Source organism: Halomonas salipaludis (assembly GCF_002286975.1).
GTDB classification, from domain to species: Bacteria; Pseudomonadota; Gammaproteobacteria; order Pseudomonadales; family Halomonadaceae; genus Franzmannia; species Franzmannia salipaludis.
Genome location: NZ_NSKB01000006.1, coordinates 283709 through 338217, shown reverse-complemented (window position 1 = coordinate 338217; position 54509 = coordinate 283709). Strand labels below are relative to the sequence as shown.

Sequence of the window (54509 nt, the reverse complement as noted above, 5' to 3'; positions counted from 1 at the left end):
AGCTGGCAACGCTCAGTGAAGACCCGGACGCCCTCACCGCCGGCTGGCTCGAGGTCATCGACCTGCAGCGCCAGAGCGGTGGCGACATCACCCGCTTTCTCGACCGCCTCGGCGCATGGCGCGAGCGCAATCCCAACCACCCCGCCGCGCGGCGGCCACCCAGCGAACTGACAGAACTGCGCGAGCTGCGCGATCAGGACGTGCGCCGCATCGCCGTACTACTGCCCGAGTCTGGCCCGCTGGCCGATGTCGCCGAGCAGATTCGCCGCGGCTTGCAGGCCCGCCACATGGAAGCCGGCAACAACGGCGAGTCGACGCCGCAAATGACCTTCATCGACGCCAGCAGCGGCGATCTCCAGGCGCTCTACGCCGAGGCCAACATGGTCGGCGCTCAGGTGGTGATCGGCCCCCTCGACAAGGACCAGGTCACCGAGCTCGAGAACCGCGACAGCGTGCCGCTGCCGACCCTGGCGTTGAACTACGGCCATGGTCAGCGCAATAACGCCGAAGGCCTCTTCCAGTACGGCCTGTCGGCGGAAGACGAGGCGCGCCAGGCGGCACGCCGCGCCTACCTCGACGGCCACCGCCGCAGCGCCGTACTGATTCCTGACAACGACTGGGGTGAGCGCGTCGGCAACGCCTTCCGCCACGAGTGGGAGCGCCAGGGCGGCAGCGTTACCTCGGCGGTACGCTATGAACCCGGCGGCTCGGTGGCAGGCGCCGTGCGCCCGCTGCTCAGTGTCAGCGGCGAGCGCGCTCAGTTGGGTAACGTCGACATGCTGTTCCTGCTCGCACTGCCCAGCTACGCCCGCCAGGTACCGCCGATGCTCGACTACTACTACGCCAGCAACCTGCCCATCTATGCCACCTCGCACCTCTACGAGGGTCGTCCGCAGCCGCGCATCGACCATGATCTGGACGACGTGCAGTTTCCCGACATTCCCTGGCTGATTCCCAACGCCGCGGTGGGCGGCGAGAACGCCGTGCCCTTCTTCGGCAGCTACATGACGCTGCGCGAGGATAACGATCCGGCGCTGTTCAAACTCAACGCCATGGGCGTCGACGCCTACGAACTGGCGCGCCGCCTGCCTCAGCTGCAGGCCATTTCCGGCAGCGAGGTACAGGGTGCCACCGGCATACTGCGCGCCGAGAGCGACGGCCGCATCTACCGCGAGCTGCCCTGGGCCACCTTCGCCAACGGTGTACCCCAGCTGCCACTGGACCTGATCCATCGCAACGAGCTGATGGGCAATGGTGTCCCGCAACTACGCGACCCCGATAGCGACAACGACAGCGACAACGACAGCGTCTTCGACGATGGCCGGGCCCGCTGACGCCCGCCAGCGCGGTGCGCAGATCGAGCGCAGCGTGGCCAATTGGCTGATCCAGCGCGGCCTCGTGCTGGTGGCCAGCAACCAGCACGCCAAGGGTGGCGAGCTGGATCTGGTGATGCGCGACGGGGAGATACTGGTGTTCATCGAAGTCAAGTACCGCGCCGACAGCCGCCACGGCCATCCGCTGGAGTTCGTCACCGCCACCAAGCAGCGCCGCCTGATCCGGGCGGCGCGTTTTTATCTACAGCGCAACGGGCTATCATGTGCCTGCCGCTTCGACGTGGTGGCCGTGATCGGCCATGCCCCGGACCTCGACATCCAGTGGGTGAGAGGCGCCTTCGAAGCGTTCTGACAGACAAGGACCAGGAAGCCACCATGGATTTCCAGACACGCATACTCGAGCACTTCAACGCCAGCATCGACACCAAGACCTATGCCAGTGAGGTGCTACCACCCTTCATTGAGGTGGCCAGCCAAATGATGGTGCAGTGCCTGGTCAACGAGGGCAAGATCCTGGCCTGCGGCAACGGCGGCAGCGCCGGCGACAGCCAGCACTTCTCCTCGGAACTGCTCAACCGCTTCGAGCGCGAACGCCCCAGCCTGCCTGCCCTGGCGCTGACCACCGACACCTCGACGCTGACCTCGATCGCCAACGACTACAGCTATAACGAGGTGTTCTCCAAGCAGATCCGCGCCCTCGGCCAGCCCGGCGACGTGCTGCTGGCAATCTCCACCAGCGGCAACTCGGCCAATGTCATCCAGGCCATTCAGGCCGCCCACGATCGCGACATGACGGTGGTTGCTCTCACCGGCCGCGATGGCGGCAACATGGCCTCCCTGCTTGGCCAGGATGATTGCGAGATTCGCGTGCCGGCCACCTCGACCGCACGCATCCAGGAAGTCCACCTGCTGGCCATCCACTGCCTGTGCGACCTGATCGACGAGCAGCTATTCGGTGGCAGCGAGTAATCTTGACCCCCTAACGCGAGTGATAAGCATGAGAAAAGGATTTGTGATATCCGCCCTGATGGCGCTGAGCCTGGTGCTCTCGGGCTGCGCGCAGATGTCCGCCGGCCCCGAGGACCACGGTTCCAGAACCTTCGGCAGCCAGGTCGAGGACCAGGGCATCGAGAGTCGCATCTCAGGCAACCTGTCCCGCGAGGATGCGCGCTTCAACGACGCCCGGGTCAATGTCGACAGCTACAATGGCATCGTACTGCTGACCGGCCAGGTCCCCAGCGAGGAGCTCAGGGACAAGGCCCAGCAAGTCGCCACCGGCACCCGCAACGTGCGTCGCGTCCACAACGAGCTGGCGGTGGCCGCCAACGTCCCCCTCGCCCAGCGCACCACCGACACCTGGATCACCGCCAGGGTGCGCTCGGCGCTGATCGCCGATGAGCGAATCGATGCCCGCCGGGTGCGCGCCATCACCGAGAACGCGAGCGTCTACCTGATGGGCATCGCCACCCGCGAGGAAGCAGACCGCATCGTCAATGCGGTGTCCGGCATCAGCGGCGTGCAGCGCATCGTCAAGGCATTCGAATACCTCGACTGATAACGGCCACCCCTCCATGCAAAACGGCAGCCCAGTGGGCTGCCGTTTTGCATCATGCGTCCGTGAGCGCCTCGCCGCTACTTGATCACACGCAGCGATGGACGCCCCTTGGGCGGCGCATCACCCTCTTGGCTGGCCTCAGCCTGAACGTCGGCGGACGACTCGGTGTCGCTGTCGACGCTCGACAGCGAGCGTCCCGCATCTTCCGATGCCGCCGCGTCGTCGCCGGCGACCTCGGCTTCGAAACCGGGCATTACCGGCTCATGACCGAATACCATACCCACGCCGTTTTCGCGCGCATAGAGCGCGATCAACGCCTGGCTAGGCACTACCACCTGCATCGGCTGGCCGCCAAAACGGGCGCTGAAGGTAATCGCATCGTTCTCCATCATCAGGTCGCGCACCGCGGTAGGTGCCACATTGAGAACGATCTGGCCGTTCTGCACGAACTGGCTCGGCACGGCAACGCCGGCGTGCTCGGCATCGACCACGATGTAGGGCGTCTGATCGTTGTCCAGCAGCCACTGATAGAGGGCTCTGGCCAGATAGGGTCGGCTCGACAGCATGTCCGCCTCCTGCAATGGGTGCACGCCGGTCGCGACCGGCGACATGAGTATCAGGTGCGCATCTCGCGCTCGGCCTCGGACAGCGCAGCCTTGAAGGCATCGCGCTCGAACAGCCGCTCCATGTAGCTGAGCAGCGGCTTGACCTGCTTCTCCGGAAGCTCGATGCCCAGCGCCGGCAGGCGCCACAGCAGCGGAGCCAGGCAGCAGTCGACCAACGAGAACTCTTCGCTCATGAAGAACGCCATGTCCTCGAAGATCGGCGAGATACCCACCAGGCTCTCGCGCAGCTCCTTGCGCGCCTTGTCGGCCTCCTTCTTGCTGCCGCCAATGATCTGTTCGACCAGCGGACACCACTCGCGTTCGATGCGATGCATCCACAGCCGACTCTGCGCACGCGCCACCGGATAGACCGGTAGCAGCGGCGGGTGCGGGAATCGCTCGTCGAGGTACTCCATCATCACCTTGGATTCATACAGCACCAGATCGCGATCCACCAGCGTGGGCACGCTGTTGTAAGGATTGAGATCGGCGAGCTCCTCGTGCTGACTGCCGTCGGCGACTTCCAGAATGTCCACGGCCACGCCCTTTTCGGCCAGCACGATACGCACCCGATGGCTGAGGTGGTCGTCACTACCGGAATAGAACGTCATCGACGAACGCTTGGCCACTACACCCATGTAACAATCCTCGCATCAATTCGAAGTTGCATCATAACACGCCGTGCAACCCCTCGGTGGCAGCAGCGCTCCCGCCCTCGCCGATCAGGCAGAGGCCAGACATACAGGGGGCGCATGACCCGGTCGGCCATACGCCCCCACCGCTAGCACGACTGACGATCAGTGAACGTCGCGCCAGTACTCACGCTTGAGCAGGTAGGCAATGACGCCGAAGATGAAGATGAAGATCAACACCTTGGGGCCGAGCGCCTGGGCCTGCAGCTTGGATGGCTCACCGACGTAGGCGAGGAAGTTGGTGAGGTCGTAGACCGCTTCCTCGAACTCGTCAGGCTCCATCTTGCCCGGCTGGGTGACCTGCAGCACTTCACAGGACTGATACTTGCCTGACAGCGGGTCGAGCTCGGCGCCCTCGATGGGCCGGTCGCTCTCGGCACAGACCATCTCCTGCACGCCCTGCAGCGGCTCGAGCACGTTAGGCATGGCCACCTGCTCATAGACGTTGTTGTTGACGCCGGTCGGACGGCTCGGGTCCTTGTAGAACCCGAGCAGATAGGAGTAGATCCAGTCCGGGCCGCGCAGGCGGCCGTGCAGGCTGAGCTCTGGCGCGGCGGCGCCGAACCAGGACTCACCGTCCTCCTGGCTCATGGCAATGCGCATCTGGTCGTTGAAGGCCAGCTCGGAGGAGAAGATCAGGTTCTCCTCGACCAGGTCCTGGGGCATGCCAAAGTCATTGGCGGCCCGGGCAAAGCGCTGGTACTCCAGGGCGTGGCAGCCCATGCAGTAGTTGACGTAGAGCTGCATGCCGCGCTGCAGCGACGCCTCGTCGTTGAGATCAGGCGTCATTGAATGCGGCACGTCCGGCGCCGGAGCGGCCAGCGCCGCCATGGGCACCAGCGCGAACAGCAGTGCGAACAGTTGCTTTTTCATTAGCCAGTCACCCTTTCCGGAACGGGTTTGGTGTTTTCCATCTTGGTATAGAGCGGCATCAGCAGGAAGAAGGCGAAGTAGATCAGCGTACACAGCTGCGCCACCGCCGTCCGCAGCGACGTGGCCGGCAGCGCGCCGAGCACGCCTAGGATCACGAAACTCACCGCAAACAGTGCCAACATCACCTTCGACATCCAGCCCTTGTAGCGCATCGAACGCACCGGACTACGATCCAGCCACGGCAGCACGAACAGCACCGCAATGGCTGCGCCCATGAACACCACGCCCAGGAACTGAGCCTCGAGACCGAACAGGTCGAAGGTAATCGCCCGTAGAATCGCGTAGAAGGGCGTGAAGTACCATACCGGTGCAATGTGATCCGGCGTCACCAGCGGGTTGGCCGGCTCGAAGTTGGGCCGCTCGATGAAGTAGCCACCACCTTCCGGGAAGTAGAACAGCACCACGCAGAACACGAACAGGAACACCGCGACACCAACCAGATCCTTGACGGTGTAGTAGGGATGGAACGGAATGCCGTCCAGCGGCTTGCCGGTCTCGTCCTTCTTGTCCTTGATCTCGATGCCGTCCGGGTTGTTGGAACCGACTTCATGCAGCGCGATCAGGTGCAGCACCACCAGCCCCAAGATCACGATCGGCAACGCCACCACGTGCAGGGCAAAGAAACGGTTCAGGGTAATACCCGAAATCAGGAAGTCGCCGCGGATCCACTGCGCCAAGTCGGGACCGATCACCGGAATCGCCGCAAACAGCGAGATGATCACCTGGGCACCCCAGTAGGACATTTGGCCCCACGGCAGCAGGTAGCCCATGAAGGCCTCGGCCATCAGCAGTAGGTAGATGGTCATGCCGAAGATCCACACCAGCTCGCGGGGCGCCTTGTAGGAGCCGTAGAGCAGGCCGCGGAACATGTGCAGATAGATCACCACGAAGAACGCCGAGGCGCCGGTGGTATGCATATAGCGGATCAACCAGCCATACTCCACATCGCGCATGATGTACTCGAGCGACGCGAAGGCTCCTTCGCCAGAGGGGTTGTAGCTCATGGTCAGCCATACCCCGGTGAGGATCTGGTTGATCAGTACCAGCAGCGCCAGCGAGCCGAAGAAATACCAGAAGTTGAAGTTCTTCGGCGCGTAGTATTTCGCCATGTGGTCCTGCCAGAACTGCGTGGCAGGGAAGCGGTCATCGACCCAGCGCATGATGCCGCTCTCGGCCTTGACGCGATTCGGGTTACCCATCAGGTAGTCTCCTCATCTTCGCCGACGATGATCTCGTCGCCTTCAAAGCGATAGGGCGGCACCTCGAGGTTGGTCGGGGCCGGGACATTGCGGAACACACGGCCCGCCAGGTCGAAGTAGGAGCCGTGGCAGGGGCAGAAGAAACCGCCCGGCCAGTCGTCCATGTCGACGGCGTCAGGCTCCGGGCGATACAGCGGCGAACAGCCCAGGTGGGTGCAGATACCGATCAACACGCCGATTTCCGGGCGCGACGAGCGTAGCGGGCCGGTGATATAGGCGGGCTGCTGGGGACGCTCGGAGTCGGGGTCCGAGAAGCGCCCAGGATCGCTATTCTCGGTGCGCTCGATCATCTCCTCGGTACGGCTGATGACCCATACCGGGCGCCCGCGCCACTCCACGGTAATGCGCTGACCGGGCTCCAGCAGGGATATATCGGCCCGCACCGGAGCACCCGCCGCTCTTGCCCTGGCACTGGGCTGCCAAGAAGCCACAAAGGGGACCGCAACCCCGACAGCGCCCACCGCACCCACGACGGTAGTGGCGCCCACGAGGAAACGGCGCCGCCCTCTGTTTACGCCGTTATCTGCCATTTTCTAGTTTCTCCCATCAACTTACCCGTTGCCGTATCACAGGAAGGGTATCCCGCGACCCACGGATACAAATGAAGGCTATGGTAAAAAAACGCGCGCGCAAACACAAGGCAATACGGCCCTTGACCTAAGTGGTAGACACGCAACAACTACCTGATATACATACAAAAAAACGCCCAGACCCCGGAGAGTCTGAGCGCCTTTTCGAACGTCTTGCCGCGTTTAACGCTTGGAGAACTGCGGACGACGACGTGCCTTGCGAAGGCCAACCTTCTTACGCTCAACTTCGCGAGCATCGCGAGTCACGTAACCGGCAGCACGCAGCGGCGTGCGAAGCTCTTCATTATATACCATCAGGGCACGGGTGATACCGTGACGAATGGCGCCGGCCTGAGCCGAACCGCCGCCACCTTTGACAGTAACGTAGGCGTCGAACTGGCCCAGCGTATCGGTCAGCTCGAGGGGCTGACGCACGACCATGCGACCGGTGACGCGACCGAAATAGAGGTCGAGTTCCTTGTCATTGACGGTGATCTTGCCGGTGCCCGGCTTGAGGAACACACGAGCGGTGGAAGTCTTGCGGCGCCCGGTACCGTAATACTGCTGTGTCATGGCGAAGTATCCCTTAGAGGTTCAGTTCTTGCGGCTGCTGAGCAACGTGCGGATGCTCGGCACCGGCGTAGACCTTGAGCTTGGTGTACATGGCGCGGCCCAGCGGCCCCTTCGGCAGCATGCCCTTGACGGCAGACTCGATGACGCGCTCGGGAGCGTAGCCGATCATCTTCTCGAAGTTCATGGAACGCAGGCCACCCGGGTAGCCGGTGTGACGATAATAGGTCTTGGCCTGGGCCTTGTTGCCGGTCACCTTGACCTTCTCGGCGTTGATCACGACGATGTAATCGCCGGTATCGACGTGCGGGGTATACTCCGCCTTATGCTTGCCGCGCAGGCGGCGTGCAATTTCGGTCGCCAGACGACCGAGCGTCTTGTCCGTAGCGTCGACGACAAACCAGTCGCGCTGGACGGACTGCGGCTTAGCACTGAACGTCTTCATGGATGAATCACCAAATCGATGTATTGGGTCTCGATACCGCGAACGGCACCTGACCATCCCTATTTTTCTTGGTTGCCACGCAAAAATGCGCAGCAACGGTCGAGCGAGGCGGCATTCTACACGAGCCTGACACGCCAAGGCAATCGTCGTGCCCCACCAATCATGGTTATCGCGGTTGCTACTAGCGAGGGGCGCTGACGGCAGGTCGAAGAGGAGGTCTGCCGTCGGATCAGTCCCGAGCGGTGGTGCCATCAAAAGCCATCAAGGCTTATGGGGCAGCGCCAGATACTCGTGGGACTGCATCTCCTGAAGCCGCGACAGAGTGCGCTGAAACTCGAACTCCAGCCGCCCGTTGGCATAGAGCCGCTCGGCCTCCACCTCCGCCGACATCAACAGCTTGACGCCGCGATCGTAGAACTCGTCGACCATGTTGATGAAGCGCCGCGCCTGGTCGTCGCTGGCCCCGCTCATGCGGGTGACGTTGGATACCAGCACGCTGTGAAACTCACGCGCCAGCTCGATGTAGTCGTTCTGGCTGCGTGGCCCGTCGCACAGCTCGAGGAACTCGAACCACACCACGTCGTCGTGGAGACGCCGCGCCTTGAGCACCCGATGATTGACCTCGATTGGCGCGTCCGCCTCGCCTTCGGCACCGGCGATCTCGCGGAAGCTGCGCGCCAGCTCCGACTCGGCGGCGGCATCCAGCGGCGAGTGGAATATTTCGGCGCGCTCCAGGGCGCGCAGCCGATAGTCGATGCCCGAGTCGACGTTGACCACCTCACAGTGACGCTTGACCAGCTCGATGGCAGGCAGAAAACGCGCCCGCTGCAGGCCGTCCTTGTAGAGCTCGTCGGGCACGATATTGGAGGTCGCCACCAGCACCACGCCGTGCTCGAACAGCGCCTCGAGCAGGTTGGCCAGGATCATCGCATCGGTGATGTCCTTGACGAAGAATTCGTCAAAGCAGATCACCCGCGCCTCGCCGGCAAACTTGGCGGCAATCAGCTTGAGCGGGTTCTTTTCGCCCTTGTAGTGGTCGAGCTCGTTGTGCACCCGCTGCATGAAGCGATGAAAGTGGGTACGCATCTTGTCGGGGAACGGCAGCGATTCGAAGAAGGTGTCGACCAGGTAGGTCTTGCCGCGCCCGACGCCACCCCAGAAGTACAACCCCATGATCGCCGGCGGCTCCTCGAACGGCGACGCCACCTTCTTGCTGCCGAACAGCCCCGCCATCTTCGACTTCAGCCCCTTGCCCGAGGCCACCGGCCTGGGCGCAGTGCGCGGCGTGGCCACCAGCGCCTCATAGAGACGCTGCAGATGCTCGACCGCCGCCTGCTGGGCCGCATCGTACTGAAAATCCTCGCGCTCGAGATCGGCACGATAGCGGGCCAGCGGCCCTTGGCCGGGCATCGCCGGGGTATTCGTCGCGGTGGTTGTCGCACTCATAGGAAGCTTGCGTACCTCGCACTCAGCTCGTCGAGCGATGCATTATACCCGCGAGCAACTCATTTCGCATGTGCGAAACACGCCGCACGGTGCCACTTTCCACGTCTGGCGCATTGACCTCGGTCTCGGCGTGCCCTCTATAATGGCTGCGTCGGCTTCGCTTCCCGAAGGGTAGCGCCGGCCCGGCCAGCACCGCGCGGGGCTTACCCCCGCCCACTGGCGGAAAAGACCAAAGGGGAACGACGTGTACGACAGCAATATCGACTGGATACTGGCAATCGTCAGCGCCCTGGCCGGAATCGGCATCGGCGCGCTGGGCTATCACCTGCTCAACGCCAACGTGGCACGCAACCAGAAGGTTCGCCAGCGCCTGGCCGAGGCCGAGCTAGAGCTCAGCCAGGTCAAGGATGCCCTCAACGACCACTTCGCTCGGGCCGCCGACCTGGTGACCAGCATTCAACGTCAGAGTCAGGAGCTCGAGCAGCAGCTGTCGCTGGGTGCCGATCGCCTCTGCGACGACCTGCAGATCAAGCGTCGCCTGACCCCCAACGACGACTCACTGGGCGCCGACGACGACTCGCCGTCGGTGCCACGCGACTATGCCGACGGCGACCATGGCACCCTGGCCGAGGACTTCGGCCTGCGCCGCGACGACGACGCCACCGGCACCACCCAACCGCAGCCGCCCCGCTACTGATCCGCGGCATGACGCCTGCGCCACCGGCGCAGGCGTCAGACGGGGTTGTCGATGTCCACGAAGCGATGCTCCACGCCTAGCTCTGCGGCCAGCCAGTCGCCCAGCGCCCTGACGCCATCTCGCTCGGTGGCGTGATGGCCCGCCGCCAGATAGCTGATGCCCATCTCACGGGCAATATGCGTGGTGCGCTCGGAGATCTCGCCCGAGATGAATAGCTGTGCGCCGGCGTCAGCGGCAGCCATGAGCATGTCCTGGGCACCGCCGGTGCACCAGGCAACCCGCTCCACCACACCACGATGCCCCTCGATCAGCAGCGCTTCTCGCCCCAGGCACTCACCGACGTGGGCAGCCAGCGCTCGGCTATCGAGCCCCGCCGGCGGCGCCCCCAGCCACAATAGCCCCTCGCCGATCTCCCCGTCGGCACAGCCGTTGGCGGTAAACCCCAGTCGCTCGCCGAGCAGCGCATTGTTGCCCAGAGTCGCATGGGCATCCAGCGGCAGGTGATAGGCGAGCAGATTGATGTCGTGACTGAGCAGGGTCTTGAGGCGCCGCTGCTTCATGCCGGTCACCGCCGGCGGCTCGTTCTTCCAGAAATAGCCATGGTGCACCAGCAGCAGATCGGCATCCCAGGCTAGCGCCTCGTCGAGCAGCGCCTGGCAGGCCGTGACGCCGCTCATCACCCGCTGCACCTGAGGGCGACCGGCGACCTGCAGGCCATTGACGGTATAGTCCTTGAAGCGCGCCGGCTGCAGCAGCGTATCGCACGCCGCCACCAGCGCCTGACGATCGATCATGGTCACCTCCAGACAGGCCAAAACAGGCAGTGGTACAATGACCTGCCATTGTAACGACTGTGGCCACCCCCAGCGACCGCCCCGTCGACAAGGAACCTTGCATGCGTCGTACCCTGCTGCCCTATGTGTGGCCCGTGCTCATCGGTGTACTGCTGGCCATCGTGCTGCTCAACGCCTTTCCCCAACTGCTCGGCCGCGATCAGTCGGCAGCCCCTGCCCAGCGGGTCGAACCGCCGGCCCAGACGCTACCGGCGACCCAGACAGATGGCGGTGCGCGCCCGGCACCGGAGCTGCAGACCGCCAATCCGCTGTCCCGCGAGCAGGGGCCATTCAGCTACTCGGCGGCGGTCGACCGCGCCGCCCCGGCGGTGGTCAACATCTACTCCTCACGCATGGTCGAGCGCGACGAACACCCGCTGATGTCGGACCCCTTCTTCCGCCAATTCTCCGGCGATGACGCCACCTCGCGCCAACGCATGCTCTCCAGCCTCGGCTCGGGGGTGATCGTCAGCGACGACGGCTATGTGCTCACCAACCACCATGTCATCAGCGGCGCCGACCAGATCCAGGTGGCTCTGCGCGACGGCCGCAACACCCTTGCCGAGGTCATCGGCACCGATCCGGAAAGCGACCTTGCGGTGCTGCGCATCGACCTCGACGAGCTGCCAGTGATCGCCATCACCGACTCGACCCAGGCCGCAGTGGGTGACGTGGCGCTGGCCATCGGCAACCCCTTCGGCGTCGGCCAGACGGTCACCATGGGCATCATCAGCGCCACCGGCCGCAGCCACCTGGGGCTGAATGCCTACGAGGACTTCATCCAGACCGACGCAGCAATCAACCCCGGCAACTCCGGCGGCGCGCTGATCAATCCCGAAGGCGCCCTGGTGGGCATCAATACCGCGATCTTCTCGCGCTCGGGCGGCTCCCAGGGCATCGGTTTCGCAATCCCCGCCAACCTGGCGCGCAACATCCTCGATGAGCTGGTCACCCAGGGTCGTGTGATCCGCGGCTGGCTAGGCATCGAGGCCCAGGAAATGACCCAGGAGCTGGCCGCCTCGTTCGGTCTGCAGACCCCAGGCGGCGTGGTCATCGCCGGCATCGTGCCCGACGGCCCGGCAGCCCAGGCCGGGCTACGGCCCGGCGATGTGCTGCTCGAGGTAGATGGCCGGCCGATTCTCGACGCACGTGTGGCGATGTCCGATATCGCAGCTATCGAGCCCGGCGCCGAACTGCCCATCGCCGTGATCAGAAGCGGCGAGCGCATCGACCTGGTACTCAACGTCGGCGAGCGCCCGCCGCCGGAGGGACGACGTCCGGAACGCTGAACACGCCTCACGATGCAAGACGCCCCTGCCACTGGCAGGGGCGTCTTGCGTTACGGCAAACGTCGTGTGGTGCAGAGGGTGTTTATATCAGGGCTTGATACGGTACTCCGCAGAGCGCGCATGCGCCGTCAGCGACTCGCCCCGCGCCAGCACCGAGGCGGTACGCCCCAGCGCCGAGGCGCCATCCGCCGAACAGTTGATGATCGACGAACGCTTCTGGAAGTCGTAGACCCCAAGCGGAGAGGAGAAACGCGCGGTGCCCGAGGTCGGCAGTACATGGTTGGGGCCGGCGCAGTAATCACCCAGCGCCTCGGCGGTATAGCGCCCCATGAAGATCGCCCCGGCGTGGCGTATCTCGCCGAGCCAGCTGCCAGGGTCGGCCAGCGACAATTCGAGGTGCTCCGGGGCGATGCGGTTGATCAGCGCCGCGGCCTCACCACGGTCGCGGCACACGATCAGCGCACCGCGTGCGGCGAGCGACTCGGCGATGATCGCCTGGCGCTCCATGGTCGGCAACAGCGACTCGATCGACGCCGCCACGGTATCGGCATGAGCACCGTCCCAGGTGACCAGGATCGCCTGGGCATCCTCGTCGTGCTCGGCCTGGGAGAACAGATCCATGGCCAGCCAGTCGGGATCGGTGCCGCCATCGGAGACCACCAGGATCTCAGAGGGGCCGGCGATCATATCGATGCCGACCTGGCCGAACACCGCGCGCTTGGCGGTGGCCACGTAGATATTGCCGGGCCCGACGATCTTGTCGACCCGCGGCACCGTCTCAGTGCCGTAGGCCAGCGCCGCCACCGCCTGAGCGCCCCCCAGGGTGAACACATGGTCGACACCGGCCAGGTGCGCCGCCGCCAGCACCAGTTCATTGAGCACGCCGTCCGGGGTCGGCACCACCATGACGATTTCACGCACGCCGGCGACATGCGCCGGAATCGCGTTCATCAGCACCGACGAGGGATAGGCGGCCTTGCCGCCGGGCACGTAGATACCGGCGCGGTCCAGCGCCGTGACCTGCTGACCGAGCACCGTGCCGTCGGCCTCGGTGTACTGCCAGGAGCCGGGCTTCTGATGCTCGTGATAGACACGAATACGCTCGGCGGCGGCGGCCAGCGCCTCGCGCTGTTCGGCAGGCAGGCCGTCATAGGCCTGGCGCAGGCGGGCCGGCCCCAGGGTCAGCTCGGCCATCGACCCCACCGCCAGGCGATCGAGGCGGTTGGACAGCTCGACCAGGGCGGCGTCACCGCGACGACGTACCGCGGCGATGATCTCGTCGACGCGCTGCTGGACCTCGGTGCTTGACACACCCTCCCAGGCCAGCAGCGTCTCGAGGCGGGCATCGAAGTCGGGCTCGGCAGTGGACAGGCGGTTGATGACAGGACGCACGCGGGCATTGTCGGTCATGGGGCTCTCTCCAGGTAACCTTGCTCATCCTTGAGCGGCGGGACAATAGGATGACTCGGAACTAACGGGCCGCTAGCGCGTGGTGGTCGCGGCGCTTGGCCACGGCGGCCCGCAGGCGCTCGATCAGCGGCTTGAGATGCTCGTGCTTCATGGTCATGGCGGCCTTGTTGACCACCAGCCTCGTACTGATGCTGGCGATCAACTCGCGCGGCTCCATGCCATTGGCGCGCAGGGTATTGCCGGTATCGACGATATCGACGATCTCATCGGCGAGATTCATCAGCGGCGCCAGCTCCATGGCGCCGTAGAGCTTGATCACCTCGGCCTGGATGCCCTGCTCGGCGTAGTAGCGACGCGCCACGTTGACGAACTTGGTCGCCACCCGGCGACGCGCCTGGGCCGGCTCGGCGCCCTTGACCCCGGCGGTCATCAGCTTGCAACCGGCGATCTCCAGATCGAGCGGCTCGTAGAGCCCCTCGGCACCGTGCTCGAGCAGCACGTCCTTGCCGGCCACGCCAAGGTCGGCGGCGCCGAGCTGCACGTAGGTGGGCACGTCGGTGGCGCGAATCACCACCAGCTTGACGTTGGGCAGGTTGGTATCGAACAGCAGCTTGCGGCTCTTGCCGAGATCCTCGGCAGGCTCGATCCCGGCGTCCGCCAGCAGCGGCAGGGTCTCGTCGAGAATGCGGCCCTTGGACAGGGCCACGATCAATTGCTTGGTCATCAGCTCACTCACGTCGGTCATTTAGCCGGGCACACGGCGGATCTTGGCGCCCAGCAGCTGCAGCTTCTCTTCGATGCACTCGTAGCCGCGATCGATATGGTAGATGCGATCGACGCAGGTTTCGCCGTCGGCCATCATCGCCGCAATCACCAGCGATGCCGAGGCGCGCAGGTCGGTGGCCATCACCGGCGCTCCGGACAGCCGCTCGACGCCGGTGATCACCGCGGTGTTGCCCTCCAGGGCAATCTGCGCCCCCATGCGATTGAGCTCCTGGACGTGCATGAAGCGATTCTCGAAGATCGTCTCGACCACCCGCGAGGTGCCCTCGGCCACCGCGTTCATGGCCACGAACTGGGCCTGCATGTCGGTGGGAAAGGCCGGATAGGGTGCGGTGCGGATATTCACCGCCCGCGGCCGCTTGCCGTGCATATCGAGCTCGATCCAGTCGGCGCCGGTGGTGATCGTCGCCCCCGCCTCCTCGAGCTTGGCCAGCACCGCCTCGAGGATATCGGCACGGGTGCGCCGCACTCGCACCCGGCCACCGCTGAGCGCAGCGGCCACCAGGAAGGTGCCGGTCTCGATGCGGTCGGGCATCACCTCATGGTGGCAGCCGTGCAGCCGCTCGACGCCCTCGACGGTGATGGTATCGCTGCCGTGGCCGCGAATATTGGCGCCCATGGCGATCAGGCACTCGGCGAGGTCGACGATCTCCGGCTCGCGGGCGGCATTTTCCAGAACCGTGGTGCCATCGGCCAGTGTCGCGGCCATCAGCAGGTTCTCGGTGCCGGTCACGGTGACGGTGTCGAAGAAGATCGTCGCCCCCCGCAAGCGGCCGTTGCTGCGGGCACGAATATAGCCGCCCTCAACGCAAATCTCGGCGCCCATCGCCTCGAGGCCGCGAATATGCAGGTCCACCGGCCGCGAGCCGATGGCGCAGCCGCCGGGCAGCGACACATCGGCATGGCCGAAGTGCGCCAGCAGCGGCCCCAGCACCAGGATCGAGGCACGCATCTTCTTGACCAGATCATAGGGCGCATGGCAGTCCTTGACCTGGGCGCCATCGAGCTGGATGGTCATGCGCTCGCCCATCACCGGCTCGACGCCCATGCGTCCGAGCAGCTCCAGGGTGGTGGTGATGTCCTGCAGATGCGGCAGGTTGCCGATGGTCACCGGCCCCTCGGAGAGCAGCGTGGCGCACAGGATCGGCAGCGCCGAGTTCTTGGCACCGCTGGCCCATACGTCACCGTCGACGGGGCCGTTACCGGTAATGATCAGTTTGTCCATGAAGGTCCGTTTTGGTCAGGCGCGATCGGCGGCATTCTGCCACTGGCTGGGAGTGTAGGTCTTGATGCTTATGGCGTGCAGGGCACCGCTGGCGATCTCATCGGATAGCGCCGAGTAGATCAGTTGCTGGCGCTTGACCGGCGACAGCTCGCCGAACACCTCGCCCACCGCCGTTACCTGAAAATTGCAGCCTTCGCCCTGAATATGGAAATCGCAGCCATCGATACGAGCCTCGAGTAGCGCCTTGACGTCACTGGGTTGCATGCGCGCAGCTCTCCTCTGAAATAAGCATGTCAGCGCCAGACCGGCGTACGCGGTACGCGGAGCGCAAATGGGTTCCAATGGTAATCAAAAGCGCCCCGCTTGGCGATGCCAAGGGGGCGATTAACAGGACGAGTGAAGATATCGGTCACTGGAACGGGTGGCAGCGCTGCGCGCTGCAATCGCGACTGAAGTCGCTCCCACAAAAGCGCATGGCGCCAAAGCAAAAGTAGGAGCGATTTCAATCGCGATAGCGCTGGGTGGCCAAGGCAGACTGAGCCGCGGCTAAAGCTGCTCCCACAAAAGCGCATGGCGCCAAAGCAAAAGTAGGAGCGATTTCAATCGCGATAGCGCTGGGTGGCCAAGGCAGACTGAGCCGCGGCTAAAGCTGCTCCCACAAAAGCGCATGGCGCCGAGGCAAAAGTAGGTGCAATTTCAATCGCGATGGGGTGAGTTGCGTATGCCGGAATATCAACGTCGGCGAGCACATACCATCAGGCCGCGGCGGCCTCGGGGAGCAGACTGTCGAGGCCGGCGATGCGCGTCAGGCGCACCAGCGGCGCCGACAGCGTCACGCTCTCGATAACCAGCCCCGCGGCCTCGGCGCGACGGGTCCACTCGAGCAGCACGCTCAGTGCCGCGCTGCTGACTCGCTCGACGCCGCTCAGGTCGAGCACCAGGCGGGTAGCAGAGGGCTGTCGGGCAAGCCAGTCGCTGCCGCTGGCCGCCAGGGCCGCGGCGACCTCGAAATCGACGTCGCCGCTGACCGCCAGGCGCGCGCCCTCGGCATCGAGTCGCACGCCCCCCTCCTCGAGCAAGCGGCTCATGCCGAGCCGCCCTCCTCCAGCTCCTCCACGCCCACTTCCGGCGCCCAGCCGTCAATGACCGCATCGTAGTCGCGGCCGTGATCGCGCATCGCCTGATCGAACTGATTGCGGAAGGTCAGCCCCAGGTTGATGCCGTTGACGATCACGTTGACCACCTTCCACTCGCCGTCGCTGAGGCGCAGCGAGTAGCTGACCGGATAGACCTGGCCGTTGGTGGCCACCACTTCCATGGCCACGCTGGCCTGATCGTCGTGGCGCGACTCGCGCTGGCTGTCGAGGACCCGCAGCTCGCGATAGTCGAAGGTCACCAGGCCCCTGGTGTAGGTATCGATCAGAGTCTGGCGGAAGGTGTTCACGAACCGGCTGCGCTGCTCGGGCGTGGCGTTCTGGAAATAGCGCCCCATCACGCTGGCGCCGATATAGCGAAAGTCGGCGATATCATCCAGGTTATCATCGACCAGCGCCTCGAGCTCGTCGACATTGTTAGCGAAGTAGTCCCTACGCCCTTCGATCTCGCCCATCAGCTCATCGATGCTGGTACGAATCAGCTGTTCCGGGGTCTGGCTGGGCTGCTGCGCCTGGGCCGACCCGACCACCAACATTGCCAAGGCAGCCAACAGGGCCACCGCAGCAGACAAGTAACGCCTATACGCTACGCGCATAACACCTCCATGAACTATCGTCATCAGTCACTGACCATGTTGGACACGAATTGCTGGATGAGTTCTTCCAGCACCAGTGCCGACTGGGTATCGCGAATGCTGTCACCGTCCGCCAGGGTCTCGGGGTCGCCGCCTACCGACAGGCCAACGTACTGTTCACCGAGCAGCCCCGAGGTAAGGATCGCCGCCGTGGTATCCCGCGACAGGCGGCCCTCGAGGGTACCGTCAAGCTCCATCACCACCCGCGCGTCGTACCAGTCGGTATCCAGCTCGATGGCCGATACTCGGCCGACGTTGACACCGGCCATGGTCACCTTGGCGCGCGGCTTGAGGCCGCCGATATTGGAGAAATTTGCCTCCAGGGTGAAGGTGTCGCCGGACGGCCCCATGGTCAGCCCGCTGACCCGCAGGCCGAGGAATACCAGCCCCAGGATCCCTGCGAGCATGAACAGCCCGACGCCCAGTTCCATCATCTTGCTGCGCTTCATGCCTTGTCTCCGCTGATCATGACAGCCCGCCGAACATTACCGCGGTCAATACGAAATCCAGCCCCAGTACGGCCAGCGAGGAGTAGACCACGGTGCGCGTAGTGGCACGTGAGATACCCTCGGAGGTGGGGATCAGGTCATAGCCCTGGAACACCGCGATCCAGGTCACCACCAGAGCGAATACCAGGCTCTTGACCATGCCATTGCCGACGTCGCCGATGAAATCGACGCTCGACTGCATGTTGCCCCAGTAGGAGCCGTCGAACACCCCGAGCCACTCGACGCCGACCAGATAGCCGCCATAGATGCCGACCACGCTGAAGCCCACGGTGAGCAGCGGCAGCGCCACGAAGCCCGCCCACAGACGCGGCGCCACCACCCGGCGCAGGGGATCGACGCCGATCATCTCCATGCTCGACAGCTGCTCGGTGGCCTTCATCAGGCCGATCTCGGCGGTCAGCGCCGAGCCAGCACGGCCGGCAAACAGCAGTGCCGCCACCACCGGCGACAGCTCGCGCAGCAGCGACAGCGCCACCATCTGCCCCAGCGCCTGCTCGGCGCCGAAATCGACCAGGATGGTATAGCCCTGCAGTGCCAGCACCATGCCGATGAACAGACCCGATACCATGACGATGGCCAGCGACAGCACGCCGACGAAATGCATCTGGCGCAGCCACAGATAGAGCCCTTCACGGGACGGCACACCCACCGCCGACTGCGCCAGGAACACTCCCGCCCGGCCCATGGCTTCGAGCAGCTCGCAGCCACGTCGCCCCAACCCTGCGATATGGCGGATCATCGCCAGCCTCCCGCACCCAGCATGTCATGTCGAAAGTCCGGCGCCGGATAGTGAAAGGGCACCGGGCCGTCGGCTTCACCATGCACGAACTGGCTGACCCGCGGGTCCTGGTCGACGTCGAGGGTCGCCGGGGTGCCATGGGCCATGACCTGGCCGTCGGCGATGACATAGACGTAGTCGGCGATCGACAGCGTCTCCTTGATATCGTGGGAGACCACCACCGCGGTCAGGCCCAGCGCCTCGTTGACCCGCTTGATCAGCTGCACCAACACCCCCATCGAGATCGGATCCTGACCGACGAACGGCTCATCGTAGAGGATCAGCTCGGGATCCAGGGCCAGTGCCCGGGCCAGCGCCACACGCCGCGTCATGCCACCCGACAGCTCGGACGGCATCAGCTCGCGTGCGCCGCGCAGGCCGACCGCCTCGAGCTTCATCAGCACCAGGTCGCGCACCATGGCCTCGGGCAGGTCGGTATGCACGCGTAGCGGAAAGGCGACGTTCTCGAACACGCTCAGATCGGAGAACAGCGCACCGCTTTGAAACAGCATCCCCATCCGCCTGCGCAGCCGAAACAGCGCCTTGCGTGACAGCGCGTGCACGCGCTGACCGTCGATCTCCACCCGCCCGGCATCCGGTGTCAACTGGCCGCCGATCAGCTTGAGCAGGGTGGTCTTGCCGGTGCCGCTGGGCCCCATGATCGCGGTGATCTTGCCACGCGGAATGTTTAGCGACACGCCGCGGAAGATATCCTTGTCACCGCGAGAGAAATGCAGGCCGTCGATCACCACGAAGGGCGAATCACTCATCGCGTGCCATCTCGTCGAGAAAAATTATCGAACATCGTATCCTAACTGCGACAGCCCTCGCCAGCGAGAGTTGCGGCAACGCATCATCGACATCTCGCCGCGCCTTGCACCCCCGGTCCAAGGCGCGTTTAATTGGCGCCTTCTTATTAGTCGCGCACCGGACCGCCACCTCTTCATCATGCTGCTACCCCTGATCACCATTCTGGTCGGCCTGATCGGCCTGCTGTGGAGCGCCGACCGCTTCGTCGGTGCCGCCGCCGCCACCGCGTATCGCGCCGGAATGAGCACCCTGCTGATCGGCATGACCATCGTCGCGCTGGGCACCTCGGCACCCGAGATCCTGGTCTCGATCATGGCCGCCCTGGACGGCGTGCCCAATCTCGCCACGGGCAATGCCCTGGGCTCCAATATCGCCAATATCGGCCTGGTGCTCGGCATCACCGCGCTGGTGGCACCGATCCCGGTGCGCTTCTCCATCGTGCGCCGCGAGCTGCCGCTGCTGCTTGGCGCCACCGGGTTGGCCGGCTATGCGCTGGCCAACGGTATCCTCGGGCGCTTCGATGCACTGTTTCTGCTAGCGCTGCTGGGCTTCAGCCTGTGGTGGCTGTTTCGTGCCGACACCCCCGACGAAGAGGCCCCCGGCCAGGTGCCGGACATGACGCTGCCCAAGGCGCTGGCCTGGCTGGCGCTGACGCTGCTGCTGCTGGTAGCCAGCTCGCGCCTGCTGGTGTGGGGGGCCAGCGAACTGGCACGCAGCTTCGGCATCAGCGAACTGGTCATCGGCTTGAGCATCGTTGCCATCGGCACCAGCCTGCCGGAGCTGGCCGCCTGCGTCTCGAGCGCGCTCAAGCGCCATCACGACATCGCCATCGGCAACGTAATCGGCTCCAACCTGTTCAACATGCTGGCGGTGCTGCCGATTCCCGGCATGCTGGCCCCCGGTCCCATCGACCCCGCCGCCGCCAGCCGCGACTTTCCGACCATGCTGACCCTGACCCTGCTGCTCGGTGCGCTACTACTATGGCAGCGCCATGGCGCCATCGGCCGTCTGCCCGGCGGCGTGCTGGCAGTGCTGTATGGCGGCTATCTCGGCTGGCTGGCGTTGAGTCTGTAAGCAGCGAATACTGAACTCGCGCGAGGTGTCACACTTGAGCCACGCGCCACAACCGGCAACAATCATCGCCATGACCGACACCCCTGACTCCGTGTTTCGTGCCAGCGCCTGGCGCACCCTCGACCTCGAGCAGCAGGCCATCGCCGCGCTCGGCGCTCAGCTCGACGCCGATTTCGATCGCGCCTGCCAGCTAATGCTCGACTGCAACGGCCGCGTGGTGGTCACCGGCATGGGCAAGTCGGGGCATATCGCCGGCAAGATCGCCGCCACCCTTGCCAGCACCGGCACCCCGGCGTTCTTCGTGCACCCCGGCGAAGCCAGCCACGGCGACCTGGGCATGATCACCCGCGGCGACGTGGTCCTGGCACTGTCGAACTCCGGCGAGACCAGCGAGGTCACCGCCCTGCTGCCGCTACTCAAGCGCATGGGCACGCCGCTGATCAGCATGACCGGACGTCCCGGCTCGACGCTGGCGCGTCATGCCGACGCCCATCTCAATGCCGCCGTGGCCCGCGAGGCCTGCCCCCTCGACCTGGCACCCACCGCCTCGACTACCGCCGCCCTGGCGCTTGGCGATGCGCTGGCAGTGGCGCTGCTCGAGGCACGTGGCTTCACCGCCGAGGAGTTTGCCCTGTCGCACCCCGGCGGCAGCCTCGGCCGACGCCTGCTGCTCAAGGTCGGCGACCTGATGCACCAGGGCAGCCGCCTACCCCAAGTGCCGCTCGGCAGCCCGCTGCGTGACGCCCTGCTCGAGATTACCCGTCAAGGCCTCGGCTTCACCTGCGTGGTCGATGAACAGGGCCTGCTCGCCGGGGTCTATACCGACGGCGACCTGCGGCGTACGCTCGATCAGTATGCCGACCTGCGCTCGCTCAAGGTCGACGAGGTCATGACCCGCCCCGGCAAGCGCATCGGCGCCGAGGTACTCGCCGCCGAAGCGGTGCGCGTGATGGAGGACAACCGCATCACCGCCCTGGCGGTGGTCGACGACCAGGGCCGCCCGGTGGGCGCCCTGCACATGCATGACCTACTGACCAGCGGCGTTATCTAGGAGAATTCATGAGCCCAGACACCCCGTCCCTCCCCCCAGCCCTGATCGACCGGGCCCGCCACGTTCGCCTGCTGGCACTGGACGTCGACGGCGTGTTCACCGACGGCCGTCTCTATTTCCAGGCCGACGGCATCGAGATCAAGGCGTTTCATACCCAGGACGGCCACGGCGTCAAGCTGCTGCGCCAGGCCGGCCTGGAAGTGGCCTTGATCACCGGGCGCGACTCACCGATGGTCAGCCAGCGTGCCGCGGCACTGAGCATCGACCATGTGCTGCAGGGCCGCGAGGACAAGCTCGCCGCACTGCGCGAGCTGTGCCAGCGACTTGGCCTGGGGCTCGAGCAGGTCGCCTACGGCGGCGATGACCTGCCTGACCTGGCGGCGATCAAGCGTGCAGGGCTCGGTATCAGCGTCCCCAACGCCCCGGATTACATCCGCGCCCACGCCGACTGGGTTACCCAGCGCCCCGGCGGCCACGGGGCGGTGCGTGAGATCTGCGATGCGCTGCTCCAGGCCCAGGGCCACTGGGGCGCGGTAGTCGACACCTTCCTGCACGGGAAGCGCTGAGCCATGACCATCCGCCTGCCGCGCCCCTCCTACAAGCTATGGCTGCTGCTGCTCCTGCTGCTGCTCGGCGGGGTGCTGGCGCTGTTCGAACAGCGCGACAGCTTCGGCCCCGGCCCGGTGCCGCGCGATGCGGCCGGCGAGCCCGACTACTACCTCGAAGACGCCACCATGACCCGCTTCGACGCCCAAGGCCGACCCCATCAGCGCCTCGAGACACCGCGCCTGGTGCACACCCCCCACGACGACGTCACCCGCACCCAGACGCCAATCAGTCGGCTGCTCGACAGCGAGGGCCGCACCTGGTTCAGCTACGGTGACGTCGGCACCCTCGGCCCTGGCAATGAGCGGCTGACGCTGGCCGGCAACGCCCGCCTGGAGGCCCCCGACGAGGGCTGGCGGCTGGAGACCGACGTGCTGCACGTCGATCTCGACATCGGCCACGCCTTCAGCGAGAGCACTGCTACCCTATATCAGCCGCCACAGTGGACCCGCGGCGAACGTTTCGACGCCTGGATCGACGAAGACCGCATGCGCCTGACCGACAACGTGCGCGGCCACCACCCACCCGAAGGCCCCGAGGAACCCGCATCATGAGGCGATCATCCCTGACCCTGGCAGTGGCCGCCTGGCTGCTGTTGGGAAGCGCCGCTGCCCTGGCCCAGAGCCAGGACGCCAGCCAGCCCATCGACGTTATCGCCGACCAGCTCGACCTCGACGACCGCGCCGGCACCGCGGTCTACACCGGCGATGTGGATATCCGCCAGGGTTCGCTGCAGGTCACCGGCGATCGCGTCGAGATCCGTCGCAACGATGCCGGCGAGGTCTCGCGCATCACCGCCACCGGCGAGCGCGCCTACGTCGAGCAACGTCCCGAACCCGACGAGGAGCTGATGCGCGGCTGGGGCCGCACCATCATCTATCACGTCGCCGCGCGCCGCGTGGAGTTGATCGACCAGGCCGAACTGCACCAGGCCCGCGACACCTTCGACGGCGGCTACGTCGAGTACTTCCTCGACCGCCGCGTGGTCCAGGCCCGCTCCGAGGTCGAGGGCAGCGAACGTCAGCGCGTACGCATGACCCTCAACCCCGAGCAGAACTGACTCGAGCCACTTCGCTCCCCTACTTAAGGCAAGCGCATGACGACCCTTCGCGCCAAGCACCTGGCCAAGAGCTACAAGCGCCGCCGGGTGGTGCACGACATCAGCCTGACCATCGACCAGGGCAGCATCGTCGGCCTGCTCGGCCCCAACGGGGCCGGCAAGACCACCTCGTTCTATATGATCGTCGGGCTGGTCAAGGCCGACGCCGGCGAGGTCCATATCGACGACCTCGATCTGTCGCGGGCGGCCATGCACGAGCGCGCCCAGGCCGGGCTCGGCTACCTGCCCCAGGAAGCCTCGGTATTTCGCAAGCTGTCGGTGGCCGACAATATCATGGCGATCCTCGAGACCCGCAAGGACCTCGACCGCGCCGGACGCCAGGCACGTCTCGAACAGCTGCTCGGCGAGTTCCATGTCACCCACATCCGCAACAACCTGGGCATGAGCCTGTCCGGCGGTGAGCGACGCCGGGTCGAGATCGCCCGCGCGCTGGCCACCGAGCCGACCTTTATCCTGCTCGACGAACCCTTCGCCGGGGTCGACCCGATCTCGGTGGGCGAGATCAAGGGCATCATCCGCCAGCTCAAGGCGCGCGGCATCGGTGTGCTGATCACCGATCACAACGTCCGTGAGACTCTGGATATCTGCGACCGCGCCTACATCGTCGGCGACGGCCAGATCATCGCCGAGGGCAGCGCCGCCGAGGTGCTCGACAACCAGCAAGTCCGCGATGTCTACCTCGGCGAGGACTTCCGGCTCTAAGAGTACTCGGCCTCAAGCCTATGAAAACACGCTGTGCTATTGACAACTGGCACACGAATTGCGCATGGCATGCTTATTGCAGAGATTTCATGCCATAGTGCTTGCATGGGGTCGCGACGCGGGCTACCGTGATCGCTCACTTGTCAGCGAAGCCGTCTCCCCATGGCCATGAAACCCTCGTTGCAACTGCGCGTCGGTACCCACCTGACGATGACGCCCCAGCTGCAGCAGGCGATCGCCCTGCTGCAGCTGTCGACCCTCGATCTTCGCCAGGAAATCCAGCAGGCGCTGGAATCCAACCCCATGCTCGAGCTCGACGATGCCTTCGGTGAGCAGGAGGTGGCCGAGGCCAAGGAGGACGACTGGTCGAGCGAGATCCCCGACGAGCTGTCGGTCGATAGCGACTGGTCGGACACCTACCAGGACATGGCGCCCAGCGGCAGCGGCGAAGCGCCGGACTTCGAGCGCAACGCCAGCGGTGAAAGCCTCCACGATCACCTGGCCTGGCAACTGGCGATGACCGACCTGGTCGACCGCGAGCGGATCATCGCCGAAAGCCTGATCGATGCCGTCGACGACAACGGTTACCTGGCGGCGAGCCTCGATGAACTCAGCGGCGGGCTGCGCGACCAGGGCCTTGCCGGCCTCAAAGTCAGCGAGGTCGAGCAGGTACTGCTGCGCCTGCAGCAGTTCGAGCCCACCGGGGTATGTGCCCGCGACCTGCGCGAATGCCTGATGCTGCAGCTCGGCGTACTACCCGACGATACCCCGCTGTTGCCCCAGGCCAAGCGCCTGGTACGCCAGTTCCTGGAGGCCCTGGCCGGCGACGACCGCAAGCTGCTCAAGCGCCGCCTGCGCCTCGACGACGACCAGCTCGACCACGTCATTGCCCTGGTACGCACCCTCGACCCGCGCCCCGGCCAGGCCTTCAGCGACAGCGGCAATGACTACGTGATCCCCGACCTGATCGCCCGCCATACCCAGGCCGGGTGGCGCATCGAGCTGAATCCCGAGGCGCTGCCACGCATGCGTATCCAGCCCGACTACGCGGCACTGATCAAACGCGCCGACAAGAGCGACGACAACGCCTTCATGAAGCAGCACCTGCAGGAGGCACGCTGGCTGATCAAGAGCCTGTCGAGCCGCAACGACACCCTGCTGCGGGTCGGTCGCGAGATCATGGCGCGCCAGTTCGACTTCCTCGAGCAGGGCGAAGAAGCCATGAAGCCGCTGATCCTGGCCGACATCGCCCAGGCAGTGGAGATGCACGAGTCGACCATTTCGCGCGTCACCACCCAGAAATTCATCCACACCCCGCGCGGGGTGTTCGAGCTCAAGTACTTCTTCTCCAGCCACGTCGGCGGTGCCGGCGAGGGTGACGCCCACTCCAGTACCGCGATTCGCGCGCGCCTCAAGAAGCTGATCGGCGAGGAGCCGCCGCGTAAGCCACTGTCCGACAGCAAGCTGGTCGACCTGCTCTCCGACAGTGGCATCAAGGTTGCCCGGCGTACCGTGGCGAAGTACCGCGAAGCCATGGGCATCCCGCCCTCCAGTGAGCGCAAACGACTGTCCTGAAAGTAAAAAAACCTGCCATACCGGCGTTGCTCAAATCCACTGGCACAGGGGGTATGCAGCGCCACAAAAAGGGTTACAATCGAAGCGACACCCGCAGGAAAGGAGCGTGCCATGCAAGTCAACATCACCGGACACCATGTTGAACTGACCGAATCGCTGCGTGATTACGTCGACGAGAAGCTCGCCCGCCTCGAACGACACTACGACAACATCACCACCGTGCAGGTCACGCTTTCCATCGAAAAGGAGCGCCAGCACGCCGCCTGCACCCTGCACGCCGCAGGGGCCGATATCCACGCCGATGCCCAGGACGTGGACATGTACGCTGCCATCGACGCCCTGGCCGACAAGCTCGACCGCCAACTGGTCAAACACAAGGAAAAAGCTCAGGCCCGCGCCCAAGGCGCCGGTGTCCGCTGATTTCTCCATGACTCTGCAAACCATCCTACCCCCCGAGCGCGCCCTGTTCGGCGTCCCCGGGGGGAGCAAGAAACGGGTGCTGGAATTCTTCAGCACCTTCATTGCCCAGAACACCCCGAGCCTCGACAGCCAGGAAGTCTTCAGCCGGTTGATCGGACGCGAACGGCTGGGCAGTACCGGCATCGGCAACGGGGTCGCTATCCCCCATGCCCGCAGCCCCCACTGCAAGACGCCGCTGGCCGGCTTTCTCAAGCTCAGCGAGGCAGTCGACTTCGATGCCATCGACGGTGACCCGGTAGATCTGGTGTTCGTGCTGCTGGTTCCCGAACAGGCCGACGACACCCACCTGGCACTGCTCGCCGAAGTCGCCGGCGTGATGAACGACGCCGACACCCGCACGCGGCTGCGCCACTGCGAGAGTCAGCGTGAACTTCATGATACCCTGATGGATGCCATCGACCGTCAGGCCCAGCACCCCGATACTCCCGCTCCCTGAGCCTTTGCCAGGGCCGCCTGGAAGTCCCGACGCACGTCGGCGGCACGTTTTAGCGCAGGTTCGCGCAGGAGAGCAGCATGCAGCTCGTCATCATCAGCGGCCGATCCGGCTCGGGTAAATCGATTGCCTTGCAGGCCCTCGAAGACCTGGGCTTCTATGCCATCGACAACCTCCCGGCGATGCTGCTCGGCTCGCTGGTCGACGAACTGCATGCCGGCGAGCCGCGCCGCGCCTCGATCGCCGTGAGCATCGACGCGCGCAATCTGCCGGACGCCCTGGAGCGCTTCCCGAGCCAGCTCGACGAGGTACGCCAGCGCGGTGTCGACTGCCAGGTCGTCTACCTCACCGCTGACGCCAAGATCCTCCTCGAGCGCTACTCGGCCACCCGCCGTCGCCATCCGCTGACCCGCGACAGCGACCGCACCCTGGCCGAGGCCATCGACTCCGAGGAGAGCGCACTGGCCGAGATCCGCGACCTGGCCGATCTGACCATCGATACCACCCGGCTGTCGGTTCACGACCTGCGCGGACGCATTACCGAACAGGTCGCCCAGCATGTCGGCAAGCAGCTGACCCTGACCTTCGAGTCGTTCGGCTTCAAGCGCGGCGTGCCGCTGGATGCCGACACCGTGTTCGACGCCCGCTGCCTGCCCAACCCCTACTGGGATCCACGGCTGCGACCGTTCAACGGCCGCGACGCCGAGATCGTCGAGTTCCTCGAGGGCTATCGCGACGTCGCCGACATGGCCAGTGACATCCACCGCTGGCTGAGTCGCTGGCTACCTGCCTATCAAGCCAGCCATCGCAGCTATGTCACCGTGGCGATCGGCTGCACTGGCGGCCAGCACCGCTCGGTCTATCTGGTCGAACGCCTGGCCTCTGAGTTTGCTGCCCGCTACCCCGACGTACGCCTGCGCCACCGCGAACTGGGCATTCACACCGCCATCACCCGCCCCGCTGCCAAGGACAGCGAGCACGCCACCACACCTCAAGGAAGTTGAGCCGATGCCGAGCCGTGAGCTGATCCTGACCAACAAGCGTGGCCTGCACGCCCGCGCGGCCACCAAGCTGGTGCAGTGCTGCCAGCCGTATCGCGCCAAGGTCAGGGTTCACCACGCCGACCGCGACGCCGACGCCGCCAACATCATGTCGCTGCTGATGCTCGCCGCGCCCTGCGGCAGCGCGCTCACCGTTCACGCCGAGGGTGACGACGCCGAGGCCGTGCTCGACGCCTTGGGGGCCCTCTTCGAATCACGCTTCGAAGAGGGCGAGTAGGCGCTTCCCCTGCCTCAGCTGCCCGCCACCGTCATCTCGTCGATCAACCAGCTGCCGCTGTGGATGCTGCCGCGGGTGTCGACATCATCGCCCACCGCCACCAGGCCACGAAACATCTGCTCGAGGTTGCCGGCGATAGTGAACTCTTCTACCGGGTGCTGGATCACGCCGTTTTCGACCCAGAACCCCGCCGCACCGCGGGAGTAGTCGCCGGTCACGCTGTTGACGCCCTGCCCCATCAGCTCGGTGACCAGCACCCCGGTGCCGAGCTGCTCGAGCAGCGCAGCCTGCGGCGTCAGCGGCGCCTCGAGACGCAGGTTGCGGGCGCCACCGGCATTACCGGTGCTGTGCATGCCGAGCCGCCGCGCGCTATACGCCGAGAGCATGTAGCTGGCCAGCCGGCCCTGGTCGATGAACACGTTGTCGCGGGTGTAGACGCCGTCATTGTCGAAGGGGGCACTGGCCGAGGCACCGACTTCCAGCGGCCGCTCGCCCAGCGTGAACCAGCTCGGGAACAGCGTCTCGCCGAGGCGTCCGCACAGGAAGGAGGCGTCGCGATACAGCGCCCCTCCAGCGATGGCGCTCATCAGATGGCCAATCAGGCCGGCCGCCAGCTGTGGGTCGAACAGCACCGGGAAGCGTCCAGTGCCGGGACGCTTGGCCCCCAGCCGACGCAGCGTCTTGTCGGCGGCCTGGCGGCCGATCGTCTCGGCGGCCACCAGCCGGGCCGGGTCGCGCTCGCTGGTGTACTCGTAGTCGCGCTGCATGCCACTATCATCCTCGGCGATCAGCATGCACGACAGCGAGTGGCGGCTGCCGCACTGGCTGCCCAGGAAACCGTGGCTGTTGCCGTAGACGCGTACGCCCTCACCGCTCGACAGGCTGGCGCCGTCGGAGTTGCTGATGCCCGCCACGCCGCGACCGGCGGACTCGCAGGCGAGCGCCAGCTCGATGGCCTCGTCGGTGCTCAGCCGCCACGGATGGTGCACCTCGAGGTCGGGCAGCTCGGTGGCCATCAGCTCCGCCGGCGCCAGGCCGGCGTGGGGGTCTTCGCCGGTATAGCGGGCGATGCCGATGGCCTTCTCCACCGCGGCCCTGATCGACGCCTCGCCGGCATCCGACGACGAGGCGCTGCCCTTGCGGCTGCCGACGAACACCGTCACCGCGATACCCTGATCGCGGGACAGCTCGACGCTCTCCACCTCGCCGAGCCGCACGCTGACGCCGATCCCCTGATCGACGCTGGCCCCTACTTCGCAGGCATCGGCGCCCAGCCGACGCGCCAGATCCAGCGCTGAAGCGACCCGCGCCTCGAGCAGCGCCTGCTGCTCGGCGGCATCAAAAGCCTGTGTCATCTCGTGTCTCCTTGACTGGGGTGGGCTGGTATACTCGCCGCACACCCCGATGCTGATGGTAATGGCATGTCATTCGATTCCCCCGCCGACCACGATGGTTGGCAGAGCAAGACCCAACGCAAGCAGGAGATGCAGGCCCTGCAGGCACTGGGCGAAAAGATCATCGCCCTGTCCGACGCCGAGCGCGCCCGGCTGCCGCTCTCTGACGAGATGCTCGCCGCGGTCGAGGAGACCGGGCGCATCCGCTCCCACGAAGGCCGGCGCCGCCATATGCAGTACGTCGGCAAGGTCATGCGCCGCGAGGATACCGCGGCGATCCAGGCTGCCTTCGACGAATTCGAGCAGGAGAAGCTGCAGCGCGACCACGCCTTCCACCGCCTGGAGAAGTGGCGCGAGCGGCTGATCGAGCAAGGCGACGAGGCCGTCGAGGCCTTTATCGTCGAGTTCCCCGATGTCGACCGCCAGGCGCTGCGCCAGCTGATACGCAATGCCCAGCGCGAACGCGCCCAGGACAAGCCGCCGACCAGTTCGCGCAAGCTGTTCAAGCTGATTCGCGATACGGCAAGCCTATAGCACCCGGCCCCTCGTCATGGCAGCGCTGCGCGCTGCATCGCGACTGAAGTCGCTCCCACAGGGGCAGTGGCGCTAAGCCCTAAGCAGCAGCGCTGCGCGCTGCATCGCGACTGAAGTCGCTCCTACACTGTGTGGTGGCACCAAGGCCAAAGTGGGAGCGGCTTTAGCCGCGATGGTCATGCCGGCTTCACCGCGGTAGTCGGTGCTCACGACGCCGTGCCCCCCACGGTCAGCTCGTCGAGCTTGAGCGTCGGCTGGCCGACGCCAACCGGCACGCCCTGCCCCTCCTTGCCGCACACGCCGATCCCGGTGTCGAGCTCCATGTCGTGGCCGATCATCGATACCTGGGCCATCGCCTCGGGGCCGTTGCCGATCAGCGTCGCCCCCTTGACCGGTGCGGTGATCTTGCCGTCCTCGATCAGGTAGGCTTCGCTGGCCGAGAACACGAACTTGCCCGAGGTGATATCCACCTGGCCACCACCGAAGCTCACCGCATAGAGGCCGCGCTTGACGCTCTTGATGATGTCGGCGGGAGCGTCGTGACCGGCCAGCATGTAGGTATTGGTCATGCGCGGCATCGGCATGTGCGCATAGGACTCGCGACGTGCGTTGCCGGTGGGCGCCATGCCCATCAGCCGCGCGTTCAGCTTGTCCTGCATGTAGCCGGTGAGGATGCCGTCCTCGATCAGCGGCGTATAGGCGCCCGGGGTGCCCTCGTCGTCGATCGACAGCGAGCCGCGGCGATCCCCCAGGGTGGCGTCATCGACCACCGTCACCCCCTTGGCGGCCACCCGCTGGCCCATGCGACCGGCGAAGGCCGAGCTGCCCTTGCGGTTGAAGTCGCCCTCCAGGCCGTGGCCGACGGCCTCGTGGAGCAGGATGCCGGGCCAGCCGGCGCCCAGCACCACTGGCATCTGGCCCGCCGGCGCGTCCACCGCCTCGAGGTTGACCATGGCCTGGCGCACCGCTTCGCGGGCGAAGCGACTCGGCGCCTGGTCGTCGCGCAGGCGCGCCATGGCGTAGCGACCGCCGCCGCCGGCGCTACCACGCTCGCGGCGGCCGTTGCTGGTCACGATCACGCTGACGTTGAAGCGCACCAGCGGGCGCACGTCGGCGGCCAGGGTGCCGTCGCTGGCACGCACCAGCACAACTTCGTAGAGACCGGTCAGCGAGGCACTGACCTGGCTCACCGCGGGGTTCTCGGCCCGTGCGATGCGATCGGCCTCCTTGAGCATGGCGATCTTGTCGCCGGCACTGAGCCCAGCCAGCGGGTCGACGCCGACATAGCGTTCGTCGGCCTTGCCGAGACGCCCCGGAGCGAGCACCAGGCGCGCCCCGCTACGCGCAATGCCCGAGGCGGTGCGCCCGGTATCGGCCAGCGCCTCGGCGGTGATCTGGTTGGAGTAGGCGAAACCGGTCTTCTCGCCGGCCATGGCGCGCACACCGACCCCGCCGTCGATGCTGTAGCTGCCCTCCTTGACCTCACCATCCTCGAGCACCCAGCTCTCGTGCCAGCTGCGCTGAAAGTAGAGGTCGGCGTAGTCGATGCCGGCGCCCAGCGCATGGCCGAGCCCGGCATCGAGACCGTCGAGGTCGAGCCCCCCCGGGGTCAGCAGGGTAGCGATGGCGCCATCGAGCTTGTCCTGAGCCGTCAGGTCACGGGAGTGTAGGTTCATTCGGCACCTTCCAGGGTAATCTGCGGCGAGGTCCAGGGGCCCCGCACGCGGTAATGAATCTGCGTCGCCCGATCGATGGCTCCACCGAACAGGCGATGCGCGATGAACAGTGCCCCGCCCACTACCGGGGCGCCGGCGGCTACCGCCGCCAGCGGGAGATTTTGGCTTACTGGTACCGTGACCCCGAGACGCTGGTCGAGTTCACGCCGCGCCAGGTCGACCTGACCGTCAAGGGTGAAGCGCGTAGCCGGCGCCTCGACCACCACCGGGCCACGGGTTTCCAGAATGCCACCATACAAGGTCGCGTTGCCGATGACACTGTCGAAGGCCGTACCCTGGCCGGTCACGTCGGAGAAGTCCAGGCGCAGGCGCCGCAACAGGTTGTCGAAGTTGAGCAGCCCTACCAGGCGCGCCGAGGGCGAGTCGAGGTAGCGGAAGCGGCCGTCGCGCAGGTCGATGTCCAGGCTGCCCCGCGAGCGGTCGAGACCGAACTGCCAGGGCGCCCCGGGCCAGGCCAGCTGCGAGCGCACCCGCGTGGTGGAATTGCTGATCGCGATGGGCTGGTCGAGCCGCTCCAGGGCAGTGCCCAGGTCGCCGCCATCCAGCGCCAGCCGCGCACGGGTCAGGCTGGCGTCACCGGTGGCTTCCCAGTCGATCTCGCCGCGCGCCGAGACACGCCCCAGGGTCAAGCCCAGCGGCGCCACCTGCAGCGAGCCGGGGCTGGCCCGCCAGCGCGCGGTGAGCGGGCCGAAGCTCTTGCCTTCGTGGAGCAGGCTGGCGACCCGCAAGCGCCCGTCGGGCAGTTCACCGACCCAGTCGGGAAAAGCCGCCGGACTGGGCGCCAGGGCGATCTCGTCGAGCAGCCCCTCGGCGTCGGCCTGCTCGGGCGCCAGCGCGTCCAGATTGAGCCGCACCAGGGCGACATCCAGCTCGCCGCCAGCGGCCGGGCGGTAGTCGACGCGTCCTTCGAGCAGGCTGCCGTCGACGTCGAGGCGCCAGTCGTCACCGCTCCACGGATAGGCACTGACATACGCCGAGCCCAGGCAGCGCTGCATCACGTCGAGACAGGGCGTGGTGAAACGCACCACGCGCAGCGCATCGGGGCCTGCATCGCCCAGCTCGAGGTCGTCGACGCCGAGCCCGCCGAGGGCCTCGGCCCAGGCGCTGGTGTCGAGCCGCGGCGTGCGCCACTCGACTTCCCAGCCACTGCCGTCGGGCCAGGCGGGGGCCGCCGACCACTGTTCCAGCCACGCCTGGCCCTGGCCACCGGCGCCCCACTCGCGCCAGCGCAGGCGCAGGCGCTCGGCCAGTTCACCCTCGATCACGCCATTTTCCAGGTCGGCGTCGACAAACAGCGGCGCGCTGCCGGCCGCCGCCTTGCCGAATGGCGCCGGCAGGTGAATCGCCAGGCCGCTGAGGTCGCTGTCGAAGCGCAAGCGCGTCGCACCCTCGGCGAGATCGAGGCGCGCCGTATAGGGAAATACGCCATCGAGAATCGGTGCCGCGGCATCCAGCCCGGCCCAGCTCAGCAGCCCGCTGGCCAGCGCCCTGCCGCTGAAATCGACGCCCTGCTCGCGGGTATCGAATTCGGCGCGCAGCGGGCCGCCGAACACCCGCGCCCCAAGCACACCATCGACGCCGCCCTGACCGTCACGCTGGCGATAGGCCAGCGCGCCGTTGACGCTGTGCATGCGGATATCCAGCGGCAGGTAGACCAGTGCCGGCACGTCGACATCGGCCTCGATATCCAGGCGCAGCGCCTCGGGGTCATCGAGGGGCAGCGCCAGCGCCAGTTCACCGGCCAGGGCGCCGCTGCCGCTGAAGTCACTGCTGTCGAGATCGAAGAACGGCAACGCGGCGAGGTAATCGAGCACCGCCTCGCTGCTGCCGGCCAGTTTGCCGACGACGTCCAGCATCTGGTCGGCGAGGCTGACGCGCCCCTCCTGGGCCACCAGGCCGAGGCTCTCGGCATGCTCGACCCAGGCCTCAAGGCGCATGCCATCCATTGCCAGACGACCGCTGACATCGTCGAGCGCCGGCCATCCCTCGGCGAAGGGGAGATGTCCATCGACCAGTTCGAGGGCCAGCTCGAGCTCGATATCGTCGGGCTCTATGCCCTCGCGCAGCGGCAGACGCAGGTCCAGGGTGCCAGCGGTGACGCGACCCGCGGCGCCCAGCTCGAGCCACTCGTTGAGTCCGTCGCCGAACACCCCCACCGGCAGCCAGTCGCTTAGCGGCGTGGTCACCGCATCGATGTCGCGGAAGGCCAGCTCGAGCTCCAGCTCACCGGGCTCGGCGCCGCCCAGCGCCAGGTCGAAGCCACCCTGCACCTGAGCGCCGCGCCACAGCGCCTCGAGGTCCTGGCCATCGACATGCACCCGCTCGCCGCGATAGTCCCAGTTGACCACGCCGCGCGCGGCAGTCAGCTGCATCGGCTCGCGGAACAGCCGCGGGAAATCGAGCCGGGTATCGAGATCGCCGACGAAGGTGACCTTGCCGTGCAGATCCTCGGCCTCGACCCAGGCGTCGATGGGCCCGCCTCCAGGAGCGTTCTGCCACGCCGAGACCGCCACCTCGTGCAGCGCGCCGCGGGCCTGCCAGCTGCCGTTGCGGCGGCCGACGCCGAAGCCGCTGATACGCCCCTGGGGGTCGAGGCTGTCGAGCACCCGCACCAGCCCCTCGGGGAGCGGTACGCGGTTGCGCCAGGCGGCCAGTGCGTCGAGCTCGAAGCCGCTGGTATTGAGCCACCAGTCGCGGCCCTCACCGCGTAGATGCCAGTGTTCGGGAATCGCCGGCCCGCGCGTGGCGTCATCGTCGGCCAGCGGCTCGCGGCTCAACCACGCCTGCCAGCCATCAGGCCCATCGCGCAGCCACTGGCCGCGGGCGCGAATATCGTCCAGCGCCAGCGTCGCGCTGGCGTTGCTGACGACGAACTGCGGTACATCCAGGTCGAGTCGGGCGTCCTGTAGCGCACCCTCGTGCCAGCGCCCCCACAGCTCGGCCTTGCCCTCGGCGGCATCGAGCCGCACCGGGTCGTTGCGGCTCAGCACCTCGGCCAGCTCGACCAGGCTGGCAACGTCCATGCGCGCCTGCAGCGCGGCGCTGAAATCGGCCAGGCCTCGGCGCCCCGGCTGTATCTCCAGCGCCGCCTCCAGCGCGATGTTCTCCTGCCCCTCGACGTGCAGCCAGCCCTCGACATGGGTACGGCGCCGGTCGCCGGTCATCAGCAGACTGGGGGCTTCGAGCACCACCTGGCGATCGAGACCGTGCAGCACCAGGCGCACCTGTTCGGCTTCGACACGCTGGCGCAGCAGCGCACCGACCCAGAAATCGAGACGCTCGAGGTCGAACTCGGCGGTGGGCTGAAATTCCGGGGGCAGTTCGGCCGGCTCCGGCCAGTGCCAGGTCCGCTCCGGGGTCTGGTAGAGATGCACGGTGACCTGGCGGATGCGCGCATCTTCCACCACCGGCACCCAGTCGCGCAGCGAAGCGGCGCTGGCCAGCCGCAGCTCGGCGTGCTCGACCTCCAGCAGCGGCAGGTCGCGGCCGTCGCGGGAGGCGATGCGCAGGTGGTGAAGCTCGGCGCTGGGGTCGAGGCGATTCACCTCGGCGCGCAGCTCGGCCACGCTGACCTCGGCGTTGAAGCGCGCCGAGAGCAGCGTTTCGAGGTTGTCGCGCAGCGAGTCGACCTGGCCCAGCGCCAGGCGCAGCGCCACCGCCAGTATCGCCAGCAGCGCCAGGCCGATCGCGGTCAGGGTCAGCGCCCAGCGCAGCGTCACGCGGAGTGGGCTCATCGCTTACATCAGCACGATATCGTACTGCTCCTGAGAATAGTGTGCCTCGACCTGGAAGCGAATCGTCTTGTTAATGAAGGACTCGAGATCCGCGACCGCCGTGGACTCCTCGTCGAGCAGCCGATCGACCACCGCCTGGGAGGCCAGCACCATGTAGGTTTCCGGGCTATAGGCGCGCTCCTCGCGGAGGATCTCGCGAAAGATCTCGTAGCACACCGTTTCCGGTGTCTTCAGCGTGCCGCGCCCACTACAGGTAGGACAGGGCTCACACAGCGTCTGTTCAAGACTTTCGCGGGTGCGCTTGCGCGTCAGCTGCACCAACCCCAGCTCGGTGACCCCGGTGCACTTGGTCTTGGCATGGTCGCGCTCCAGCGACTTCTCCAGTACCCGCAGCACCTGGCGCTGGTGCTCGAGCTCTTCCATGTCGATGAAATCGATGATGATGATCCCACCCAGGTTGCGCAGCCTGAGCTGACGGGCGATCGCCGTGGCCGCCTCGAGGTTGGTCTTGAAGATGGTTTCCTCGAGGTTACGGTGGCCCACGTAACCGCCGGTATTGACGTCGATGGTGGTCATCGCCTCGGTGGGGTCGATGACCAGGTAGCCGCCGGACTTGAGCTGCACCTTGCGCCCCAGCGCCTTCTGGATCTCGTCCTCGACGCTGTAGAGATCGAAGATCGGCCGTTCGCCCGGATAGTACTCGATGCGGTTCTCGGTACCGGGCATGAACTCGCTGGCGAACTCGTACAGCTTGAGGTAGTTCTCGCGCGAGTCGATGCGCACCTTCTCGATCTCGTCGCGCATCACATCGCGCAGGGTGCGGATGAACAGCGGCAGGTCGTCGTAGATCACGCTGGGTGCCGGCGCGGTGATCTTGCGCTCGCTGACCTTGCGCCACAGCCGCAGCAGGAAATACATGTCGGCATGCAGCTCCTCGTGCCCCACGCCCTCGGCGGCGGTGCGGATGATGAAACCGCCGCTGATCTCGAGCTCCTGCTCGCTCTGGCACTGTTCGGTGAGCTGGCGCAGCCGCTCGCGCTCGGCGTCGTCTTCGATACGCTGGGAGACGCCGTTGTGAGGCGAATCGGGCATATAGACCAGAAACCGCGACGGCACCGACAGATGCGTGGTGAGGCGCGCCCCCTTGGAGCCGATAGGGTCCTTGGTGACCTGCACCACCAGCGCCTGCCCCTCGTGCAGCAGATGGCCGATCGACACCTGTTCGTCGCTGGGGGTGTTGGGCGGCATCACCTCGTGGGCATGAATGAACGCCGCCCGATCCAGGCCAATGTCGACGAAGGCGGCCTGCATGCCGGGCAGTACCCGCACCACCTTGCCCTTGTAGATATTGCCGACGATGCCGCGGCGTCGGCTGCGCTCGATAAAGGCTTCCTGCAGGACGCCGTTCTCGACCACTGCCACGCGAGTTTCCATCGGCGTCAGGTTGATGAGTACTTCACCACTCATGCAGGCTTCCTTATCCAGTGATCATATCGGCATTATGGCACAGCCACCCCGGCCCTCGACCACAGCGCTACGCCCTGGCGGGTCAACAGTGCGGCGGTCTCGTAGAGCGGCAGCCCCACCACCGCCGAGTGACTGCCCTGCAGCTCGGCAACGAACACCGCCGCCAGCCCCTGGATGGCGTAGCCACCCGCCTTGTCGGCGGGCTCGCCGGTGGCCCAGTAGGCGGCGATCTCGTGCGCGTCGATATCGCGCAGGGTCACCTGGCTGGTCACACAGCACTCGAGCAGCCCGGCCGGCCCGCTGACCGCCACCGCGGTCAGCACTTGGTGGGTGGTGCCGGCCAGCGCGCCGAGCATCTCGGTGGCGTGGGCCTGGTCGCGGGGCTTGCCAAGAATCTGGCCGTTCAATACCACCGCAGTGTCAGAGCCGAGAGTCGGCAGCTGGCTACCCACCGCTCCGGCCAGCGCCTTGCCCCGCGCCAGTCGCTGTACGTAGCTGCGCGGCGCCTCATCGGGCCACGGCGTCTCGTCGATGTCTACCGGATACACCTCCACCGCCACGCCGATCGAGGCCAGCAGCTCACGGCGGCGCGGCGAGGCGGAGGCCAGGCGCAGTGTCGCGGTCATCACGGCTCCCGTGGAGAATTCAGAAGATGCCCAGCCGGCGGCGCAGCACCTGGAACAGGGTGAACAGCCAAGGCCACAGCAGGCCACCGATCAGTGACGGCAGCAAAAACGCCAGGTGTATGGAGAACGGCCCGACGATGGTGCGCAACCACTGCTCGATCAGTTGCACGATGCCCAGCAGCATGAACACCAGGATCGCCTGCTGCAGCAGCGAGTAGGCACGCAACCGCTGATAGACCAGCGCGCACAGGAAGGCCAACAGCGACAGGGTCAGGGCATTCTGGCCCAAGGGAGTGCCCTCGATCAGGTCGAGCAGCAGGCCGAGCACGAAACCGTGCAGCACGCCGACCCGCTGCGGCATCACCACGCACCAGTAGATCAGCATCAGCCCCAGCCAGTCGGGCCGCCAGATCAGCCACACGTCAGCCAGTGGCATCACCTGCAGGCACAGCGCCAGCAGCAGGCTCAGCCAGATCAACAGGGTACCGCGCAGGCCTATGGCAACCATTACTGCATCAACTCCAGCGGCGGTTCGATGATCGAGAAGGTCTCGTCCCACAACCGGTCACCCGGCTCCGGCTCGATGGTCGGCGGCGGGAACAGCAGCAGGAAGTGGCGTGAGCGCTGCAGCTGCGCCACCGGTGCCGCGGTGACCCGGGCAAAGGGCTGGCCGGGGTCGTGGACCACCTCGCTGACCCGCGCCACCGGATAGCCGGCGGGGAAGCGCCCGGCCAGCCCCGAGGTGATCAGCAGATCGCCCTCGCGGATATCGGCGGTGTCGGGAACGTGCATCACATTGAGGGTATCGTAGCGCCCCGAGCCCTGGACGATGAAGCGCAGACCATTGCGATTGACCTGCACCGGCATGGCGTGATTGGCATCGGCCAGCATCAGCACACGGCTCGAATAAGCCGACACCGCGGTGATCTGTCCCACCAGCCCCGAGGCATCCATCACCGGCTGACCGACGTAGGCGCCGTCGCGGCGACCGCGGTCGACGACCATCTGGTGGGTGAAGGGGTCGGAGTCCAGCGACAGCAGCTCGGCGGTGACATAGGGCATATCGGCCTGGCTGGCGGCATTGAGCAGCTCGCGCAAGCGCACGTTTTCGGCGGTCAGGCTGGCCATGCGCTGCACCCGATGCGACAGGGTCAACAGCTGCTCGCGCAGGCGACGGTTCTCGTCGACCAGCGCGCGCTGGTCCGAGAGCGCCAGCGAGCCCCAGGTCAGCACGTCGCTGGGCACGCTCACCGCCCACAGGATCGGCGCGACCACGGTGGTCATCTGGGCACGCAGGTCTTCCATGCGCGAAAATCGGTGTTCTGCAAACATCAGGGCGAACGCCACTATCGCACACAACAGCATGCGATAGCCTGGCACCGGCCCGTGCGAGAACAGCGGTTTGATAAGCAATCCCCCCGAAAGCAGCCTAGCGATAACCGGGTGTTAGTCGCTCGAGAGCAGCTCGAAGGTATGCTGGTCGATCATCTCCAGGGCCTTGCCGCCGCCACGCGCCACGCAGGTCAGCGGATCCTCGGCGACGATCACCGGCAGGCCGGTCTCCTCGGCGATCAACTTGTCGAGATCGCGCAACAGGGCACCGCCGCCGGTCAGCACCAGGCCGCGCTCGGCAATATCCGAGGCCAGCTCGGGCGGCGACTGCTCCAGCGCACTCTTCACCGCAGTGACGATCGAGGCCAGCGTCTCCTGCAGCGCATCGAGGATCTCGTGGGAGTTGAGCGTGAAGCTGCGCGGAATGCCCTCGGCCAGGTTGCGGCCGCGCACGTCGATCTCACGCAGTTCGCCGCCCGGATAGGCACAGCCGATCTCTTCCTTGATGCGCTCGGCGGTGGCTTCGCCGATCAAGCTGCCGTAGTGGCGACGCACATAGGCGGTGATGGCTTCGTCGAAGCGATCGCCACCGACACGGATCGACTCCGAGTAGACCACCCCGTTGAGCGAGATGATGGCGATCTCGCTGGTGCCACCACCGATGTCGACGACCATCGAGCCCTGCGCCTCTTCCACCGGCAGGCCGGCACCGATCGCCGCCGCCATGGGCTCCTCGATCAGGAATACCTCGCGGGCTCCGGCACCTTCGGCCGACTCCTTGATGGCGCGGCGCTCGACCTGGGTCGACATGCACGGCACGCACACCAGCACCCGGGGGCTCGGCGTCAGGAAGGTGCTTTGATGCACCTTGCGGATGAAGTGCTGCAGCATCTGCTCGGTGACGGTGAAGTCGGCGATCACGCCATCCTTCATCGGACGGATGGCAGTGATGTTGCCCGGCGTGCGGCCCAGCATGCGTTTGGCGTCGACGCCAACGGCGGCAACGCTGCGCATGCTGCCTGACTGGCGAATCGCCACGACGGATGGTTCGTCGAGCACGATGCCCCGACCGCGAACGTAGATCAGTGTGTTGGCGGTCCCCAGGTCGATCGATAGATCGCTCGAGAACAGCCCCCTTAAACGTTTAAACATGAAAGTCTTTCACCTAGTGCAGACCGGAACCCTGTGCGGATGCAAACGGTATCACCGCGGCCGATGTCCAGCAAGCTGAAGTGCCTGCCAGACGCGCGAAGATGTGGTACGGTTTGCGGCTATTTCAGCGCGGATGTCGGTCGCCGACGTCCGACGCTGCCATCGATATCATGCTCAGGGGACGTTTATACCATGGCGCTTGAACCCTCCGACGTAATGCGCGCGGCCCACCTGGCGCGACTGGCCATGAACGACGTCGATGCCGCCGGCTACGTAGACGACCTCGGCCGTATCCTGGCCATGGTCGACCAGCTGCAGGAAGTCGACACCCACGGCGTGGCGCCGCTCGCCCACCCGCTCGACAGCACCCAGCGTCTGCGCGCCGATGAAGTCACCGAACGCGACCAGCGCGACCACTTCCAGCGCGTCGCCCCGGCCGTCGAGAACGGCCTCTACCTGGTGCCCCGCGTCGTCGAATGAACCCGTTTCAGGATCCTGCCATGCACGACCAGACATTGACCCAGCTCGCCCGCGCCCTGGCCGACGGCGAGGTTTCCAGCCGCGAGCTGACGCAAACGCTGCTGGGGCGCATCGAGCGCCTCGACGGCCGCCTCAACAGCTTCATCAGCATCACCCACGAGCAGGCGCTGGCCGCCGCCGATGCCGCCGATGCGCTACGCGCCAAGGGCCAGGCCGGCCCGCTCACCGGCCTGCCGCTGGCACTCAAGGACATCTTCTGTACCGACGGCGTCAAGACCAGCTGCGGCTCGAAGATGCTCGACAACTTCATCGCCCCCTACGATGCCTGCGTGGTCGAGAAGCTCAAGTCCGCCGGCACGGTAAGCCTGGGCAAGACCAACATGGACGAGTTCGCCATGGGCTCGTCGAATGAGAACAGCCACTACGGCCCGGTCAGGAACCCCTGGGATCTCGACGCCGTACCCGGCGGCTCCTCCGGTGGCAGCGCCGCGGCGGTCGCCGCGGGCCTGGTACCGGCGGCGATGGGCACCGATACCGGCGGCTCGATTCGCCAGCCGGCGGCCTTCTGCGGCATCACCGGGCTCAAGCCCACCTACGGCCGGGTGTCGCGCTACGGCATCATCGCCTACGCCTCGAGCCTCGACCAGGCCGGTCCCATGGCGCGCACCGCCGAGGACTGCGCGCTGCTGCTCGGCGCCATCGCCGGCCACGACCTGCGCGACTCCACCAGCGTGGCACGCGGCGTGCCCGACTACCGCGCCGAGCTCGGCGAGTCGCTGTCGGGGCTCAAGATCGGTCTGCCCCGGGAGTACTTCGGCGACGGCCTGGCCCCCGAGGTCGAGCAGGCAGTGCGCGAGGCGATCAAGGTCTACGAGTCGCTGGGTGCCAGCGTCCACGAAGTCAGCCTGCCGCATACCCACTATGCGATCCCGGCCTACTACGTGATCGCCCCGGCCGAGGCCTCCTCGAACCTGTCGCGCTTTGACGGCGTGCGCTTCGGCCACCGCTGCGACGCGCCCAGCGACCTGATCGACCTCTACAAGCGCTCGCGGGACGAGGGCTTCGGCAGCGAGGTCAAGCGGCGCATCCTGATTGGCACCCACACCCTCTCGGAAGGCTTTTTCGACGCCTACTACACCCAGGCGCAGAAAGTCCGCCGGCTGATCCGCCAGGACTTCCTCGACGCCTTCGAGGAGGTCGACGTGCTGATGGGCCCGGCCTCGCCGACCCCGGCCTTCGATCTCGGCGCCAACAAGGATCCGGTGTCGATGTACCTGCAGGACATCTACACCATCGCGGTCAACCTGGCCGGCATCCCCGGCATCAGCGTGCCCGCCGGCTTCGTCGGCAGCCGCCCCGTGGGCCTGCAGATTCTCGGCCCGCACTTCGCCGAGTCGCAGCTGCTCAATGTTGCCCACCAGTTCCAGCAGGCCACCGACTGGCACCAGCGCCGTCCCGCCCTTGCCGAGGAGAGTGCATGATGCAATGGGAAACCGTGATCGGGCTGGAGGTCCACGTCCAGCTCGCCACCAAGTCGAAGATCTTTTCCGGCGCCTCCACCGCCTTCGGCGCCGAGCCCAACAGTCAGGCGTGTGCCGTCGACCTCGGCCTGCCCGGGGTGCTGCCGGTGCTCAACGAGCAGGCGGTGGCCATGGCGGTCAAGTTCGGCCTCGGCATCAACGCCGAGATCCCCGAAGTGTCGGTGTTCGACCGCAAGAACTACTTCTACCCCGACCTGCCCAAGGGCTACCAGACCAGCCAGATGTACCACCCCATCGTCGGCGCCGGGGAAGTCGAGATCAGCCTCGATGACGGGGCCACCAAACGCATCCGCGTGCATCACGCCCACCTCGAGGAGGACGCCGGCAAGTCGCTCCACGAGGACTTCCACGGCATGACCGGCATCGATCTCAACCGTGCCGGCACGCCGCTGCTGGAGATCGTCTCCGAGCCCGACATGCGCTCGGCCAAGGAGGCCGCCGCCTATCTCAAGGCGATTCACGCCATCGTCACCTACCTGGGCATCTCCGACGGCAATATGGCCGAGGGCTCGATGCGCTGCGACGTCAACGTCTCGGTGCGGCCCAAGGGGCAGGAAGCGTTCGGCACCCGCGCCGAGATCAAGAACGTCAACTCCTTCCGCTTCGTCGAGCGCGCCATCGCCTTCGAGGTGGAGCGCCAGATCGAACTGCTCGAGGACGGCGGCACGGTGGTTCAGGAAACCCGCCTCTACGACCCCGAGGCCGACGAGACCCGCAGCATGCGCACCAAGGAGGAGGCCAACGACTACCGCTACTTCCCGTGCCCCGACCTGCTGCCGGTGGTGCTCGACCGGGCCTACGTCGACCACCTGCGCAGCACCCTGCCGGAGCTGCCCGCCGAAAAGCGCGCACGTTTCGAGAGCCAGCTGGGGCTCTCCGCCTACGACGCCAGCGTACTGGCCTCGAGCCGCGCCATGGCCGAGTACTTCGAGGTGGTCAAGGACACCTGCGGCGATGCCAAGCACGCCGCCAACTGGGTGATGGGCGAGCTCTCCGGCGCCCTGAACCGCGAAAACCTGGCCATCGAGCAGAGCCCGGTCGCCGCCGAACAGCTCGGCGGGCTGGTCGCGCGGGTACTCGACGACACCATCAACGGCAAGGCCGCCAAGCAGGTGTTCCAGGCGCTGTGGAACGGCGAGGGCGGGGGTGAAGCGAACGCCGCCGACGCCATCATCGAGGCCAAGGGCCTCAAGCAGGTCACCGACAGCGGCGCCATCGAGGCAATGATCGACCAGGTGATCGCCGACAGTCCGGTGCAGGTCGCCCAGTATCGTGACGCCGAACCGGACAAGCGCGGCAAGATGATCGGCTACTTCGTCGGCCAGGTGATGAAGGCCTCGCGGGGCACCGCCAACCCCCAGCAGGTCAACGCCCTACTAAAAGAAAAACTGGATCAGGCATGATCCATGCGCGGCCGGCGCCTCGCCGGCCGCCTTATCAGGAGACGGCCATGTCGGACGATGTCGGAGGACGCCTGCGCGCACTGCGCACCCTGCGCGGCATATCACAGCGCGAGCTTGCCAAGCGCTGCGGGGTGACCCACTCGAGCCTGTCGCTGATCGAACAGGGCAAAGTCAGCCCCTCGGTCAGCTCGCTGAAGAAGATCCTCGACGCCATTCCGATCAGCGTCGGCGACTTCTTCACCATGGACCTCGAGAGCCGCGACCAGGTGTTCTACTCGGCCGACGAACTGACCGACATGGGCAGCGGCGAGGTGATCTTCAAGCTGGTCGGCGCCAACCGCGCCAGCCGTGCGCTGTCGTTCATGATCGAGACCTACCCCGGCGGTAGCGACACCGGCCGCGAGATGATCGCCCACCAGGGCGAGGAAGCGGGCGTGGTACTGGAGGGCGAGATCGAGATCACCGTGGGCGGCGAGAGCCGCGTGCTGGGCGCCGGCGAGGCCTACTACTTCGACACCAATGTGCCTCACCGCTTCCGCAACCCCGGCGATGTGGCCTGCAGGCTGGTCAGCTGCTGCACCCCAGCCAAGACCTTCTAGGGCTTTGTACGAAAAGTCGGCGAGCGAAGGTCAGGCAAGGCAAAAAACGGCGAAAACGGACCGGGCTCGCGCACGAGTTTACGGGGTGTAAATGAGCATTTTGATCGGACTCGCGCACGAGCCGATTTTTAACGCCGCATGGCCGAGCGCAGGCAGTTTTCGTACAAAGCCTAGTCGCCTTTTAGCGCCTCGATCTCCTGGCGCAGCGCCTCGGCCTCCTCGGTGAGGCTGGCGTTGGCGCGCATGTCACCGTTGCGCGCCGCCAGCATCGCCTGCTCCAGCTTGCGCTCGTACGCTTTCTGCAGCTTCTTGCTCGGATCGCGGCTGAACAGCCCCATGGCGTCTCTCCGGTGCTGGATGAGCGACCAGACTACGCCAATATCTATACAAAAGCGATACCAATACTGTACAAAACACCCCCCCCTAGATGGAGCATCTGCCCCGCAGTAGCAGCGTTGCTCGGAACTGATCCACCTCCTCTTCGACCTGCCGCCAGCGTTCCTCGCTTAGAGAGACTGCGATAGCCCAACCCGAACATCTGGTTAAGTGCTGCCGGCGTCATGGCGCCCCTGCCCCGGATCCAGCTCCAGGCGCGCCCGCTCCACCAGCGCCTCGGGCAGCTCGCGCTTGACCGCTACGCCCAGCTCGCGGAACTCATCGGCCTGCTTGATCAGGTTGCCGCGGCCGTTGACCAGCTGGCCGATGGCGGTGTCGTAGCTCTCGCGGGCGCCGTCGAGCTTGCCACCGACCTCCTCCATGCTGGCGAGAAAGGTGCGCAGCTTGGCGTGGAATTTCTCGGCGCGACTGGCCAGCTCGGCGCTATGCCGGCTCTGGTCCTCGAAGCGCCACAGCTGGCGCACGATATTGAGGCTGGTCAGCAGCGTGGTCGGCGTTGCCACCAGCACGTTGCGCTCCAAGGCACGCTGGAACAGCGACTCATCGTGCCGGAGCGCCTCGACGTAGGCCGACTCCACGGGAATGAACATCACCACCACATCCGGCGAGTTGAGCCCCGGCAGGTCGTAGTAGTGCTTGTCGGCAAGCTCGTTGATGCGCTCACCCACCGCCCGGGCATGGGCCGCCAGCGCCTCGCCGCGGGTCGCCTCGTCGTCGGCGTTGACGTAGCGCACATAGGCGGCAAGCGAGGTCTTGGCGTCGATCACCAGGTGCTTGCCCTGGGGCAGGTAGACCAGCGCGTCAGGCCGCCGCCGCCCCGCCTCGGTGGTGAAGCTGACCTCGCGCTGATAGTCCTTGCCGGCGCGCAGGCCGGCGCCCTCGAGCACGTTCTCGAGCATCAGCTCGCCCCAGTTGCCCTGCAGCTTCTTCTGGCCCTGCAGCGCCTCGGTGAGGCGGCTGGCCTGGTCGGTGATCTCGCGGTTGAGGGCCTGCAGGTGCTGCAGCTCGGTGCGCAGGCTGGCGCGCTGCTCGGTGTCGAAGCGGTGGATCGCCTCGACCTTGTCGCGAAAGCCCTTCATCTCCGCCTGCAGCGGCTGCAGCAGGCCGTGGATATTGCGCTGGGAGAGCTCCGAGAAGCTGCGCCCCTTGCGCTCGAGAATCTCGTTGGCGAGGTTCTCGAACTCCTGCTTGAGCTGCTCGCGGCTGTCACGCAACAGCGCCAGCTGCTGCTCGAAGTGGCTGCGCTGCTGGTCGAGGGTAGTGGCCAGGCGGGTGCGCTCCAGCTCGACGGCCTTGAGCGCCGCCTCGCGCTCGGCAAGCGTTGCGCTCAGCGCCTCGCGCGCTGCCTCGGCGGCGCGGCGCTCGCGAGCCTGGCGCCGCGCGGCGAGCGCGCTGGCCAGTAGGTAGGCGATGATAAACGCCACACCGGCGGCCAGCGCCGCCATCTGCTCAGGGGTAAGGGTCACGTCTCGGCTCCGCCAGCGGGTGAACAATACGCACTCGGCCCCGCCGGCACATTCGCCTACGAGGCCGGGCTCATGGTAGCACGCCGCGGCGCCAAAACACTGGTCAAATCATCAGCCTTCCAGCGAGATCCATACGCTCTTCAGCGAGGAGTATTCCGCCAGCGAGTGGTGCGACTTGTCGCGGCCGTTGCCCGACTGCTTGACCCCGCCGAAGGGCATGCTCTGGTCGCCGCCGGCCCAGTTATTGACGAACACCTGGCCGGACTGCAGGCGCCGGGTGACGCGCATGATGCGGTCGATGTCCTGGCTCCACAGCCCGGCGGCCAAGCCGTAGTCGCTGTCGTTGGCCATGGCCACGGCCTGCTCCTCGGTGTCGAAGCCGAATACCGCCAGTACCGGCCCGAAGATCTCCTCGCGACCGATGGCCATCTCAGGCGTCACCCCGTCGAATACCGTCGGCGCGATAAAGTAGCCGGGGCGCTCCAGGGCCGCCCCGCCACCGCGCAGCTGGGCGCCCTCGGCCACACCCTGACGGATGTAGTCGAGAATGCGCCGATGCTGGGTCTCGTCGACGATGGCGCCCATGAAGCTGTCGGGGTCCAGCGGGTCGCCGGGCTGCATGCGCTCGGCGGCGGCCAACACCTTGTCAACGAACGCCTCGCGGATTGAGTTCTCCACCAACAGCCGCGAACCGGCGATGCACACCTCGCCCTGGTTGTGAAAGATCGCCGCCGCGGCGTGCTCGGCCACCGCCTCAAGGTGCTTGCAGTCGGCGAATACCAGGTTGGGGCTCTTGCCGCCGCACTCCAGGTAGACGCGCTTGAGGTTCGACTCGCCGGCATACTGCATCAGCTGCTTGCCGACCTGGGTCGAGCCGGTGAAGGCCAGGCAGTCGACGCCCATGGAGAGCGCCAGCGCGCGGCCCACGGTGTGGCCAAAGCCCGGCAGCACCTGGAACACGCCACGCGGCAGCCCCGCCTCCCGGGCCAGCTGGGCCAGGCGCAGCGCCGACAGCGGCGACTTCTCGGAGGGCTTGAGGATCACGCTGTTGCCGGCGGCCAGCGCCGGGGCGATCTTCCAGGCGGTCATCATCAGCGGGAAGTTCCACGGCACGATCGACGCCACCACGCCGAGCGGCTCGCGCAGCACCAGGCCCAGGCTCTCCTCGCCGGTGGGCGCCACCTCGCCGTAGAGCTTGTCAATGGACTCGGCCTGATGGCGCAAGCAGCCGATGGCGCCGGCCATATCGCCCAGCGCACTCGATACCGGCTTGCCCATGTCGAGGGTATCGAGCAGCGCCAACTCATGCTTGTGGGCCGCCATCAGGTCCGCCAGTCGCAGCAGTACCGCCTTGCGCCTGCCCGGCGCCAGCCGCGACCACTCGCCGCGCTCGAAGGCGGCGCGGGCGTGCTCGACGGCCAGCTCGGCGTCGGCGGCATCGCAGCTGGCCACCTCGGCCAGGGTCTCGCCGGTGGCCGGGTTGACGCTGGCAAAGGTCTCGCCGCTCAACGCATCGACGAACTGGTCGTCGACGAAGGCGCGGGTCTCGAAGGTCAGCGAGGCGGCCAGCGCCTGCCACTCGGACAGGGTAGTGGGACGGGTGCTCATGCCAAGGTCTCCTGCAATGGGGGTGTCGGGGTGTTGGCCAGGCGCCGCGCGGTCTCGTCCAGCGCCGCGCGAGCCTTGTCCACCAGTTCATCGATCTCGTGGTGAGCGATCACCAGCGGCGGCGAAATGATCATGGTATCGCCTACCGAGCGCATCACCAGCCCGCTGGCGAAGCAGATATCGCGGCACAGGTTGCCCGCGCCCAGCGACTTGTCGAAGCGCTCGCCGGTGGCCGGATCGACCAGCTCCAGGGCGCCGATCAGGCCCAGCGAACGCGCCTCGCCAACCAGCGGGTGCGTGGCGAGCTCGGCCCAGCGCCGGGCCAGATAGGGACCGAGATCATTGCGCACCCGCTCGATAATACCCTCGCTCTCCATCAGCTCGAGGTTCTTGAGCGCCACCGCGGCGCAGGCCGGATGCCCCGAGTAGGTGAAGCCGTGGAAGAACTCGCCGCCCTCCTCGATCAGCGTCTCGGCGACCCGGTCACCGACCAGCACTCCGCCAATCGGCAGGTAGCCCGACGACAACCCCTTGGCGATCGGCATCAGGTCCGGCTCGAGGCCGTAGTGCATGCTGCCGAACCACTCGCCGAGCCGCCCGAAGCCGCAGATCACCTCATCGACCACCAGCAGGATATCGTACTTGTCGAGCACCGCCTTGACCGCCGGCCAGTAGCTCTCGGGGGGAATGATCGCGCCCCCCGCGCCCTGCACCGGCTCGGCGATAAAGGCCGCCACCCGCTCTTCACCGAGGGCCAGGATTCTCTCTTCCAGGGCCGCGGCGCAGTCGCGGCCAAAGGCCTCGGGGTCCTGACCGTTCGACTCGCCGAACCAGTAGGGCTGGCGAATGTGGCAGATGCCCGGCACCAGCGGCCCGCCCTGGGCATGCATCGGTGCCATGCCGCCGAGGCTCATGCCGGCCACAGTGGAGCCGTGATAGGCATTCTCGCGGGCAATCACCAGCTGCTTGTCGGGCCGTCCCTTGAGCGCCCAGTAGCGGCGCACCATGCGCAGCACGGTGTCGTTGGCCTCGGAGCCCGAGCCGGTGAAGAACACCCGATTGATATGCGCCGGCGCCAACCGGCACAGCATCTCGGCCAGCCTCACCGCCGGCGGATGGGTGGTCTTGAAGAAGCTGTTGTAGTAGGGCAGCTCGCGCAGCTGCCGGGTGGCGGCGTCGACCAGCTCCTCGCGACCGTAGCCGAGATTGACGCACCACAGCCCCGCCATGGCGTCGAGGATGCGGTTGCCTTGGTCGTCGACGATATACACACCCTGGGCGCTGACGATGACGCGGCTGCCCTCTTCACTGAGCGCCTTGAAGTCGCTGAAGGGGTGCAGGTAGTGGGCGCGGTCGAGCGCCTGGATATCATGGGTCATGGTGCGATTTCCTCAGCGTGTCAGGCGTCGATCAGCATGGTGGCGCCACGACGTTCCGCGGCACGCTCGCGGCAGGCCGCGGCGAAGCCGTGAAACAGGGCGTCGTAGAGAGGATGCTGGGCGGGCTGCCACTCGGGGTGCCACTGCACCGCCAGGGCGAAGCGCCGCGCGCCCTCCACCGACAGCGCCTCGATCACCCCATCCGGCGCCACTGCCTCGGCGCGCAGCCCCAGCCCCAGCTCGGCCACACCCTGCTGATGCAGCGAGTTGACGCGACTCTCAGGCGAGGCATGCAGCGCCGCCAGCGGGCCACCGGGCAGGATCGTCAGGTCATGGCTCGGCGCATACTGGCTCGCCTTGTCGCCCTGCGGTTCGCGATGATCGAGCAGCCCCGGCACCACCTGCAGCGCCTGATGCAGGGTGCCGCCAAACGCCACGTTGATCTCCTGGAAGCCGCGACAGATGCCGAACAGCGGCACCCCCAGGTCCAGCGCAGCAGGAATCCAGGCCAGCGCCGCGGCGTCGCGATGCGGGTCGTCGCGGGTATTCTGTGGGGCCGGCTCGGCGCCATAGCGCGCCGGCGCCACATTGGTGTAACTGCCGGTCAGCAGCAGGCCGTCGAGCTCAGCGAGCAGGCCCGCCTCCAGGCCGCCGCCATCTTCCCACACCGGCAGCACCAGCGGGGCAAGCCCATAGTCGCGCAGCGCCTGGAGATACTTATCGGTGACCATATGCGCGGGGTGGCCTTCCACCTCGCGGCGGCAGGCAATGACCCCGACCAGCGGTCGACTGGACATACACGACTCCTTACTACTCGCTAATAGGGCCCTATACAGGGCCAGGGCTGTTATTCTTTGTTAAACATTACATGCCATACACGCCGCTGCCAACCCTCCAACCGGGCCTGCAACGCCGTCATAACGGACGGAAAACAGCCCGAAAACAGGCTCTATCAAGCGATGAACGCGGATTGTGCGGCCCAGCTACCAACCGTAAATAATTTGACAACACCCGCGCCGGTCGGAAAAGATGACCCCATGACTCCAACTACAAGGGACTCCCCATGTCGGTGACCGCGTCTGCTGGCGAGGCCGAGACCTTTCTCGAGCGCCATCCCGATATCGACAGTGTCGACCTGCTGATCAGCGACCTCAACGGGGTGATGCGCGGTAAGCGCATCCCGCGCGACAATCTGACCAAGGCCTTCAGTGCCGGCATCAACCTGCCGGCCTCACTGTTCGCCCTCGATATCAACGGCAACACCATCGAGGAGACCGGCCTGGGCCTTGCCAGCGGCGACGGCGACCGCATCTGCCGCCCGGTGGCCGGCACCCTGAAACCCTGCCCCTGGCTGCGCAAGGGGCGTCAGGGGCAGCTGCTGATGACCATGTTCGATGCCGACGGCAGCGGCTTCTTTGCCGACCCGCGTCAGGTACTGCAGCGAGTGCTGGCGCGCTTCACCGCCGCCGGCCTGACCCCGGTGGTCGCCGTGGAGCTGGAGTTCTACCTGGTCGACCGCAGCCGCGACGCCCTCGGCTCCGCCCAGCCGCCCTGCTCGCCGACCACCGGCGAACGCGCCTCCCAGAGCCAGCTCTACTCGATCAACGAGCTCGACGAGTACGCCGATTTTCTCGAGGACATCCAGGCCGCCGCCGCCGCCCAGCAGCTGCCGCTGGATACCGCCCTCAAGGAGTGCGCTCCCGGCCAGTTCGAAATCAATCTGACCCACTGTGACGACGTGCTCAAGGCCTGCGACAGCTCGGTGCTGCTCAAGCGCTTGATCAAGGGGGTGGCCATCCAGCACGGCTTCGAGGCCACCTTCATGGCCAAGCCCTACGGCGACGAGGCCGGCAACGGCACCCACGTCCACATCAGCCTGCTCGACGCCCACGGCCGCAACGTCTTCGCCGCCACGGATGACGATCCGCTGGGTACCCCTGCGCTGCACCACGCCGTCGCCGGACTGCTGGCCCTGATGCCGGCGTCGATGGCGATCTTCGCTCCCAACATCAACTCCTTCCGGCGCTTCCAGCCCGGGCTCTACGTGCCCATGGCACCGACCTGGGGCTACGACAACCGCTCGGTGGCGGTGCGCATCCCCTCCGGCCCCAAGGCCGCAAAACGCATCGAGCACCGCGTGGCCGGCGCCGACGTCAACCCTTACTTGCTGCTGGCAACGCTGCTGGCCTCCATCGATCACGGCCTGCGCCAGCAGCTGACACCGCCGCCGCCGATCGAGGGCAACGCCTACGACCAGTGCGAGCCGAGCCTCACCAATAGCTGGCAGCAGGCGCTGACGCTGCTCGGCGAGGACGAGGTACTGGCCGAAGCGCTCGGCGAGCGCTTCCTGCACGTCTACCTGGCCAACCGCCAGGCCGAGCGCGACCAGGCGATGCAGGCGGTTAGCCAGCTTGAGTATGACTGGTACCTGCGCCAGGTCTAGGCGCGTCCTAACAGTGGCTGCGCTCGGCCATACGGCGTTAAAAATCGGCTCGAAGTACTCATTTACACCCCAGTAAACTCCGTCTTCTTGCCGATTTTTGCTTTGCGACCCACATGGATGTGGGGAGTGCGTTGGTCCGTCGGGAACAGGCCTAGCTCTGGCCGTCGCTCGCCGACTGTTCGGATAGAACCTGAATACGAAAACTGGCTGCCGCAAACGACACCGCCCGCGCCGATTGGCGCGGGCGGTGTCGTGAGTGGCGCGGCTAGCAATCAGCCTTCGCGGACATTCCACTGCGGCACCCCATCCTGCATCAGCACCTGATTGCCCTGGGGCGCCTCCTCTAGGCGTACGCTGTAGACCCTATCCTCGAAGCGGTACTCGACGTCGTAGCCCTCGTGCTCTTCGCGGGTGTCGACTACGGTGTTGCACTGCCGCTGGGTGGTGGTCCGGCCCTGGTTGGCCTCGACCCGGCCCTGGACTTCGCGGCCGGCCAGGCCCCCGCCTACGGCACCGGCCACGGTGGCCAGCTTCTTGCCGCTGCCGCCGCCGACCTGATTACCCAGCACGCCGCCGACCACCGCCCCGGCGGCGGTACCCAGCAGGCGGTTGGGGTCGCGGCTCGGCGCCTGCTGGTGCACCACCACGTCTTCGCAGACCTCGCGCGGCGTCTCGACGCTGCGGGTCACGGTGTCGACGCTCAAGATATCGGCGTAGGTCGGTTCACGGTCGAAGGTCTGCACCTGATAGGCGCCTACCGCCAGACCACCCAGGCCCAGCACCGCCAATGTCGACCCGATCACGATTGACTTGTTCATTCCTGCCTCCTGATGTCTCTCGACTTGGCGCCAGACGGCGCAATGCGATAGTCAGAGTATAGTTCGTGAACAGCGTTCGGCATCAGTTTTTGGCGGCGTTCAACATTGCTTTCATAATCCCCATGCCGCGTCTCCAGATGGCGACACTCATAGAGAGGGCGACGACTGAGGGGATTGCCAGGCGCACTGCCGGCGACACTGTGCTTCGCACCAGGCGCGAGTGTCAGCAGTCTGATTGAAGGTGTAGAGGTGCACCCCGGCGAAGCCTTCGGCGACGTCGCCGAGCCATGGCCAGAGCGCCTCCAGCAGAGCATCGGGCCGATATCGAGTGGGTCGCAGCAGGCGCGCGACCAACCCTTTCTGACGCCCCAGCGCACGGGTCGAGGCGCCCAGGCCGAGGCGGGTCGCGAGCCCCAACAGCCGCTTGCGCGATAGCACCCCGGGCAGCCCAACGTGAATCGGCAGCGACATGCCGCGTTGTCGCTGATGCTCGCGCCAGGCCAGCAGGGGCGCGGCCTCGAAGCAGAGCTGGGTGACGACGTAGTCGGCGAGCCACGCCTTGGCCTCGAGATCCTGCTGCAAGTGCTGCGCAGGAATGTGCGGATGCCCTTCCGGATAGGCCGGCACCCCGACCCGGTTCGGCCGCGTCGGCAACTCGACGAGCGCCTCGAGCAGCGCCAGGCCGGTAGCGAAGTCGCCTTCCGCTGCCTCGGCATCGCCGCCGACCACGAAACACTCATCGATGCCCAAGCTCGTCAGCCGTACCACCGCCTCGGCGAGATGCCAACGATCGCGCACCAGCCGGGCGGCAAGATGCGGCACCACCCGGAACCCCGCCGCCGCCAGCGTTTCGCTGGCCGCCAGGGTACGCTCCAGGCCGTGGCGCGGTGAGCAGGTCACCGTGACCACGGCGCCCGCGGGCAGCGCATCGGCGGCCTGCTGCAGATCGGCGAGGGGCAGCAATTCGTAGCGCGGCGCTGCCAGCGCCTGACAGGCGCGTTCATCGCTCGGCAGTGTGGCCAGACGTAGCAGGTCGTTCATGCATCAGCCCTTGGGAATTTCCTTGCCCGGATCATGGAACGGCTTGGCTACCACCCGCGCCTCCTGCATGCCGGTATTGGCATCGATGCGCAGCGGCGTCCCCAGTTCGGCATACTCGATCGGCACCATGGCATAGCCGATATTGCGCTGCTGACGCGGCGAGTGGGTGGCCGAGGTCACCTGGCCGATACGCGTGCCGTGACCGTCGAGCACCGGGAAAACGTCAATCATGGCACCATCGGTGAAGTGGCCGACACTGGGGCCGTCGATCTCCACCCCCACCAGCTTGCGCGATACCCCCTCGGCCTTGATCCGCTCCAGGGCGGCACGGCCGATGAAGTCGTCGTCGCCGCGCAGGTCGACCATCCAGTCGTAGCCCATACCCACCTCGAAGGGGTTGGTGTCGTACCAGATGTCGCAGCCGAAGGCCAGGATGCCGCCCTCGATGCGGCGGATGTGGCAGGGACCGATGACCTGCATGCCATGCGGCCGACCGGCCTCGAAGACCCGCTGCCAGAGCGCTTCACCATGGCGGCTGGCCTCGCGCAGGTAGATCTCGTAGCCGATCTCGCCGGAGTAGCCGGTGCGCGAGATCACCACCGACATGCCGTCGAGCGTGGCCTCCATCAGGTGGTAATAGCGCATCGCCAACACCGCCTCGCCGAACAGGTCGACCATCACCGCCTTGGCCTTGGGCCCCTGGACCTGGACCGGCGCCACGTCCACCTCCTGGATACTGACATCCAGGCCGGCATGATAGGCGAGGCCCTGGCACCAGAGCAGCACGTCGCTATCGGCCAGCGACAGCCAGAAGCGCTCCTCCTCGACGCGCAGCAGCACCGGGTCGTTGATGATCCCGCCGTCCGCCGCCGTGACGAAGACGTACTTGCACTGCCCCGCCTGGCACTGGTGCATATCGCGGGGCACCAGCCGCTGCACGAAGGTGAAAGCATCCGGACCGCTGATCTCGATCTGGCGCTCGACACCGACGTCCCACAGGGTGACGCCCTGCACCAGCGCCCAGTACTCGTCCACCGGATCGGTGTAGAGACGCGGATGATAGTGGTGGTTGTAGACGCTGTACTTGCGCACCCCATGGCGCCGCGAGGCGTAGAAGAACGGCGACTTGCGGATGCGCGGATAGAGCAGGATCTCGGGCGCAGCCTGAGTGTGCTCGACGCTTTCGATGACATGGGACATGACCTGCCTCCTCTTCGCGGCGAAACGGCCGTCAGCGCCGCTTCTAACTAGCGAAGCTAGCGCGCCACGGGACAGCGCATGTCACCCTCGACGCCGGCTATTTTGGTGGCGGCGACATCGCCTGGCGCCGCTGTCGCCGCCGCCAAAGACGGCGTCGTCGCGGGACAGCGCGGCAGTGCAGAGTGGATTATCCTGATCCCAGGCATCCCGTCACCGGCTTACAGGAGGCTTGCCATGGCGACACTCCCTCGGCACGCGGACGCGGTGATCATCGGTCAGGGCGGCATCGTCGGCGCCTCGCTGGCTCACC

At 66.3% G+C, this 54509-nt stretch carries 58 protein-coding genes (2 of these 58 running past the window's edge); 24 read left to right on the top strand and 34 right to left on the bottom strand.

The window, feature by feature from the left end; genetic code table 11:
- The 4 genes in view from CK498_RS17255 to CK498_RS17240 are tightly spaced (at most 28 nt apart) and all read left to right on the top strand, a layout consistent with a single transcriptional unit that may run on beyond the window.
- Nucleotides 1-1334: the 3' portion of a penicillin-binding protein activator gene (locus CK498_RS17255; protein ID WP_095622087.1), read on the top strand. 529 nt of this gene lie to the left of the window's left edge; only the last 1334 of its 1863 coding nucleotides appear in the window; its start codon lies beyond the left edge, outside the window; it ends in the stop codon at nucleotides 1332-1334.
- Nucleotides 1318-1686 (top strand): YraN family protein, encoded by a 369-nt coding sequence (locus tag CK498_RS17250; RefSeq protein ID WP_095622086.1) that lies wholly within the window; start codon nucleotides 1318-1320, stop codon nucleotides 1684-1686. Before CK498_RS17255 ends, CK498_RS17250 begins: the two co-directional genes overlap by 17 nt.
- 23 nt (nucleotides 1687-1709) lie before the next feature.
- Nucleotides 1710-2303: a phosphoheptose isomerase gene (locus tag CK498_RS17245; RefSeq protein ID WP_095622085.1), complete on the top strand. Its 594-nt coding sequence runs from the start codon at nucleotides 1710-1712 to the stop codon at nucleotides 2301-2303.
- 28 nt (nucleotides 2304-2331) lie between these two features.
- A complete protein-coding gene (locus CK498_RS17240; protein ID WP_095622084.1) occupies nucleotides 2332-2889 on the top strand; it encodes a BON domain-containing protein in 558 nt (185 codons plus the stop codon).
- A gap of 77 nt (nucleotides 2890-2966) precedes the next feature.
- On the opposite strand, the gene CK498_RS17235 is transcribed toward CK498_RS17240, so the two are convergent.
- The 8 genes from CK498_RS17235 to zapE form a co-directional block, all read right to left on the bottom strand.
- A complete protein-coding gene (locus tag CK498_RS17235; RefSeq protein ID WP_095622083.1) occupies nucleotides 2967-3455 on the bottom strand; it encodes a ClpXP protease specificity-enhancing factor in 489 nt (162 codons plus the stop codon).
- Between the two features lie 50 nt (nucleotides 3456-3505).
- On the bottom strand, nucleotides 3506-4132 hold the full coding sequence (sspA, locus tag CK498_RS17230; RefSeq protein ID WP_095622082.1) for a stringent starvation protein SspA: 627 nt from the start codon (nucleotides 4130-4132) through the stop codon (nucleotides 3506-3508).
- 159 nt (nucleotides 4133-4291) lie between these two features.
- Entirely contained in the window at nucleotides 4292-5059 is a 768-nt protein-coding gene (locus CK498_RS17225) for a cytochrome c1 (RefSeq protein WP_095622081.1), read from the bottom strand.
- The gene (locus CK498_RS17220; RefSeq protein WP_095622080.1) at nucleotides 5059-6318 is read right to left on the bottom strand and encodes a cytochrome b; all 1260 of its coding nucleotides are present in this window, start codon (nucleotides 6316-6318) and stop codon (nucleotides 5059-5061) included. Before CK498_RS17220 ends, CK498_RS17225 begins: the two co-directional genes overlap by 1 nt.
- Nucleotides 6318-6908 carry a ubiquinol-cytochrome c reductase iron-sulfur subunit gene (petA, locus tag CK498_RS17215; protein WP_095622079.1) on the bottom strand — a complete coding sequence of 197 codons (591 nt, stop codon included), beginning with the start codon at nucleotides 6906-6908 and terminating at the stop codon, nucleotides 6318-6320. Before petA ends, CK498_RS17220 begins: the two co-directional genes overlap by 1 nt.
- Before the next feature lie 222 nt (nucleotides 6909-7130).
- Complete coding sequence (gene rpsI, locus CK498_RS17210) at nucleotides 7131-7520, bottom strand: 30S ribosomal protein S9 (protein ID WP_095622078.1); 390 nt, start codon at nucleotides 7518-7520, stop codon at nucleotides 7131-7133.
- A gap of 13 nt (nucleotides 7521-7533) precedes the next feature.
- Nucleotides 7534-7962, bottom strand: a complete 429-nt coding sequence (gene rplM, locus CK498_RS17205) for a 50S ribosomal protein L13 (RefSeq protein WP_076748510.1) — start codon at nucleotides 7960-7962, stop codon at nucleotides 7534-7536.
- A gap of 261 nt (nucleotides 7963-8223) precedes the next feature.
- Nucleotides 8224-9408 (bottom strand): cell division protein ZapE, encoded by a 1185-nt coding sequence (gene zapE, locus CK498_RS17200; protein WP_095622077.1) that lies wholly within the window; start codon nucleotides 9406-9408, stop codon nucleotides 8224-8226.
- Between the two features lie 244 nt (nucleotides 9409-9652).
- On the opposite strand from zapE, the gene CK498_RS17195 reads away from it, so the two are divergent.
- Complete coding sequence (locus CK498_RS17195; protein ID WP_095622076.1) at nucleotides 9653-10105, top strand: YhcB family protein; 453 nt, start codon at nucleotides 9653-9655, stop codon at nucleotides 10103-10105.
- A 35-nt stretch (nucleotides 10106-10140) separates the two neighbouring features.
- Here CK498_RS17195 and CK498_RS17190 read toward each other — a convergent pair whose 3' ends face one another.
- Entirely contained in the window at nucleotides 10141-10899 is a 759-nt protein-coding gene (locus tag CK498_RS17190; RefSeq protein WP_095622075.1) for a Nif3-like dinuclear metal center hexameric protein, read from the bottom strand.
- A gap of 101 nt (nucleotides 10900-11000) precedes the next feature.
- On the opposite strand from CK498_RS17190, the gene CK498_RS17185 reads away from it, so the two are divergent.
- A complete protein-coding gene (locus CK498_RS17185) occupies nucleotides 11001-12227 on the top strand; it encodes a trypsin-like peptidase domain-containing protein (protein ID WP_095622074.1) in 1227 nt (408 codons plus the stop codon).
- Between the two features lie 87 nt (nucleotides 12228-12314).
- Here the strand turns inward: CK498_RS17185 and hisD are convergent, their stop codons facing one another.
- The 9 genes from hisD to CK498_RS17140 form a co-directional block, all read right to left on the bottom strand.
- Nucleotides 12315-13637 (bottom strand): histidinol dehydrogenase, encoded by a 1323-nt coding sequence (hisD, locus tag CK498_RS17180; RefSeq protein ID WP_095622073.1) that lies wholly within the window; start codon nucleotides 13635-13637, stop codon nucleotides 12315-12317.
- 61 nt (nucleotides 13638-13698) lie between these two features.
- Nucleotides 13699-14361 carry an ATP phosphoribosyltransferase gene (gene hisG, locus CK498_RS17175; RefSeq protein ID WP_095622226.1) on the bottom strand — a complete coding sequence of 221 codons (663 nt, stop codon included), beginning with the start codon at nucleotides 14359-14361 and terminating at the stop codon, nucleotides 13699-13701.
- A 21-nt stretch (nucleotides 14362-14382) separates the two neighbouring features.
- Nucleotides 14383-15645, bottom strand: a complete 1263-nt coding sequence (gene murA / locus CK498_RS17170; RefSeq protein ID WP_095622072.1) for a UDP-N-acetylglucosamine 1-carboxyvinyltransferase — start codon at nucleotides 15643-15645, stop codon at nucleotides 14383-14385.
- A 15-nt stretch (nucleotides 15646-15660) separates the two neighbouring features.
- Nucleotides 15661-15909 carry a BolA family protein gene (locus tag CK498_RS17165; protein WP_095622071.1) on the bottom strand — a complete coding sequence of 83 codons (249 nt, stop codon included), beginning with the start codon at nucleotides 15907-15909 and terminating at the stop codon, nucleotides 15661-15663.
- 491 nt (nucleotides 15910-16400) lie between these two features.
- Nucleotides 16401-16733 carry an STAS domain-containing protein gene (locus CK498_RS17160; protein WP_095622070.1) on the bottom strand — a complete coding sequence of 111 codons (333 nt, stop codon included), beginning with the start codon at nucleotides 16731-16733 and terminating at the stop codon, nucleotides 16401-16403.
- On the bottom strand, nucleotides 16730-17335 hold the full coding sequence (locus CK498_RS17155) for an MlaC/ttg2D family ABC transporter substrate-binding protein (protein ID WP_407645872.1): 606 nt from the start codon (nucleotides 17333-17335) through the stop codon (nucleotides 16730-16732). The genes CK498_RS17160 and CK498_RS17155 overlap by 4 nt, the downstream gene beginning before the upstream one ends.
- An 83-nt stretch (nucleotides 17336-17418) precedes the next feature.
- Nucleotides 17419-17883 (bottom strand): outer membrane lipid asymmetry maintenance protein MlaD, encoded by a 465-nt coding sequence (mlaD, locus tag CK498_RS17150; protein WP_095622068.1) that lies wholly within the window; start codon nucleotides 17881-17883, stop codon nucleotides 17419-17421.
- 16 nt (nucleotides 17884-17899) lie between these two features.
- Nucleotides 17900-18682, bottom strand: coding sequence for a lipid asymmetry maintenance ABC transporter permease subunit MlaE (mlaE, locus tag CK498_RS17145; RefSeq protein WP_095622067.1), 783 nt, complete (start codon nucleotides 18680-18682; stop codon nucleotides 17900-17902).
- Nucleotides 18679-19491, bottom strand: coding sequence for an ABC transporter ATP-binding protein (locus CK498_RS17140; protein WP_095622066.1), 813 nt, complete (start codon nucleotides 19489-19491; stop codon nucleotides 18679-18681). The genes mlaE and CK498_RS17140 overlap by 4 nt, the downstream gene beginning before the upstream one ends.
- 178 nt (nucleotides 19492-19669) lie before the next feature.
- On the opposite strand from CK498_RS17140, the gene CK498_RS17135 reads away from it, so the two are divergent.
- From CK498_RS17135 to CK498_RS17085, 11 genes are all read left to right on the top strand, one after another.
- A complete protein-coding gene (locus tag CK498_RS17135; RefSeq protein ID WP_095622065.1) occupies nucleotides 19670-20605 on the top strand; it encodes a calcium/sodium antiporter in 936 nt (311 codons plus the stop codon).
- Between the two features lie 70 nt (nucleotides 20606-20675).
- Nucleotides 20676-21656: a KpsF/GutQ family sugar-phosphate isomerase gene (locus CK498_RS17130; RefSeq protein ID WP_095622064.1), complete on the top strand. Its 981-nt coding sequence runs from the start codon at nucleotides 20676-20678 to the stop codon at nucleotides 21654-21656.
- A gap of 8 nt (nucleotides 21657-21664) precedes the next feature.
- Nucleotides 21665-22222: a KdsC family phosphatase gene (locus CK498_RS17125; RefSeq protein ID WP_095622063.1), complete on the top strand. Its 558-nt coding sequence runs from the start codon at nucleotides 21665-21667 to the stop codon at nucleotides 22220-22222.
- A 3-nt stretch (nucleotides 22223-22225) separates the two neighbouring features.
- Nucleotides 22226-22816: an LPS export ABC transporter periplasmic protein LptC gene (gene lptC, locus CK498_RS17120; RefSeq protein ID WP_095622062.1), complete on the top strand. Its 591-nt coding sequence runs from the start codon at nucleotides 22226-22228 to the stop codon at nucleotides 22814-22816.
- Nucleotides 22813-23322 (top strand): lipopolysaccharide transport periplasmic protein LptA, encoded by a 510-nt coding sequence (gene lptA, locus CK498_RS17115; protein ID WP_095622061.1) that lies wholly within the window; start codon nucleotides 22813-22815, stop codon nucleotides 23320-23322. The genes lptC and lptA overlap by 4 nt, the downstream gene beginning before the upstream one ends.
- Before the next feature lie 36 nt (nucleotides 23323-23358).
- A complete protein-coding gene (lptB, locus tag CK498_RS17110) occupies nucleotides 23359-24084 on the top strand; it encodes an LPS export ABC transporter ATP-binding protein (protein WP_095622060.1) in 726 nt (241 codons plus the stop codon).
- Between the two features lie 162 nt (nucleotides 24085-24246).
- A complete protein-coding gene (locus tag CK498_RS17105; RefSeq protein ID WP_095622059.1) occupies nucleotides 24247-25659 on the top strand; it encodes an RNA polymerase factor sigma-54 in 1413 nt (470 codons plus the stop codon).
- A gap of 111 nt (nucleotides 25660-25770) precedes the next feature.
- On the top strand, nucleotides 25771-26079 hold the full coding sequence (gene hpf, locus CK498_RS17100) for a ribosome hibernation-promoting factor, HPF/YfiA family (RefSeq protein WP_095622058.1): 309 nt from the start codon (nucleotides 25771-25773) through the stop codon (nucleotides 26077-26079).
- Between the two features lie 7 nt (nucleotides 26080-26086).
- On the top strand, nucleotides 26087-26575 hold the full coding sequence (locus tag CK498_RS17095) for a PTS sugar transporter subunit IIA (RefSeq protein WP_095622225.1): 489 nt from the start codon (nucleotides 26087-26089) through the stop codon (nucleotides 26573-26575).
- Between the two features lie 77 nt (nucleotides 26576-26652).
- Complete coding sequence (rapZ, locus tag CK498_RS17090) at nucleotides 26653-27576, top strand: RNase adapter RapZ (RefSeq protein ID WP_095622057.1); 924 nt, start codon at nucleotides 26653-26655, stop codon at nucleotides 27574-27576.
- Nucleotides 27577-27580: 4 nt separating this feature from the next.
- The gene (locus tag CK498_RS17085; protein ID WP_095622056.1) at nucleotides 27581-27850 is read left to right on the top strand and encodes an HPr family phosphocarrier protein; all 270 of its coding nucleotides are present in this window, start codon (nucleotides 27581-27583) and stop codon (nucleotides 27848-27850) included.
- 14 nt (nucleotides 27851-27864) lie between these two features.
- Here CK498_RS17085 and pmbA read toward each other — a convergent pair whose 3' ends face one another.
- On the bottom strand, nucleotides 27865-29205 hold the full coding sequence (gene pmbA, locus CK498_RS17080) for a metalloprotease PmbA (RefSeq protein WP_095622055.1): 1341 nt from the start codon (nucleotides 29203-29205) through the stop codon (nucleotides 27865-27867).
- A 66-nt stretch (nucleotides 29206-29271) separates the two neighbouring features.
- Between pmbA and yjgA the strand changes: the two genes are divergently transcribed.
- Nucleotides 29272-29778, top strand: a complete 507-nt coding sequence (gene yjgA / locus CK498_RS17075) for a ribosome biogenesis factor YjgA (protein ID WP_095622054.1) — start codon at nucleotides 29272-29274, stop codon at nucleotides 29776-29778.
- A gap of 206 nt (nucleotides 29779-29984) precedes the next feature.
- Here the strand turns inward: yjgA and tldD are convergent, their stop codons facing one another.
- The 7 genes from tldD to CK498_RS17040 are packed head-to-tail and all read right to left on the bottom strand — an operon-like array spanning nucleotide 29985 to nucleotide 39825.
- Nucleotides 29985-31454, bottom strand: coding sequence for a metalloprotease TldD (gene tldD / locus CK498_RS17070; RefSeq protein WP_176475824.1), 1470 nt, complete (start codon nucleotides 31452-31454; stop codon nucleotides 29985-29987).
- Entirely contained in the window at nucleotides 31451-35248 is a 3798-nt protein-coding gene (locus CK498_RS17065; RefSeq protein ID WP_095622053.1) for a YhdP family phospholipid transporter, read from the bottom strand. Before CK498_RS17065 ends, tldD begins: the two co-directional genes overlap by 4 nt.
- Nucleotides 35249-35251: 3 nt before the next feature.
- On the bottom strand, nucleotides 35252-36715 hold the full coding sequence (gene rng / locus CK498_RS17060; RefSeq protein ID WP_095622052.1) for a ribonuclease G: 1464 nt from the start codon (nucleotides 36713-36715) through the stop codon (nucleotides 35252-35254).
- 32 nt (nucleotides 36716-36747) lie between these two features.
- Nucleotides 36748-37341 (bottom strand): Maf family protein, encoded by a 594-nt coding sequence (locus CK498_RS17055; RefSeq protein WP_095622051.1) that lies wholly within the window; start codon nucleotides 37339-37341, stop codon nucleotides 36748-36750.
- Nucleotides 37342-37360: 19 nt separating this feature from the next.
- Nucleotides 37361-37849: a rod shape-determining protein MreD gene (gene mreD / locus CK498_RS17050; protein ID WP_095622050.1), complete on the bottom strand. Its 489-nt coding sequence runs from the start codon at nucleotides 37847-37849 to the stop codon at nucleotides 37361-37363.
- On the bottom strand, nucleotides 37849-38754 hold the full coding sequence (mreC, locus tag CK498_RS17045) for a rod shape-determining protein MreC (protein ID WP_095622049.1): 906 nt from the start codon (nucleotides 38752-38754) through the stop codon (nucleotides 37849-37851). Before mreC ends, mreD begins: the two co-directional genes overlap by 1 nt.
- A gap of 33 nt (nucleotides 38755-38787) precedes the next feature.
- The gene (locus tag CK498_RS17040) at nucleotides 38788-39825 is read right to left on the bottom strand and encodes a rod shape-determining protein (RefSeq protein WP_095622048.1); all 1038 of its coding nucleotides are present in this window, start codon (nucleotides 39823-39825) and stop codon (nucleotides 38788-38790) included.
- A gap of 192 nt (nucleotides 39826-40017) precedes the next feature.
- Between CK498_RS17040 and gatC the strand changes: the two genes are divergently transcribed.
- Genes gatC through CK498_RS17020 form a run of 4 tightly spaced genes read left to right on the top strand, consistent with a single transcriptional unit; the run spans nucleotide 40018 to nucleotide 43848 of the window.
- Complete coding sequence (gatC, locus tag CK498_RS17035; protein WP_095622047.1) at nucleotides 40018-40305, top strand: Asp-tRNA(Asn)/Glu-tRNA(Gln) amidotransferase subunit GatC; 288 nt, start codon at nucleotides 40018-40020, stop codon at nucleotides 40303-40305.
- Nucleotides 40306-40325: 20 nt separating this feature from the next.
- Nucleotides 40326-41786 (top strand): Asp-tRNA(Asn)/Glu-tRNA(Gln) amidotransferase subunit GatA, encoded by a 1461-nt coding sequence (gatA, locus tag CK498_RS17030; protein ID WP_095622046.1) that lies wholly within the window; start codon nucleotides 40326-40328, stop codon nucleotides 41784-41786.
- Nucleotides 41786-43249: an Asp-tRNA(Asn)/Glu-tRNA(Gln) amidotransferase subunit GatB gene (gene gatB / locus CK498_RS17025; protein WP_095622223.1), complete on the top strand. Its 1464-nt coding sequence runs from the start codon at nucleotides 41786-41788 to the stop codon at nucleotides 43247-43249. The genes gatA and gatB overlap by 1 nt, the downstream gene beginning before the upstream one ends.
- A gap of 47 nt (nucleotides 43250-43296) precedes the next feature.
- Nucleotides 43297-43848: a cupin domain-containing protein gene (locus tag CK498_RS17020; RefSeq protein WP_095622045.1), complete on the top strand. Its 552-nt coding sequence runs from the start codon at nucleotides 43297-43299 to the stop codon at nucleotides 43846-43848.
- Nucleotides 43849-44018: 170 nt separating this feature from the next.
- Here CK498_RS17020 and CK498_RS25885 read toward each other — a convergent pair whose 3' ends face one another.
- From CK498_RS25885 to CK498_RS17000, 5 genes are all read right to left on the bottom strand, one after another.
- Nucleotides 44019-44186: a DUF6435 family protein gene (locus CK498_RS25885; protein WP_141246976.1), complete on the bottom strand. Its 168-nt coding sequence runs from the start codon at nucleotides 44184-44186 to the stop codon at nucleotides 44019-44021.
- Between the two features lie 204 nt (nucleotides 44187-44390).
- On the bottom strand, nucleotides 44391-45710 hold the full coding sequence (locus CK498_RS17015) for a DNA recombination protein RmuC (RefSeq protein WP_229359122.1): 1320 nt from the start codon (nucleotides 45708-45710) through the stop codon (nucleotides 44391-44393).
- 111 nt (nucleotides 45711-45821) lie between these two features.
- Nucleotides 45822-47318, bottom strand: coding sequence for an aldehyde dehydrogenase (locus CK498_RS17010; RefSeq protein ID WP_095622043.1), 1497 nt, complete (start codon nucleotides 47316-47318; stop codon nucleotides 45822-45824).
- Complete coding sequence (locus CK498_RS17005) at nucleotides 47315-48697, bottom strand: aspartate aminotransferase family protein (protein WP_095622042.1); 1383 nt, start codon at nucleotides 48695-48697, stop codon at nucleotides 47315-47317. The genes CK498_RS17010 and CK498_RS17005 overlap by 4 nt, the downstream gene beginning before the upstream one ends.
- A 20-nt stretch (nucleotides 48698-48717) precedes the next feature.
- The gene (locus tag CK498_RS17000; protein ID WP_095622041.1) at nucleotides 48718-49494 is read right to left on the bottom strand and encodes a gamma-glutamyl-gamma-aminobutyrate hydrolase family protein; all 777 of its coding nucleotides are present in this window, start codon (nucleotides 49492-49494) and stop codon (nucleotides 48718-48720) included.
- Between the two features lie 266 nt (nucleotides 49495-49760).
- On the opposite strand from CK498_RS17000, the gene CK498_RS16995 reads away from it, so the two are divergent.
- Complete coding sequence (locus CK498_RS16995; protein WP_095622040.1) at nucleotides 49761-51140, top strand: glutamine synthetase family protein; 1380 nt, start codon at nucleotides 49761-49763, stop codon at nucleotides 51138-51140.
- A 272-nt stretch (nucleotides 51141-51412) separates the two neighbouring features.
- Here the strand turns inward: CK498_RS16995 and CK498_RS16990 are convergent, their stop codons facing one another.
- The 3 genes from CK498_RS16990 to CK498_RS16980 form a co-directional block, all read right to left on the bottom strand.
- The gene (locus CK498_RS16990) at nucleotides 51413-51958 is read right to left on the bottom strand and encodes a glycine zipper 2TM domain-containing protein (protein WP_095622039.1); all 546 of its coding nucleotides are present in this window, start codon (nucleotides 51956-51958) and stop codon (nucleotides 51413-51415) included.
- 147 nt (nucleotides 51959-52105) lie between these two features.
- Nucleotides 52106-52999: a methylenetetrahydrofolate reductase gene (locus CK498_RS16985; protein WP_095622038.1), complete on the bottom strand. Its 894-nt coding sequence runs from the start codon at nucleotides 52997-52999 to the stop codon at nucleotides 52106-52108.
- A gap of 3 nt (nucleotides 53000-53002) precedes the next feature.
- Entirely contained in the window at nucleotides 53003-54199 is a 1197-nt protein-coding gene (locus CK498_RS16980; RefSeq protein ID WP_095622037.1) for a glycine cleavage T C-terminal barrel domain-containing protein, read from the bottom strand.
- Nucleotides 54200-54433: 234 nt separating this feature from the next.
- Here CK498_RS16980 and CK498_RS16975 point away from each other — a divergent pair, with 234 nt between their 5' ends.
- Nucleotides 54434-54509: the start of a GcvT family protein gene (locus CK498_RS16975; protein ID WP_095622036.1), read on the top strand. 2492 nt of this gene lie beyond the right edge of the window; only the first 76 of its 2568 coding nucleotides appear in the window; the start codon lies at nucleotides 54434-54436; its stop codon lies beyond the right edge, outside the window.

Excerpts from the sequence above, each read along its gene's own strand:
- CK498_RS17250 (WP_095622086.1), top strand. The coding sequence starts at position 1,318 with ATGGCCGGGCCCGCTGACGCCCGCCAGCGCGGTGCGCAGATCGAGCGC.
- CK498_RS17245 (WP_095622085.1), top strand. The coding sequence starts at position 1,710 with ATGGATTTCCAGACACGCATACTCGAGCACTTCAACGCCAGCATCGAC.
- CK498_RS17240 (WP_095622084.1), top strand. The coding sequence starts at position 2,332 with ATGAGAAAAGGATTTGTGATATCCGCCCTGATGGCGCTGAGCCTGGTG.
- CK498_RS17235 (WP_095622083.1), bottom strand. The coding sequence starts at position 3,455 with ATGCTGTCGAGCCGACCCTATCTGGCCAGAGCCCTCTATCAGTGGCTG.
- sspA (WP_095622082.1), bottom strand. The coding sequence starts at position 4,132 with ATGGGTGTAGTGGCCAAGCGTTCGTCGATGACGTTCTATTCCGGTAGT.
- CK498_RS17225 (WP_095622081.1), bottom strand. The coding sequence starts at position 5,059 with ATGAAAAAGCAACTGTTCGCACTGCTGTTCGCGCTGGTGCCCATGGCG.
- CK498_RS17220 (WP_095622080.1), bottom strand. The coding sequence starts at position 6,318 with ATGGGTAACCCGAATCGCGTCAAGGCCGAGAGCGGCATCATGCGCTGG.
- petA (WP_095622079.1), bottom strand. The coding sequence starts at position 6,908 with ATGGCAGATAACGGCGTAAACAGAGGGCGGCGCCGTTTCCTCGTGGGC.
- rpsI (WP_095622078.1), bottom strand. The coding sequence starts at position 7,520 with ATGACACAGCAGTATTACGGTACCGGGCGCCGCAAGACTTCCACCGCT.
- rplM (WP_076748510.1), bottom strand. The coding sequence starts at position 7,962 with ATGAAGACGTTCAGTGCTAAGCCGCAGTCCGTCCAGCGCGACTGGTTT.
- zapE (WP_095622077.1), bottom strand. The coding sequence starts at position 9,408 with ATGAGTGCGACAACCACCGCGACGAATACCCCGGCGATGCCCGGCCAA.
- CK498_RS17190 (WP_095622075.1), bottom strand. The coding sequence starts at position 10,899 with ATGATCGATCGTCAGGCGCTGGTGGCGGCGTGCGATACGCTGCTGCAG.
- CK498_RS17185 (WP_095622074.1), top strand. The coding sequence starts at position 11,001 with ATGCGTCGTACCCTGCTGCCCTATGTGTGGCCCGTGCTCATCGGTGTA.
- hisD (WP_095622073.1), bottom strand. The coding sequence starts at position 13,637 with ATGACCGACAATGCCCGCGTGCGTCCTGTCATCAACCGCCTGTCCACT.
- hisG (WP_095622226.1), bottom strand. The coding sequence starts at position 14,361 with ATGACCAAGCAATTGATCGTGGCCCTGTCCAAGGGCCGCATTCTCGAC.
- murA (WP_095622072.1), bottom strand. The coding sequence starts at position 15,645 with ATGGACAAACTGATCATTACCGGTAACGGCCCCGTCGACGGTGACGTA.
- CK498_RS17165 (WP_095622071.1), bottom strand. The coding sequence starts at position 15,909 with ATGCAACCCAGTGACGTCAAGGCGCTACTCGAGGCTCGTATCGATGGC.
- CK498_RS17160 (WP_095622070.1), bottom strand. The coding sequence starts at position 16,733 with ATGAGCCGCTTGCTCGAGGAGGGGGGCGTGCGACTCGATGCCGAGGGC.
- CK498_RS17155 (WP_407645872.1), bottom strand. The coding sequence starts at position 17,335 with ATGTTGGTGGTCGGGTCGGCCCAGGCGCAGCAGCCCAGCCAGACCCCG.
- mlaD (WP_095622068.1), bottom strand. The coding sequence starts at position 17,883 with ATGAAGCGCAGCAAGATGATGGAACTGGGCGTCGGGCTGTTCATGCTC.
- mlaE (WP_095622067.1), bottom strand. The coding sequence starts at position 18,682 with ATGATCCGCCATATCGCAGGGTTGGGGCGACGTGGCTGCGAGCTGCTC.
- CK498_RS17140 (WP_095622066.1), bottom strand. The coding sequence starts at position 19,491 with ATGAGTGATTCGCCCTTCGTGGTGATCGACGGCCTGCATTTCTCTCGC.
- CK498_RS17135 (WP_095622065.1), top strand. The coding sequence starts at position 19,670 with ATGCTGCTACCCCTGATCACCATTCTGGTCGGCCTGATCGGCCTGCTG.
- CK498_RS17130 (WP_095622064.1), top strand. The coding sequence starts at position 20,676 with ATGACCGACACCCCTGACTCCGTGTTTCGTGCCAGCGCCTGGCGCACC.
- CK498_RS17125 (WP_095622063.1), top strand. The coding sequence starts at position 21,665 with ATGAGCCCAGACACCCCGTCCCTCCCCCCAGCCCTGATCGACCGGGCC.
- lptC (WP_095622062.1), top strand. The coding sequence starts at position 22,226 with ATGACCATCCGCCTGCCGCGCCCCTCCTACAAGCTATGGCTGCTGCTG.
- lptA (WP_095622061.1), top strand. The coding sequence starts at position 22,813 with ATGAGGCGATCATCCCTGACCCTGGCAGTGGCCGCCTGGCTGCTGTTG.
- lptB (WP_095622060.1), top strand. The coding sequence starts at position 23,359 with ATGACGACCCTTCGCGCCAAGCACCTGGCCAAGAGCTACAAGCGCCGC.
- CK498_RS17105 (WP_095622059.1), top strand. The coding sequence starts at position 24,247 with ATGGCCATGAAACCCTCGTTGCAACTGCGCGTCGGTACCCACCTGACG.
- hpf (WP_095622058.1), top strand. The coding sequence starts at position 25,771 with ATGCAAGTCAACATCACCGGACACCATGTTGAACTGACCGAATCGCTG.
- CK498_RS17095 (WP_095622225.1), top strand. The coding sequence starts at position 26,087 with ATGACTCTGCAAACCATCCTACCCCCCGAGCGCGCCCTGTTCGGCGTC.
- rapZ (WP_095622057.1), top strand. The coding sequence starts at position 26,653 with ATGCAGCTCGTCATCATCAGCGGCCGATCCGGCTCGGGTAAATCGATT.
- CK498_RS17085 (WP_095622056.1), top strand. The coding sequence starts at position 27,581 with ATGCCGAGCCGTGAGCTGATCCTGACCAACAAGCGTGGCCTGCACGCC.
- pmbA (WP_095622055.1), bottom strand. The coding sequence starts at position 29,205 with ATGACACAGGCTTTTGATGCCGCCGAGCAGCAGGCGCTGCTCGAGGCG.
- yjgA (WP_095622054.1), top strand. The coding sequence starts at position 29,272 with ATGTCATTCGATTCCCCCGCCGACCACGATGGTTGGCAGAGCAAGACC.
- tldD (WP_176475824.1), bottom strand. The coding sequence starts at position 31,454 with ATGAACCTACACTCCCGTGACCTGACGGCTCAGGACAAGCTCGATGGC.
- CK498_RS17065 (WP_095622053.1), bottom strand. The coding sequence starts at position 35,248 with ATGAGCCCACTCCGCGTGACGCTGCGCTGGGCGCTGACCCTGACCGCG.
- rng (WP_095622052.1), bottom strand. The coding sequence starts at position 36,715 with ATGAGTGGTGAAGTACTCATCAACCTGACGCCGATGGAAACTCGCGTG.
- CK498_RS17055 (WP_095622051.1), bottom strand. The coding sequence starts at position 37,341 with ATGACCGCGACACTGCGCCTGGCCTCCGCCTCGCCGCGCCGCCGTGAG.
- mreD (WP_095622050.1), bottom strand. The coding sequence starts at position 37,849 with ATGGTTGCCATAGGCCTGCGCGGTACCCTGTTGATCTGGCTGAGCCTG.
- CK498_RS17040 (WP_095622048.1), bottom strand. The coding sequence starts at position 39,825 with ATGTTTAAACGTTTAAGGGGGCTGTTCTCGAGCGATCTATCGATCGAC.
- gatC (WP_095622047.1), top strand. The coding sequence starts at position 40,018 with ATGGCGCTTGAACCCTCCGACGTAATGCGCGCGGCCCACCTGGCGCGA.
- gatA (WP_095622046.1), top strand. The coding sequence starts at position 40,326 with ATGCACGACCAGACATTGACCCAGCTCGCCCGCGCCCTGGCCGACGGC.
- gatB (WP_095622223.1), top strand. The coding sequence starts at position 41,786 with ATGCAATGGGAAACCGTGATCGGGCTGGAGGTCCACGTCCAGCTCGCC.
- CK498_RS17020 (WP_095622045.1), top strand. The coding sequence starts at position 43,297 with ATGTCGGACGATGTCGGAGGACGCCTGCGCGCACTGCGCACCCTGCGC.
- CK498_RS25885 (WP_141246976.1), bottom strand. The coding sequence starts at position 44,186 with ATGGGGCTGTTCAGCCGCGATCCGAGCAAGAAGCTGCAGAAAGCGTAC.
- CK498_RS17010 (WP_095622043.1), bottom strand. The coding sequence starts at position 47,318 with ATGAGCACCCGTCCCACTACCCTGTCCGAGTGGCAGGCGCTGGCCGCC.
- CK498_RS17005 (WP_095622042.1), bottom strand. The coding sequence starts at position 48,697 with ATGACCCATGATATCCAGGCGCTCGACCGCGCCCACTACCTGCACCCC.
- CK498_RS17000 (WP_095622041.1), bottom strand. The coding sequence starts at position 49,494 with ATGTCCAGTCGACCGCTGGTCGGGGTCATTGCCTGCCGCCGCGAGGTG.
- CK498_RS16995 (WP_095622040.1), top strand. The coding sequence starts at position 49,761 with ATGTCGGTGACCGCGTCTGCTGGCGAGGCCGAGACCTTTCTCGAGCGC.
- CK498_RS16990 (WP_095622039.1), bottom strand. The coding sequence starts at position 51,958 with ATGAACAAGTCAATCGTGATCGGGTCGACATTGGCGGTGCTGGGCCTG.
- CK498_RS16985 (WP_095622038.1), bottom strand. The coding sequence starts at position 52,999 with ATGAACGACCTGCTACGTCTGGCCACACTGCCGAGCGATGAACGCGCC.
- CK498_RS16980 (WP_095622037.1), bottom strand. The coding sequence starts at position 54,199 with ATGTCCCATGTCATCGAAAGCGTCGAGCACACTCAGGCTGCGCCCGAG.